Annotated in this window: 44 protein-coding genes and 3 pseudogenes (2 of these 47 cut by a window edge); 27 read left to right on the forward strand and 20 right to left on the reverse strand. The window is 69.3% G+C overall.

Annotated features, from left to right (window positions below; all coding sequences use genetic code 11):
* From rimP to ACVW19_RS24725, 9 genes are all read left to right on the forward strand, one after another.
* Window positions 1–546, forward strand: the 3' portion of a protein-coding gene (gene rimP / locus ACVW19_RS24685) for a ribosome maturation factor RimP (RefSeq protein ID WP_457461837.1). The gene continues 21 nt to the left of window position 1, outside the view; only the last 546 of its 567 coding nucleotides appear in the window; its start codon lies off the left edge, out of view; its stop codon occupies window positions 544–546.
* 2 nt (window positions 547–548) lie between these two features.
* Window positions 549–1,535 carry a transcription termination factor NusA gene (gene nusA / locus ACVW19_RS24690; RefSeq protein ID WP_457461839.1) on the forward strand — a complete coding sequence of 329 codons (987 nt, stop codon included), beginning with the start codon at window positions 549–551 and terminating at the stop codon, window positions 1,533–1,535.
* A gap of 102 nt (window positions 1,536–1,637) precedes the next feature.
* The gene (locus tag ACVW19_RS24695) at window positions 1,638–1,931 is read left to right on the forward strand and encodes a YlxR family protein (protein ID WP_363043942.1); all 294 of its coding nucleotides are present in this window, start codon (window positions 1,638–1,640) and stop codon (window positions 1,929–1,931) included.
* A 150-nt stretch (window positions 1,932–2,081) separates the two neighbouring features.
* Window positions 2,082–5,174 (forward strand): translation initiation factor IF-2, encoded by a 3,093-nt coding sequence (gene infB / locus ACVW19_RS24700; protein ID WP_457461840.1) that lies wholly within the window; start codon window positions 2,082–2,084, stop codon window positions 5,172–5,174.
* Window positions 5,175–5,564: 390 nt separating this feature from the next.
* Window positions 5,565–5,858 (forward strand): DUF503 domain-containing protein, encoded by a 294-nt coding sequence (locus tag ACVW19_RS24705; RefSeq protein ID WP_109377392.1) that lies wholly within the window; start codon window positions 5,565–5,567, stop codon window positions 5,856–5,858.
* A gap of 65 nt (window positions 5,859–5,923) precedes the next feature.
* Entirely contained in the window at window positions 5,924–6,370 is a 447-nt protein-coding gene (rbfA, locus tag ACVW19_RS24710) for a 30S ribosome-binding factor RbfA (protein ID WP_457461842.1), read from the forward strand.
* Window positions 6,367–7,272, forward strand: a complete 906-nt coding sequence (truB, locus tag ACVW19_RS24715; RefSeq protein WP_457461843.1) for a tRNA pseudouridine(55) synthase TruB — start codon at window positions 6,367–6,369, stop codon at window positions 7,270–7,272. Before rbfA ends, truB begins: the two co-directional genes overlap by 4 nt.
* 315 nt (window positions 7,273–7,587) lie before the next feature.
* Window positions 7,588–11,091 (forward strand): trypsin-like peptidase domain-containing protein, encoded by a 3,504-nt coding sequence (locus tag ACVW19_RS24720; RefSeq protein ID WP_457461845.1) that lies wholly within the window; start codon window positions 7,588–7,590, stop codon window positions 11,089–11,091.
* 145 nt (window positions 11,092–11,236) lie between these two features.
* Window positions 11,237–12,190, forward strand: coding sequence for a bifunctional riboflavin kinase/FAD synthetase (locus ACVW19_RS24725; protein ID WP_457461847.1), 954 nt, complete (start codon window positions 11,237–11,239; stop codon window positions 12,188–12,190).
* A gap of 22 nt (window positions 12,191–12,212) precedes the next feature.
* Here the strand turns inward: ACVW19_RS24725 and ACVW19_RS24730 are convergent, their stop codons facing one another.
* From ACVW19_RS24730 to eccE, 8 genes are all read right to left on the reverse strand, one after another.
* On the reverse strand, window positions 12,213–13,247 hold the full coding sequence (locus ACVW19_RS24730; RefSeq protein ID WP_457461849.1) for an ABC transporter ATP-binding protein: 1,035 nt from the start codon (window positions 13,245–13,247) through the stop codon (window positions 12,213–12,215).
* A complete protein-coding gene (locus tag ACVW19_RS24735) occupies window positions 13,244–14,326 on the reverse strand; it encodes an ABC transporter ATP-binding protein (RefSeq protein ID WP_457461850.1) in 1,083 nt (360 codons plus the stop codon). The genes ACVW19_RS24730 and ACVW19_RS24735 overlap by 4 nt, the downstream gene beginning before the upstream one ends.
* Window positions 14,323–15,363: an ABC transporter permease gene (locus tag ACVW19_RS24740; RefSeq protein ID WP_457461851.1), complete on the reverse strand. Its 1,041-nt coding sequence runs from the start codon at window positions 15,361–15,363 to the stop codon at window positions 14,323–14,325. The genes ACVW19_RS24735 and ACVW19_RS24740 overlap by 4 nt, the downstream gene beginning before the upstream one ends.
* Window positions 15,360–16,433, reverse strand: a complete 1,074-nt coding sequence (locus ACVW19_RS24745) for an ABC transporter permease (protein WP_457461853.1) — start codon at window positions 16,431–16,433, stop codon at window positions 15,360–15,362. The genes ACVW19_RS24740 and ACVW19_RS24745 overlap by 4 nt, the downstream gene beginning before the upstream one ends.
* An 18-nt stretch (window positions 16,434–16,451) precedes the next feature.
* A complete protein-coding gene (locus ACVW19_RS24750) occupies window positions 16,452–18,365 on the reverse strand; it encodes an ABC transporter substrate-binding protein (protein ID WP_457461855.1) in 1,914 nt (637 codons plus the stop codon).
* A 295-nt stretch (window positions 18,366–18,660) separates the two neighbouring features.
* Window positions 18,661–21,459 (reverse strand): SCO5717 family growth-regulating ATPase, encoded by a 2,799-nt coding sequence (locus tag ACVW19_RS24755; RefSeq protein WP_457461857.1) that lies wholly within the window; start codon window positions 21,457–21,459, stop codon window positions 18,661–18,663.
* A gap of 610 nt (window positions 21,460–22,069) precedes the next feature.
* Complete coding sequence (locus ACVW19_RS24760) at window positions 22,070–22,843, reverse strand: hypothetical protein (protein WP_457461858.1); 774 nt, start codon at window positions 22,841–22,843, stop codon at window positions 22,070–22,072.
* Complete coding sequence (eccE, locus tag ACVW19_RS24765) at window positions 22,843–24,168, reverse strand: type VII secretion protein EccE (RefSeq protein ID WP_457461860.1); 1,326 nt, start codon at window positions 24,166–24,168, stop codon at window positions 22,843–22,845. Before eccE ends, ACVW19_RS24760 begins: the two co-directional genes overlap by 1 nt.
* A gap of 223 nt (window positions 24,169–24,391) precedes the next feature.
* Between eccE and eccB the strand changes: the two genes are divergently transcribed.
* Both eccB and mycP read left to right on the forward strand, forming a co-directional pair.
* Window positions 24,392–25,918, forward strand: a complete 1,527-nt coding sequence (gene eccB / locus ACVW19_RS24770; RefSeq protein WP_457461862.1) for a type VII secretion protein EccB — start codon at window positions 24,392–24,394, stop codon at window positions 25,916–25,918.
* 29 nt (window positions 25,919–25,947) lie between these two features.
* Window positions 25,948–27,211: pseudogene (gene mycP / locus ACVW19_RS24775) on the forward strand (type VII secretion-associated serine protease mycosin).
* Between the two features lie 42 nt (window positions 27,212–27,253).
* Here mycP and ACVW19_RS24780 read toward each other — a convergent pair.
* Window positions 27,254–27,352 (reverse strand): annotated as a pseudogene (locus ACVW19_RS24780) (transposase); the annotation flags it as partial.
* A gap of 171 nt (window positions 27,353–27,523) precedes the next feature.
* Between ACVW19_RS24780 and ACVW19_RS24785 the strand changes: the two are divergent.
* Window positions 27,524–28,768, forward strand: coding sequence for an RNA-guided endonuclease InsQ/TnpB family protein (locus tag ACVW19_RS24785; RefSeq protein ID WP_457461864.1), 1,245 nt, complete (start codon window positions 27,524–27,526; stop codon window positions 28,766–28,768).
* 78 nt (window positions 28,769–28,846) lie between these two features.
* Here ACVW19_RS24785 and ACVW19_RS24790 read toward each other — a convergent pair whose 3' ends face one another.
* The 4 genes from ACVW19_RS24790 to ACVW19_RS24805 all read right to left on the reverse strand — a co-directional run bounded on the left by ACVW19_RS24790 (window position 28,847) and on the right by ACVW19_RS24805 (window position 32,938).
* Window positions 28,847–29,338 carry a hypothetical protein gene (locus tag ACVW19_RS24790; RefSeq protein WP_457461865.1) on the reverse strand — a complete coding sequence of 164 codons (492 nt, stop codon included), beginning with the start codon at window positions 29,336–29,338 and terminating at the stop codon, window positions 28,847–28,849.
* A 139-nt stretch (window positions 29,339–29,477) separates the two neighbouring features.
* A complete protein-coding gene (locus ACVW19_RS24795; RefSeq protein WP_457461867.1) occupies window positions 29,478–29,885 on the reverse strand; it encodes a hypothetical protein in 408 nt (135 codons plus the stop codon).
* A gap of 168 nt (window positions 29,886–30,053) precedes the next feature.
* Complete coding sequence (locus tag ACVW19_RS24800; RefSeq protein WP_457461869.1) at window positions 30,054–32,372, reverse strand: hypothetical protein; 2,319 nt, start codon at window positions 32,370–32,372, stop codon at window positions 30,054–30,056.
* 59 nt (window positions 32,373–32,431) lie between these two features.
* The gene (locus tag ACVW19_RS24805) at window positions 32,432–32,938 is read right to left on the reverse strand and encodes a hypothetical protein (RefSeq protein WP_457461870.1); all 507 of its coding nucleotides are present in this window, start codon (window positions 32,936–32,938) and stop codon (window positions 32,432–32,434) included.
* A gap of 588 nt (window positions 32,939–33,526) precedes the next feature.
* Between ACVW19_RS24805 and ACVW19_RS24810 the strand changes: the two genes are divergently transcribed.
* The 6 genes and pseudogenes from ACVW19_RS24810 to ACVW19_RS24835 all read left to right on the forward strand — a co-directional run.
* Complete coding sequence (locus ACVW19_RS24810) at window positions 33,527–33,973, forward strand: hypothetical protein (protein ID WP_457461871.1); 447 nt, start codon at window positions 33,527–33,529, stop codon at window positions 33,971–33,973.
* Window positions 33,973–35,772 (forward strand): hypothetical protein, encoded by a 1,800-nt coding sequence (locus ACVW19_RS24815; protein WP_457461873.1) that lies wholly within the window; start codon window positions 33,973–33,975, stop codon window positions 35,770–35,772. Before ACVW19_RS24810 ends, ACVW19_RS24815 begins: the two co-directional genes overlap by 1 nt.
* 90 nt (window positions 35,773–35,862) lie before the next feature.
* Entirely contained in the window at window positions 35,863–37,122 is a 1,260-nt protein-coding gene (locus ACVW19_RS24820; RefSeq protein ID WP_457464771.1) for a S8 family serine peptidase, read from the forward strand.
* 120 nt (window positions 37,123–37,242) lie between these two features.
* Complete coding sequence (locus tag ACVW19_RS24825; protein ID WP_457461874.1) at window positions 37,243–37,590, forward strand: WXG100 family type VII secretion target; 348 nt, start codon at window positions 37,243–37,245, stop codon at window positions 37,588–37,590.
* A 60-nt stretch (window positions 37,591–37,650) separates the two neighbouring features.
* Window positions 37,651–37,950, forward strand: a complete 300-nt coding sequence (locus tag ACVW19_RS24830) for a WXG100 family type VII secretion target (protein WP_457461876.1) — start codon at window positions 37,651–37,653, stop codon at window positions 37,948–37,950.
* Window positions 37,951–38,054: 104 nt separating this feature from the next.
* Window positions 38,055–38,248 (forward strand): annotated as a pseudogene (locus tag ACVW19_RS24835) (hypothetical protein); the annotation flags it as partial.
* Between the two features lie 287 nt (window positions 38,249–38,535).
* Here the strand turns inward: ACVW19_RS24835 and ACVW19_RS24840 are convergent.
* The 4 genes from ACVW19_RS24840 to eccCa form a co-directional block, all read right to left on the reverse strand.
* Window positions 38,536–39,051 (reverse strand): hypothetical protein, encoded by a 516-nt coding sequence (locus ACVW19_RS24840; protein WP_457461878.1) that lies wholly within the window; start codon window positions 39,049–39,051, stop codon window positions 38,536–38,538.
* 78 nt (window positions 39,052–39,129) lie between these two features.
* Complete coding sequence (locus ACVW19_RS24845; protein ID WP_457461880.1) at window positions 39,130–41,463, reverse strand: hypothetical protein; 2,334 nt, start codon at window positions 41,461–41,463, stop codon at window positions 39,130–39,132.
* An 18-nt stretch (window positions 41,464–41,481) separates the two neighbouring features.
* A complete protein-coding gene (locus tag ACVW19_RS24850; protein ID WP_457461881.1) occupies window positions 41,482–41,958 on the reverse strand; it encodes a hypothetical protein in 477 nt (158 codons plus the stop codon).
* A gap of 202 nt (window positions 41,959–42,160) precedes the next feature.
* Complete coding sequence (gene eccCa / locus ACVW19_RS24855; protein WP_457461883.1) at window positions 42,161–46,132, reverse strand: type VII secretion protein EccCa; 3,972 nt, start codon at window positions 46,130–46,132, stop codon at window positions 42,161–42,163.
* Window positions 46,133–46,439: 307 nt separating this feature from the next.
* On the opposite strand from eccCa, the gene eccD reads away from it, so the two are divergent.
* Window positions 46,440–47,975: a type VII secretion integral membrane protein EccD gene (eccD, locus tag ACVW19_RS24860; protein ID WP_457461884.1), complete on the forward strand. Its 1,536-nt coding sequence runs from the start codon at window positions 46,440–46,442 to the stop codon at window positions 47,973–47,975.
* 55 nt (window positions 47,976–48,030) lie between these two features.
* On the opposite strand, the gene ACVW19_RS24865 is transcribed toward eccD, so the two are convergent.
* The gene (locus tag ACVW19_RS24865; protein ID WP_055605087.1) at window positions 48,031–48,312 is read right to left on the reverse strand and encodes a DUF397 domain-containing protein; all 282 of its coding nucleotides are present in this window, start codon (window positions 48,310–48,312) and stop codon (window positions 48,031–48,033) included.
* A gap of 294 nt (window positions 48,313–48,606) precedes the next feature.
* Here ACVW19_RS24865 and rpsO point away from each other — a divergent pair, with 294 nt between their 5' ends.
* From rpsO to ACVW19_RS24890, 5 genes are all read left to right on the forward strand, one after another.
* Entirely contained in the window at window positions 48,607–48,894 is a 288-nt protein-coding gene (gene rpsO, locus ACVW19_RS24870; protein ID WP_109377366.1) for a 30S ribosomal protein S15, read from the forward strand.
* A 363-nt stretch (window positions 48,895–49,257) separates the two neighbouring features.
* Window positions 49,258–51,471 (forward strand): polyribonucleotide nucleotidyltransferase, encoded by a 2,214-nt coding sequence (locus ACVW19_RS24875; protein WP_457461885.1) that lies wholly within the window; start codon window positions 49,258–49,260, stop codon window positions 51,469–51,471.
* Window positions 51,468–52,847: a M16 family metallopeptidase gene (locus ACVW19_RS24880; protein ID WP_457461886.1), complete on the forward strand. Its 1,380-nt coding sequence runs from the start codon at window positions 51,468–51,470 to the stop codon at window positions 52,845–52,847. Before ACVW19_RS24875 ends, ACVW19_RS24880 begins: the two co-directional genes overlap by 4 nt.
* 82 nt (window positions 52,848–52,929) lie before the next feature.
* Window positions 52,930–53,682, forward strand: coding sequence for a 4-hydroxy-tetrahydrodipicolinate reductase (dapB, locus tag ACVW19_RS24885; protein WP_457461888.1), 753 nt, complete (start codon window positions 52,930–52,932; stop codon window positions 53,680–53,682).
* A gap of 14 nt (window positions 53,683–53,696) precedes the next feature.
* Window positions 53,697–54,140 carry a hypothetical protein gene (locus ACVW19_RS24890; protein WP_457461889.1) on the forward strand — a complete coding sequence of 148 codons (444 nt, stop codon included), beginning with the start codon at window positions 53,697–53,699 and terminating at the stop codon, window positions 54,138–54,140.
* Between the two features lie 90 nt (window positions 54,141–54,230).
* Here ACVW19_RS24890 and ACVW19_RS24895 read toward each other — a convergent pair whose 3' ends face one another.
* Together ACVW19_RS24895 and ACVW19_RS24900 are read right to left on the reverse strand one after the other, a co-directional pair.
* Complete coding sequence (locus tag ACVW19_RS24895) at window positions 54,231–54,785, reverse strand: PH domain-containing protein (protein WP_457461891.1); 555 nt, start codon at window positions 54,783–54,785, stop codon at window positions 54,231–54,233.
* A gap of 163 nt (window positions 54,786–54,948) precedes the next feature.
* Window positions 54,949–55,188, reverse strand: a complete 240-nt coding sequence (locus ACVW19_RS24900; protein WP_202281871.1) for a hypothetical protein — start codon at window positions 55,186–55,188, stop codon at window positions 54,949–54,951.
* A gap of 180 nt (window positions 55,189–55,368) precedes the next feature.
* On the opposite strand from ACVW19_RS24900, the gene thyX reads away from it, so the two are divergent.
* The 3 genes from thyX to ACVW19_RS24915 form a co-directional block, all read left to right on the forward strand.
* Window positions 55,369–56,121, forward strand: a complete 753-nt coding sequence (gene thyX, locus ACVW19_RS24905) for an FAD-dependent thymidylate synthase (RefSeq protein ID WP_457461894.1) — start codon at window positions 55,369–55,371, stop codon at window positions 56,119–56,121.
* Between the two features lie 265 nt (window positions 56,122–56,386).
* Window positions 56,387–57,286: a 4-hydroxy-tetrahydrodipicolinate synthase gene (gene dapA / locus ACVW19_RS24910; RefSeq protein WP_457461896.1), complete on the forward strand. Its 900-nt coding sequence runs from the start codon at window positions 56,387–56,389 to the stop codon at window positions 57,284–57,286.
* A gap of 158 nt (window positions 57,287–57,444) precedes the next feature.
* Window positions 57,445–57,671 carry the 5' portion of a ribonuclease J gene (locus tag ACVW19_RS24915; RefSeq protein ID WP_457461897.1) on the forward strand. It continues 1,459 nt past the right edge of the window, so 227 of the gene's 1,686 nt are visible here — the first part of the coding sequence; its start codon is at window positions 57,445–57,447; its stop codon lies off the right edge, out of view.

The raw sequence follows: 57,671 nt of genomic DNA on the forward strand, positions 1-57,671 counted from the left end.
AGGCTTCGAGAACTTCTGGAACCGCTCGTCAGCTCGCAGGGCCTCGATCTCGAGGAGATCGCCGTGGACGCGGTCGGCCGCAAGCGTGTGCTGCGCGTCGTCGTCGACTCCGACACCGGCGCGGACCTGGACCGGATCGCCGATGTGAGCCGCGCGCTCTCGGCGAAGCTCGACGAGACCGACGCGATGGGCAGCGGGGAGTACACCCTCGAGGTCGGCACCCCGGGCGCGGAGCGCCCCCTCACCGAGCGCCGGCACTACGTGCGTGCCACGGGCCGCCTGGTGAGCTTCCGGCTGACCGCGGGCGACGAACTGGTCGCCAGGATCCTGCGGGTCGACGACGGAGGCCTCGACCTCGAGGTGCCCGGAGTCAAGGGCCGCAGGGCCACCGCGCGCAGACTCGCCTTCGACGACATCAGCAGGGCGCGCGTCCAGGTCGAGTTCAACCGCAAGGACGACGGCAAGACCGACACGAACGACACAGACGACGCGACCGGCACGACCGGCGCGAACGACAAGCACGACGAGACGGAAGAGGAGGCGTAACCGTGGACATCGACATGAGTGCCCTTCGGCTCTTGGTACGGGAGAAGGAGATCTCCCTCGACCTGCTGGTCGAGGCGATCGAATCGGCCCTCCTCATCGCCTACCACCGCACCGAGGGAAGCCGCCGCCACGCGCGCGTGGAGCTCGACCGGGAATCCGGACATGTGACGGTGTGGGCGAAGGAGGACCCCGAGGACCTCGAAGAGGGCCAGGAGGCCCGCGCGTTCGACGACACCCCGTCCGACTTCGGCCGCATCGCGGCCACCACGGCCAAGCAGGTCATCCTGCAGCGCCTGCGCGACGCCGAGGACGACGTGACGCTCGGCGAGTACGCCGGCCGCGAGGGCGACATCGTCACCGGCGTGGTCCAGCAGGGTCGCGACCCGAAGAACGTCCTGGTCGACATCGGCAAGCTGGAGGCCATCCTGCCGGTGCAGGAGCAGGTGCCGGGCGAGACCTACCCGCACGGCATGCGGCTGCGCAGTTACGTCGTCCGGGTGGCGAAGGGCGTGCGCGGCCCGTCGGTCACCCTGTCGCGTACGCACCCCGGCCTGGTGAAGAAGCTCTTCGCCCTGGAGGTGCCGGAGATCGCCGACGGCTCGGTGGAGATCTCCGCCATCGCCCGTGAGGCCGGTCACCGTACGAAGATCGCCGTCCGCTCCACCCGGTCCGGGCTGAACGCCAAGGGTGCCTGCATCGGCCCCATGGGCGGCCGCGTGCGCAACGTCATGGGCGAGCTGAGCGGCGAGAAGATCGACATCGTCGACTGGTCGGACGACCCGGCCGAGATGGTGGCGAACGCGCTGTCGCCGGCCCGTGTCTCCAAGGTCGAGGTGGTGGATCTGGCCGCCCGGTCCGCCCGGGTGACGGTGCCGGACTACCAGCTGTCGCTGGCGATCGGCAAGGAGGGGCAGAACGCCCGCCTGGCCGCCCGCCTGACCGGCTGGCGGATCGACATCCGGCCGGACACGGAACAGCCCGGGGAATAGATCCGAGCCTCCGCCTGCTGAGATCACGACAGTCTTGCCGGCGGCATCTGTTCGATTCTTGCCCCAAAGGGGTGAGGTCGGTCCGGGGAGGTAGACTGAGGAGTGTCTGGCCGGACACCTATCCGCGCATGCCCCGAGCGAACCTGCGTGGGCTGCCGGGAGCGAGCGGTCAAGGAAGAGCTGCTGCGGATCGTGGCGATCGAGGACGCGTGCGTCCCGGATCCACGCGGTACGCTGCCCGGCCGGGGTGCTTATGTGCACCCCGTCCCGGTCTGTCTTGACCAGGCGGTGCGCCGGAGGGCGTTTCCGCGGGCGCTCCGCGTCCCGGGACCGCTCGACGTAAAGGCGTTGCGCCACTACGTCGAGCAGGCACAGGGTTGTGAGAGCAATCCGTAAGAAGACATGCCGTGCGGAACCCCCCGTACGGTCTGGTACCTCGCGAGTCGAAAGCAGGTCGAGATTGCGATGAGCACTCGATGAGTACGCGATGAGTACGCCCATGAACTAGCGACGGTCCGGACGCAACCCGGACCTCAGAGGAGCGAAGTGGCTAAGGTCCGGGTCTACGAACTCGCCAAGGAGTTCGGTGTGGAGAGCAAGGTCGTCATGGCCAAGCTCCAGGAACTCGGTGAATTCGTCCGTTCGGCGTCTTCAACGATTGAAGCGCCCGTAGTACGCAAGCTGACCGACGCCTTCCAGCAGGGCGGGGGCAACGGCAAGTCCGCCGCGAAGCCCGGCGCCCCCCGGAAGGCGGCCCCCAGGCCCGCCGCGCCCTCGCCGGCGCAGGCCGCGGGAGCCCCCCAGGCCGCCAAGGCGGAGGGGCAGCGTCCTGCCGCCCCGAGGCCGCCGGCCGCGCCCAAGCCCGCCGCGGCCCAGCCGTCGGCGGCTCCGTCGGCGCCCTCTCCGGCCACCCCCGGTCCCCGTCCGACGCCGGGCCCGCGGCCCGCGCCGCGTCCGGCACCGGCGGCTCCGGAGTTCCAGGCCCCGCCGGCCGCGCAGGCTCCCTCCCCGGCTCCGTCCGGGCCGAAGCCCGCCGCACGTCCCGGCGCCCCCAAGCCCGGTGGTCGCCCCGGCGGCCAGGGCCAGGGTGGCCAGGGTGGCCAGGGCGGACGTCCGGCCGGTCAGGGTCAGCGCCCCGGTGGCGGCGGTCAGCGTCCGGGTGGACGCCCGGCCGGTCCGCGTCCGGGTAACAACCCCTTCACCTCCGGTGGCTCCACCGGTATGGCCCGCCCGCAGGCGCCCCGCCCACAGGGCGCGCGTCCCGGCGGTCCCGGCGGTCCCGGTGCCCCCGGCGCCGGTCCCCGTCCCCAGGCCCCCGGTGGCCAGGGTGGCGGCGGTCCCCGTCCGCAGGCTCCGGGCGGGCCGCGTCCCACCCCGGGCTCGATGCCGCGTCCGCAGGGCGGCCCCCGTCCCGGCGGCGGCCCCGGCGGCCCGCGTCCGAACCCCGGCATGATGCCGCAGCGTCCGGCTGCCGGTCCCCGTCCCGGCGGTGGCCCCGGCGGTCGCGGTCCGGCCGGTGCCGGTCGTCCCGGCGGCGCTCGTCCCGGTGGCGGCGGCGGCTTCGCCGGTCGTCCGGGCGGCGGCGGTGGCGGCGCTCGTCCCGGTGGCGGCGGCGGCTTCGCCGGTCGTCCCGGTGGCGGTGGCGGCTTCGCCGGCGGCGGTGGCCGTCCCGGCTTCGGTGGCCGTCCCGGCGGTCCCGGTGGCCGCGGTGGCACGCAGGGAGCCTTCGGGCGTCCCGGCGGTCCGGCCCGTCGTGGCCGCAAGTCGAAGCGGCAGAGGCGCCAGGAGTACGAGGCCATGCAGGCCCCGTCGGTCGGCGGCGTGATGCTGCCTCGCGGCAACGGCGAGAGCATTCGCCTGTCGCGCGGTGCGTCGCTCACCGACTTCGCGGAGAAGATCAACGCCAACCCGGCGTCGCTCGTCGCGGTCATGATGAACCTCGGCGAGATGGTCACCGCGACCCAGTCCGTCTCCGACGAGACGCTCCAGCTCCTCGCCGACGAGATGAACTACACGATTCAGATCGTCAGCCCGGAGGAGGAGGACCGCGAGCTGCTCGAGTCCTTCGACCTGGAGTTCGGCGAGGACGAGGGCTCCGAGGAGGACCTGGTCGTCCGTCCGCCGGTGGTCACCGTCATGGGTCACGTCGACCACGGCAAGACCCGCCTGCTCGACGCCATCCGCAAGACCAACGTCGCCTCGGGCGAGGCCGGCGGCATCACCCAGCACATCGGTGCCTACCAGGTCACGACCGAGGTCAACGAAGAGGATCGCCGGATCACCTTCATCGACACCCCGGGTCACGAGGCGTTCACCGCCATGCGTGCCCGTGGTGCGAAGTCGACCGACATCGCGATCCTGGTCGTCGCGGCCAACGACGGCGTCATGCCGCAGACGGTCGAGGCGCTCAACCACGCCAAGGCGGCCGACGTCCCGATCGTCGTCGCGGTCAACAAGATCGACGTCGAGGGTGCGGACCCGACCAAGGTGCGCGGTCAGCTGACCGAGTACGGCCTGGTGGCCGAGGAGTACGGCGGCGACACCATGTTCGTCGACATCTCCGCCAAGCAGGGTCTGCACATCGACAGCCTCCTGGAGGCCGTCGTCCTCACCGCCGACGCCTCGCTCGACCTGCGGGCCAACCCGGCTCAGGACGCGCAGGGCATCTCGATCGAGTCCCGGCTCGACCGCGGCCGCGGTGCCGTGGCGACCGTCCTCGTCCAGCGAGGCACCCTGCGGGTCGGCGACACGATGGTGGTGGGCGACGCCTACGGCCGCGTGCGCGCCATGCTCGACGACAACGGCAACAACGTCGCCGAGGCCGGCCCGTCGACGCCGGTCCAGGTCCTGGGCCTGACCAACGTCCCGGGTGCGGGCGACAACTTCATCGTCGTCGACGAGGACCGTACGGCCCGTCAGATCGCCGAGAAGCGCGCCGCCCGTGAGCGCAACGCCGCGTTCGCCAAGCGCACGCGCCGCGTGTCGCTGGAGGACCTGGACAAGGTGCTCAAGGCCGGCGAGGTCCAGCAGCTGAACCTGATCATCAAGGGTGACGCGTCCGGATCGGTCGAGGCTCTCGAGTCCTCGCTGCTCCAGCTGGACGTCGGCGAAGAGGTCGACATCCGCGTCCTGCACCGCGGCGTCGGTGCGGTCACGGAGTCCGACATCGACCTGGCGATGGGCTCGGACGCCATCGTGATCGGCTTCAACGTGCGCGCCGCCGGGCGGGCACAGCAGATGGCCGAGCGCGAAGGCGTGGACGTCCGGTACTACTCGGTCATCTACCAGGCGATCGAGGAGATCGAGGCGGCCCTCAAGGGCATGCTCAAGCCGGAGTACGAAGAGGTCGAGCTCGGCACGGCGGAGATCCGCGAGGTCTTCCGCTCGTCCAAGCTGGGCAACATCGCGGGTGTTCTCATCCGCTCCGGCGAGGTCAAGCGCAACACCAAGGCGCGCCTCATCCGCGACGGCAAGGTCATCGCGGAGAACCTCAACATCGACGGTCTGCGTCGCTTCAAGGACGACGTCACCGAGATCCGCGAAGGCTTCGAGGGCGGTATCAACCTCGGAAACTTCAACGACATCAAGGTCGACGACGTCATCGCGACGTACGAGATGCGCGAGAAGCCGCGGGCGTAACACCCCACGGTGCACACCGGCCGGCGGGCCCCTGGAGACATGGTCCCGCCGGCCGGTCCGTGTGTCCGGGGGCCTAGTGCCCCAACAGGCAACGTTCGTCCCGTCGTGACGCCCGGTGCGCTCCCCAAGCTCTTCGAGCAGGGGGGACCCCCACTCGCCGCACCGCCCGAAAGCCCAAGTACGTCCAGTACGGGGACTTCCGGGCGGCACACCGAGAGCACGCACCGGACGCCGCTCCTTGACGGGCGAACGTTGCCTGCCGGGGCACTGGAGCCACGGAGCGCAATATCCGTCGATCGGACTCGCTCCTTCGTTGTACGGTTCTGATGTCCCCGCCCACCACGGACGGTGGGGACGTCGATCCCGTACCGGCGGGTTAACCGGTTGTACATGTATGTGGGGACGCTGTCCTTCGACCTCCTCCTCGGCGACGTTCGCTCGCTGAAGGAGAAGCGCTCCGTCGTCCGCCCGATCGTCGCCGAGCTCCAGCGGAAGTACGCGGTGAGCGCGGCCGAGGTGGATCACATGGACCTCTATCGCAGGGCCGTCATCGGCCTGGCGGTGGTGTCCGGCGACGCGGCGCACCTGACCGACGTACTGGACCGGTGCGAACGGCTGGTCGCCGGGCGCCCCGAGGTGGAGCTGCTGTCCGTCAGGCGGCGCTTCCACGGCGAGGACGACTGACGGATCCAGGCTCCGGGAACCCGGAGTTCCGAGCACTCAGACAGGAAAGAACGGGAGACGGACCAGTGGCCGACAACGCGCGGGCGAAAAGGCTGGCGGACCTCATCCGAGAGGTGGTGGCCCAGAAGCTGCAGCGCGGGATCAAGGACCCGCGGCTCGGCACCCACATCACCATCACGGACACCCGGGTCACGGGTGACCTGCGGGAGGCAACCGTCTTCTACACGGTGTACGGGGACGAGGAGGAGCGCGCGGCCGCGGCGGCCGGCCTGGAGAGCGCCAAGGGCATCCTGCGCTCCGAGGTGGGCCGGGCGGCGGGTGTGAAGTTCACGCCGACCCTGGCGTTCGTCATGGACGCGCTCCCGGACACCGCGCGCAACATCGAGGACCTCCTCGACAAGGCGCGCCAGTCCGACGCCAAGGTGCGCGAGGCGTCCGCGGGCGCCACGTACGCGGGCGGGGCCGACCCGTACCGCAAGCCCGAGGACGAGACGGACGACACCGCCGAATGACCCAGAAGCACACCACGCCCGACGGCCTTGTCATCGTCGACAAGCCGTCGGGCTTCACCTCGCACGACGTGGTCGCCAAGATGCGCGGCATCGCCCGCACCCGGCGCGTCGGCCACGCCGGCACCCTCGACCCCATGGCGACGGGCGTCCTCGTCCTCGGCGTCGAGAAGGCGACCAAACTCCTCGGCCACCTCGCGCTGACCGAGAAGGAGTACCTGGGCACCGTCCGGCTCGGGCAGAACACCCTCACGGACGACGCCGAGGGCGAGATCACCTCGTCCACCGACGCCTCCGGGGTCACCCGCGAGGGCATCGACGCCGGCGTCGCCGAGCTGACCGGCGCCATCATGCAGGTGCCGTCCAAGGTCAGCGCCATCAAGATCGACGGTGTGCGCTCCTACAAACGGGCCCGGGAGGGCGAGGAGTTCGACATCCCCGCCCGGCCGGTCACCGTCTCCTCGTTCACCGTGCACGACGTCCGGCCGGCCGTCGCCGAGGACGGCACCCCGGTGCTCGACCTGGTGGTCTCCGTCGTCTGCTCCTCCGGTACGTACATCCGTGCCCTCGCCCGTGACCTGGGCGCCGGCCTGGGCGTGGGCGGCCACCTCACGGTGCTGCGCCGCACCCGTGTCGGTCCGTACAAGCTGGACGCGGCCCGCACCCTCGAGCAGCACCAGCAGGAGCTGACCGTGCTGCCGATCGCCGAGGCCGCGGCCGTGGCCTTCCCGCGCTGGGACGTCGACGTCCGACGCGCCCGGCTGCTCACCAACGGTGTGCGCCTGGAGATGCCCGAGGAGTACGCGGGAGCCGGTCCGGTGGCCGTCTTCGGCCCCGAGGGCCGGTTCCTCGCCCTCGTCGAGCAGCACAGGGGCAAGGCCAAGAGCCTGGCCGTCTTCAACTGACGCCGGGACGGACGGCCGACGGTGTGTTCCCGCCGTGGAGCGGCGTCACGGGGATGGACATGCCGCCGCTCCACGGCCCCCCTCGGTTCCCCCCACCCCAAGGGTCTATCCATCCGGGCCCGTTCATTCACCCGTAAGTGCGGGCGCTCGGAGTGAACCAGGGGAGTGGAAGGGGGCGCGTTCGTCGAGTGAGCTGCCCCGCTGATCATTCCGGCCTTACTGTCGAGATCATCGAGGTCGATCGAGGTCATCGAGATCACCGAGAACACGGCAGGGCGAGGGCACGGCACAAAGGCACGGCGGGGAGGCTCGACGATGACGTCGCGCAACGGTCCGGTGGGGCGGGAGCCCGTCCGGACGGCGGGGGAGCACTCACCCGGCGACGTCCTCGTCCGCGTCCACGACCTCGCCGGCCGTCCGCGCGGTCTCGGTTTCCCCGCCGACCACCGCGGCACCCTGATCACCAGCCACGAGGCCGTCGACGGCCTGCCCCGCCTCGTTCTGCACGCCCCCGGCGACCGCCACCGCGTGGTGAGCGCCGACGCCGTCACCCCGCTGCCCGAACTCGGCCTCGCCCTCGTCCGCTGCGAGGGGCTCGGTGCCGCTCCACTGCCCGTCGCCACGCGGCACCGCGTCGAGAGCGGCACCTATGTGCGGATCGCCGCCGGATGCTGGCGCGAGGCACGTGTACTGGGCACGGCCCCCGTGACGTACACGGCCGCCGACCGCTGCCACCCCCTCGACGACGCGCTGGAGCTCGCCATCGGCACCACCGGCCGCGACGCCCTGCGTCCCGGCGGCGGAGCGGCCGGCGGTCCGGTGCTCGACGCCGCCACCGGCGCCGTGCTCGGCGTTCTCGGCACGGCCCTCCGGTCCGACGGCCGCGACGTCGGCTTCGCCGTGCCGCTCCGCCCCGCTCGGGGCCCGCTCGCCGAACTGCTCGCCGAGAACGCGGCGACGGTCCCGGCGTACGGCGCCGACCTCAATGTCGCCGGCGTCCTGGAACTCACCGCCACCTCGGTCGGGCAGGACGGCCCGTCGGGCGCCCTCGCCCCCGGAGGCGTGGTGCCGGTGGAGCGGGCGGCCACGACCGCGGAGTTCGCCGCGTTCGAGCGCGGACGGGCCGCGGTGCTCGGTCTCGTCGGCCCGCCCGGCAGCGGCCGTACGACGGAACTCGCGGCGCTCGCCGCCCGCCGCCACCGCGCCGGACTGCCCACACTGTGGCTGCGCGGCGCCGATCTGCGGGACGACGACCTCTCCGTCGCGAACGCGGCCCACCGCGCACTCGACCGGGCCGCCCGCATCGTGGCCGCCTCCCGCACCCCGTTCCCGGGCGGCCCCGAAGGCCTCGGCGACACCGGCCCGGGACGCCTCGCCGCGCTGGCCGGCACCGCCGGCCGCCCCCTGCTGGTCCTGCTCGACGGCCCGGAGGAGATGCCGCCCGTCCTGGCCGACCGCCTCGCCCGGTGGACCGACGGGACGGCGCGCTGGCTGCGGCGGACGGGCGCGCGGCTGGTGGTGGGGTGCCGCGCGGAGTACTGGGAGAGCGCGGGCGCGCTCCTCCCCGCGGACCTGCTGCACCGGAGCGGACAGGGAGGCGCACAGCGAGGTGAGCGCCAGGGTGAACACCAGGACGAAGCCACCGCCGCAGACCTCCCCGCGTGCGTGCGCCTCGGTGACCTGACCGCCGAGGAGGCCATCCACGCGCGTGCCCGTTACGGCATCCCGGAGGGCTCCCCGGCCGACTCCCGGCACCCGCTGACCCTCCGGCTGCTCTCGGAGATCCGGGCCGCCCTCGCCGACGCCCCTCAGGCCCCGGACGCCCGCGCCGACCGCCACGACGTCCTCTCCGCCCACCTGGACCTGATGTGCCTGCGCGTGGCCGTGCGCCTCGCCGTCGAGAGCGGGCTGCGCGGCACCGCCGTACGACGGCTGGCCGCCAGGGTCTCCGGGCAGGTGCACGAGGCCGCCCGGCGCAGCCTCGGCCCCGGGCAGGGCGAGCTGGACCGGGCGGCGTTCGAGGCGGTGTTCCCGTGGGGGCCCGCCCCGGCCCGGCTCGGGGGTGGCACCGGCTGGGCCTCCGCCGTGCTAGCCGAGGGCATCCTCGTGCCGGCCGGGACCGGCTACCGCTTCGCCCACGAGGAGCTCGCCGACTGGCTCCACGGCACCCACCTCGACCTGGACGCGGCCCTGCGCGCCCTGGTCCACGACCATCGCCACCACGACCACGGTCACGCCACCCGCCCCGGCGCCGACCGCCTCCCCGTCCCGCACCACCGGATCGGCCCCGTCGTCCAGGCCATGCTGCTGCTCGCCCGTCACCACGGCCCCGGCCCGCTCGCCTCCCGGCTGGCGGACCTGGTGCACGCCCTCGACGCCGACCCCGGCTCCTGGTGGGCCGCCCGGCTGCTCACCGAGACCCTCGCACGCGTGCCCGACGCGACGCCCTACGCCGAGGTGCTCCGGCTGCTGGCCGACCGGGTCGTGGCCTGGCGGCAGCAGCGGCGGAGGACGCCGAGGGAGCTGGGACCGGCCTTCTGGACGGCTCTCCCGCTGCCCCTGGAGACCGGCTTCGAGCTGCTGCGCCGCCTCGTCCACGCCGACGGCCCCCCGGGCGAGACCGGCCCCCGCTTCCTGGACGCCGCCGCCCGCCTGTTCACCGCCGACCCCGTCGCCGTACTCCCGCACCTCGTACGGTGGTTCGAGGACGAGCGGCCGCTGCCCGCCACCCCGCACGCGACCGTCGCCACGGCGGCGCAGGCACTGCTGCACACCCACCGGCACCGCGCCCCGGACACTCTCACCGAGGCGCTCGCCGACAGCGCGCACCGGCGGGCCGGGCAACTGCTCACCGCGCTGGCCGAGGAGGACCCCTCGGCGGTGTGCAGGGCCGTCGACCGGTGGGCGCGCGACGAGCGGCCCGCACGCCGCGCGGCAGCCGTGGCGTACGGACTGCGGGCCGCACCGCACGCCCGTGACGTGACCGACCGCACCCTGCTGCGGTACGCGGCCCTCGCCCTGCTGGTGCGCCCCGCCGACCGGCACCTGCACGGCGGCGCGCTCGCCCTCCTCGTCCAGGACCCGAGCAGCAGGGACCGCCACCTCCCGCAGGCCCTGGAACACTTCACGGCCGGCGACCCGCACCTCCCGCCGAGCGCGCTGACCGGCGCCCTGGCCACCCACCCGGAGCCCGTCCTCGAGGCCTTCCGCGCGAGGCTCGCACACGCGGACGCGCGCGAGACGCTGCACACCCTCGCCGACGCCACCACGCCCGCCCTGGCCCCCCGCGTCGCCGCGCTCCTGCGGACGGGGGTGGAACAGCGGCCGGACCTCGCGGGCGAGCTGGCCGCGTACGCGGGCCGGCGCCTGGCCCAGGAGCCGGCCGACCACGACGTACTCCTGCCGTTGCTCACCGGCCTGCTGGAGGGCGGCCCGCAGCCGTTGCGGGCCGCCCTCGCCGGTGTCCTCGCCGAGCCCGGCACCCCCGCCTCCCGGCCCCTGCGCCGCGAACTGCTGGATCCGCTCCTCACCCGCGCACCCGACCCCGCCGTCCTGGCCGCGGTGCTGGGCGCCGCGGCCCGCTGCTCCGGCGCCACCGCCCGTGAGCTCGTCCACCGCACCGGTCTGCTCCTCGCCCGCACCCCCGACGGCGCCGCCCACTTCGACAGCGGCCTGGTCGACCTGGGGCGGCGGGTGCCGGGCTTCGCCGCCGCCCTGGCCCACTGGCTGGCGGACGCGCCCCAGGAGTGGGCCGCCGTGGTGGGCCCCGGCACCCGCCGGACGATCGAGAACCTGGCGGGCGCAGGCATCCCCGCCTGAGCCGCGGTCGGCCGTGCCGGTCGGTGGACCCCGTCACAGCACCCATGCCGATGCGGGCCGACGGCAATCGGCATGGCACCCTTAGACCTGCGCGGAAGAAGTCCACGGACTCGGCTCGACAAGGTTTCGACAAGGAGCAGGCACAGTGCAGCGCTGGCGTGGCTTGGAGGACATCCCCCAGGACTGGGGGCGCAGCGTCGTCACCATCGGCTCCTACGACGGAGTCCATCGCGGACACCAGTTGATCATCCGGCATGCCGTGGACCGCGCCCGGGAGCTGGGCGTCCCCGCGGTCGTCGTCACCTTCGACCCGCACCCCAGCGAGGTGGTCCGCCCCGGCAGCCACCCGCCGCTGCTCTCCCCGCACCACCGCCGCGCCGAGCTCGTGGCCGAGCTGGGGGTGGACGCGGTCCTGATCCTCCCGTTCACCACGGAGTTCTCGAAGCTGTCACCGGCCGAATTCGTGGGGAAGGTCCTGGTCGACAGGCTGCACGCCAAAGCGGTCGTCGAGGGCCCCAACTTCCGCTTCGGCCACCGGGCCGCGGGCACCGTGGAATTCCTCGCGGAGCAGGGCAAGGTCTACGACTTCGAGGTCGAGGTCGTCGACCTGTACGTCACCGGCGAGGCGGGTGGCGGTGAGCCGTTCTCATCCACGCTCACCCGCCGCCTGATCGCCGAGGGCGACGTCGAGGGCGCCGCCGAGATCCTGGGCCGCCCGCACCGGGTGGAGGGCGTGGTCGTCCGCGGTGCCCAGCGCGGTCGCGAACTGGGCTTCCCCACGGCCAACGTCGAGACGCTCCCGCACACCGCGATCCCCGCCGACGGCGTCTACGCGGGCTGGCTGCACGCCCAGGGCGAGGCCATGCCGGCCGCGATCTCCGTCGGCACCAACCCGCAGTTCGACGGCACCGAGCGCACGGTCGAGGCCTACGCCATCGACCGCGTCGGCCTGGACCTCTACGGCCTCCACGTCTCCGTCGACTTCCTCGCCTTCGTCCGCGGCCAGGCCAGGTTCGACACCCTGGAGGACCTGATGGAGCAGATGGCCGCGGACGTCAGGCGCTGCACGGGCCTGGTGGCCGCAGCCGGGAAGGCGTAGCCCTCGGGCGGCGCGGCTTCGGTCAGGCTCCGCCCGCGCGGGCCCAGTGGCAGGCCACCTGGCCGCCCGTCCCGCCGCCCCCGCCGTCGAGGATCTCCAGGTCCAGGCTCCGGCACGCGTCCGCCACGCCCACCCGGTCCGCCTCGCCGCCGAGCAGGACCTGGCAGCGCGCGTGGAACCGGCAGCCCCCGGGGACACGGGCCGGGTCCGGAGGCTCGCCCGTGAGGACCACCGGGTCGCCCGGCGCCTCCGGGAGCACCGACAACAGCGCCTGGGTGTAGGGGTGCCGGGGCGCGGTCAGCACCTGCTCCACCGCCCCGGTCTCCACGATCCGGCCGAGATACATCACCGCGACCCGATCGGCGATGTTCCAGGCCAGCCCCAGGTCGTGCGTGACCACCAGTGCGGACAGGCCCAGTTCGGTGCGCAGCCGGAGCAGCAGCGCCAGGATCTCGCCGCGTACGGAGGCGTCCAGCGAGGCCACCGGCTCGTCGGCGACGAGGAGTTCGGGCTCCAGGACCAGCGCACCCGCGATCACCACCCGCTGCCGCTGCCCGCCGGACAGCTCGTGCGGGTACCGCAGGAAGAAGCGTTCCGGTGGCCGCAGCCCGGCCCGGGACAGGGCTCCCGCGACCGCCGCCCGCTCGTCGCCGCGGTGACCGTGGATGCGCAGCCCCTCGGCCACCGCGTCGTACACCGTGTGCCGGGGATTGAGCGAACCGCTCGGGTCCTGCAGAACCAGCTGGACCCGCTTGCGGTACGCCTTGAGGGAGCGGCTGGAACGGTCCAGCGGCCGCCCGTCGAAGGCGACGCGCCCCGCGGTCGGCTCGACCAGGCCCAGCAGGGCACGGGCCAGTGTCGTCTTGCCGCAGCCCGACTCACCCACCAGGGCGACGATCTCACCGGGCCGGATGTCGAGATCGACGCCGTCCACCGCGCGGGCGGGCGGGGCACCGTTCCGGCCGGGGAAGGCGACGTGGACACCCCGGGCACTCAGCAGGGGCGGCGTGCCGGTGAAGTCGGGGGAGCCGGGGACAACAGCGGGGGAGGCCGTCATGGGGTGGTACGCCTCACTTCCTCCAGGGACCGCGGACCGGGTTCCTGCGGTTCGGGCACTTGGGCCTCGGGCTCCTGCGGTTCGGGTCCGTGTCGTTCGGGCTCGTGGTCCCGTGTGTTCTCGGACGTGTCCTCCGCGACCCGTACACAGGCCGCCCGCCGCCGAGGCCCCGCCGGCCGCAGGGCCTGGTCCTCGACCGCGCAGGACTCCAGGACCACCGGGCAGCGCGGATGGAAGGTGCACCCGGCAGGCAGCGCCGACGGGTCCGGCGGGTCGCCCGCCAGCCCCCGCGGCGCGAAGCGTGACACCGGGTCGCCGATACGGGGGAACGCCGCCGACAGCGCACGGGCGTAGGGATGCCGTGCGGCCTCGTAGACCTGCCCCGCCGGGCCCTCTTCCACCACCCGGCCCGCGTACATCACCGCGAGCCGGTCGCAGGTGTCGGCGAGGACCGCCAGATCATGGCTGATCATGATCAGACCCACGTCCTGGTCCGCGACCAGGTGTTCGATGAGCCGCAGGATCTGCGCCTGGATCATCACGTCGAGCGCGGTGGTCGGCTCGTCCGCGATGATCAGCCGCGGATCGCAGGCCAGCGCCATCGCGATCATGACGCGCTGGCGCTGCCCGCCGGACAGTTCGTGCGGGTAGTCCGTAGCGCGGGCGGCCGGGAGACCGACGTGCTCCAGCAGCTCACCGGCCTTCCGCCGGGCCCCGGCCGGGGTCGCCTTGCGGTGCAGCAGGATCGGCTCGGCGATCTGGTCGCCGATGCGGTGGACGGGGTTGAGGGAGTGCATCGCGCCCTGGAACACGATCGAGGCCCCGGCCCAGCGGACCGCCCGTACCCGGCCCCACTTCATGGCCAGGACGTCCTCGCCGTCCAGCAGGATCTCCCCACCGGTCCGCGTCCCGGCCGGCAGCAGCCGCAGCAGCGCGAGCGCGAGCGTGGACTTGCCGCAGCCCGACTCCCCGGCGATGCCCAGCTTCTGGCCGGCCTCCAGACGCAGGTCCACCCCGCGTACCGCGGCGGCCCCGCCCGCGTACGTCACCGTCAGGTCCCTGACGTCGAGCAGGCTCAACGGGACACCCCCAGCCTGGGGTTGAGGACGGACTCCACGGCCCGCCCGCAGAGTGTGAACGCCAGCGCCACCACGGCGATGGCGATGCCCGGCGGCACCAGGTACCACCAGCGGCCGGCGCTGACCGCGCCCGCCTCCCGCGCGTCCTGCAGCAGCCCGCCCCACGACACCACCGTCGGGTCACCGAGCCCCAGGAACGCCAGGGTCGCCTCGGCGAGGATCGCCGCGGAGATGATCAGGGTCGTCTGGGCCAGCACCAGCGGCATCACATTGGGCAGCACATGGCGCGACATCACATGCCAGTGCCCACCGCCCAGCGCCCGCGCGCGTTCGATGTACGGCCGGGTCTCCACCGCCAGGGTCTGCGCGCGCACCAGCCGGGCTGTCGTCGGCCAGGTCGTCACCCCGATCGCCACCACGATGGTGACGAGCGAGCGGGACATCACGGTGGCCAGCGCGATCGCCAGCACCAGGGTGGGCATCACCAGGAACCAGTCGGTGACGCGCATCATCACCGTCGCGTACCAGCCCCGGAAATGTCCCGCCGTCACGCCGATCAGGGTGCCGATCGCCACCGACAGCACGGCGGCGAGCAGCCCCACCAGCAGGGACACCCGCGCTCCCCAGATCACCAGACCGAGCAGGTTCCTCCCGAACTGGTCGGTGCCGAAGGGGAACTCCGTGCCAGGGCTCTCCATCGGGCTGCCCGGAGCGTCCGCCACGTTGTCCACGTCGGAGCCGACCAGCAGGGGAGCGGCCAGCGCGAGCAGGGCGAAGAGCAGGAGCGCCGCCAGGCCGAAGACACCGGCCCGGTGGGTGCGGTACTGCCGCCAGAATCGTGCGGCCGAGTCCCGGCGCCGCCGCCACGCGAGCGCGCGCGGACCCGTGGCCGCCGGTCCCTTCCCCGCAGCGGCCGCAGCAGCCGTGACGGTCGTGACGGTCGTGAGCGTGTCCGGAGGCGTGCCCGGGGGTGTTCCGTCGCCGTCCATGGTGCTTTCGGCGGCCGGTTCCCCTGTCGTGCCGTTGTCGGTCGTCATCGGCCCACCCGGGGGTCGAGCAGCGGATAGATCAGATCGGCCAGCGTGTTCATCACGATCACCGCGGCGGCGAACACGAAGAACAGCCCCTGCACCAGCGGCAGATCGGGCACGCTCAGCGCCTGGTAGAACAGTCCGCCGAGCCCCGGCCAGGAGAACACCGTCTCCACCAGGATCACCCCGGCCACCGTCCGGCCGAGGTTGATGAAGATCAGCGTCACCGTCGGCAGCAGCGCGTTGGGCACCGCGTGCCTGCGCCGTACGAGGTCGTCGCGCAGCCCCTTGGCCCGCGCGGTGGTCAGATAGTCGCTGCCCATCTCGTCCAGCAGCGCCGACCGGGTCACCAGCAGCGTCTGCCCGTACTCCACCGCGACCAGCGTCAGCACGGGCAGCACCAGATGGTGCGCCACGTCCAGGACCTGGGCGAAGCCCTCCTCGCCGCCCGACTCCATGCCACCGGTGGGGAACAGCCCCGGGATCGGGCCGACGCCCACCGACAGCGTGATGATCAGCAGCAGCCCGAGCCAGAAGGACGGGATGGAGTACAGCGTCAGAGCCAGCCCCGTGTGGACCCGGTCCCCGAGCCGTCCGTGCCGCCACGCGGACCGGGTGCCGAGCACGATGCCGAGCGCCGTGTAGAGGACGAAGGCGGTACCGGTGAGCAGCAGTGTGTTCGGCAACGCCTCGGTGATCTTGTCGATCACCGGCGCGTTGAACTGGTACGACGTTCCCAGGTCCCCGGTGAGCGCCTTGCCGCAGTAGTCGGTGAACTGCTGCCACAACGGCAGGTCCAGCCCGAACTCCCTTCGATAGGACGCCAGTTGCTCGGCCGACACCTGACGGCCGCCGGTCATGAACTTCACCGGGTCGCCCGGGATCAGCCGGAAGAGGAAGAAGCTGGTGACGAGGACGGCCAGGAGGGACACGGCCGCGCCGGCCACCTTGCCCGCCACGTACCGCAGATACGCGGTGGTGGTGCGGGCGCGCGGCCCGCGGGCCGCCGGTCCGTCCTTCGCCGGACCGGCGGTCTGCGTGCCCTCGACCGGAGCGGATGTCGCGTCGGCGGTCATGAGTACCCGTCGCCCGCCCTACTCGCGGTCCTCGGCGGTGGCCCGCCGCCGCATCGCCACGAACACCCCCAGCCCGACGAGGACGACGGCGCCCGCGGCGATCCCGACGGCCACACCCGTCGACGACCCGCCCTCGGAGGCCTCACCGGAGCTCGCCGGCACCGCGGACCACCAACTCCAGTAGCCGTCCTGGCCGTAGAGGTTGCCGGCCTTCTTCGGCATCGTGGTGATCGACTCGATCTGGTCGGTGCGGTACGCCTCGACCGCGTTCGGATACGCCATGACGTTCATGTACCCGAGGTCGTACAGCCGTGACTCCATCTGCTGGACGATGTTCGCCCGTTTGGCGGGGTCGTACTCGACCAGCTGCTGGGCGTACAGCTCGTCGTACTTCTTGTCGCAGATGAAGTTGTCGGTCGCGCCGGTGTCCTTCGGGGTCGCCGGAAGCGCCCCGCAGGTGTGGATCGACAGGACGAAGTCGGGGTCGGGGTTGACCGACCAGCCGTCGAAGGCCAGATCGTACTCGCCGGCGAGCCATGGATCGGTCACGTTGTCCAGACAGCTGAGCGTGACCCCGATGCCGAGGTCGCCCCACCACTCCTCGAGGTACTTGCCGATGGCCTTGTCGTTCGGGTCGGTGGCGTGGCACAGGACCCGGTAGTTCAGCGGCTTGCCGTCCTTGCCGACCCGCTTGCCGTCACCGTTCTTCTCGTAGCCCGCCTGATCGAGCAGTCGGGCCGCCTCCGCCGGGTCGTACGCCAGCTCCTGGTCGGCCGACGGCTCCCAGAAGTACTGCTCGTACCGCGGCGGGATGTAGCCCGCGCCCATCTCCGCGTGGCCCTGGAACACCTTGTCGATGATGGTCTTCCGGTCCACCGCCCGGAACAGCGCGTTGCGGACCCGCTGGTCCAGCAGCGAGGGGTGCCCGTTCCCCACCTTCTCGCCGTTCCTGGCCTTCGCGCCCGGATTGGTGGCGAGGGCGTAGAAGCGGCGGCCGGGCGCGTCGTTGACCTTGATGTTCTTCTCGTTCCGGAGCGATGCCGCCTGTGCCGGCGTCAGGGACGGCGACCCGGCGACGAACGACACCTCACCCTTGCGCAGCGCGGACACCGCCGCGTCCTGGTCCTTGTAGTACCGGAAGAGCAACTCGTCGAACTTCGGCGCCCCGCGCCAGAAGTCCTTGTTGGGCACCAGCCGCACATAGCTGTCGGGCTTGTAGTCGGTGAGGACGAACGGCCCGTTGCCGACGATCGGGAAGTCCTTGTCGTTGTTGAACTTCGAGAAGTCGTCGACCTTCTCCCACACGTGCTTGGGCACGATCGGCACGTCCAGCGCCGTCATGGTGGCCTGCGGCTTCTTCAGCCGGATGACCAGCTCGGTCGGGCTCGGCGCGGTGACCTTCTCGAAGTTGGCGACGAAGCTGCCGTTGGCCGTGGCCGCGCCCTCGTCGGTCATCATCGTGTTGAACGTCCATGCCGCGTCCTCGGCGGTGGCCCGCTGCCCGTCCGACCACGTGGAGTCGGAGCGGATGGTGTACGTCCACGTCAACTTGTCCGGGGACGACTTCCACTCGGTGGCCAGGCCCGGGATGACACGGTTGTCCTCGGGGTCGTAGTTGGTCAGATACTCGTACGTGAGCCGGTGAATGCTCGTACTGAGCAGCCGCACCGCGAGGAACGGGCTGAGCGAGTCGACGCTCTGCGCCACCGCGACGGTCAGCGTCTGCTTCCCGTCGTCGGCCGCCCGGGCCTGCCGCGGCGCCGGGTCGAGCGGGGTCGCGAGCCCGGCGGTGAGGGCGAGCGCGGCCGCACCGGCCGCTGCGACGAGCCGGCCCCGGCGCGGAACGCCGCTCCCCGTCCGTGGTCCGGACCGTGGACCGGTGCCCGGACGTCTGGTGTCGTGGTGACCGCCGTACTGATCGTTCGTGTCCATAGGGTCGCTGACCTCGCGTCATCACTCGCACGGGTAGGACTGGTTGATCAGGTGAGTGGTGAGTGTCTATCAGCGGTATCCGGCGGGCGTCAACGGCGCGCACACCCCATGTGGCCTGCGGAAATAACGAATTGGCGAGTACTTTGCGCCCATTGGTCGAGACCACTGAAGCGCTCCTGGCCAGCGCCTGACGCTGCGCCGCACCCCGAATACGGGAGAGCCCGCATCCGTGTGCGAACGGTGCGGGCCGGAAACCCGATCGGCCCCTCGAAAGGGGCCGATCGGGTGGCATTCCCTACTGCTGTGGGGGCGGTGCCTGCGGGGGTGGTGTCTGCCCCCCACCGTGCTGGTCCGGGTGGCCGGGCGGGCCCGGGTACGGATAGCCGTAGCCGGGCTGGGGGTACGGCTGGCCGGGAGCGGCCTGCGGGTATGCCGGGCCGGGCGGCGCGGGGGGCTGACTCGGCTGACCGGGCTGAGCGTACGGCTGGCCGGGCTGCGGCTGCTGGGGATACGGGCCCGGCTGTCCGGGGTACGGCTGGCCCGGCATGTGCTGACCCGGGACGTACTGCCCCGGCAGCGGCGGGGCGGCGACCGGCGGCGGGTTGCCGTCGGAGGTCCACAGGCCGTGCGACTGCTGGTGCCGGACGAAGTCCTCGGCGACCAGCGACGCGAGGTTGAAGTACGCCTCCCGCACCTTCGGCCGCATCATGTCGAGATCGACCTCCGCACCGGCGGCCAGATGCTCGTCGAACGGTACGACGATCACACCCCGGCAACGGGTCTGGAAGTGCGACACGATGTCGTCGACCTTGATCATCTTGCCGGTCTCGCGCACACCCGAGATGACCGTGAGCGACCGCGAGACGAGATCCGCGTACCCGTGGGCCGACAGCCAGTCCAGCGTCGTGCTGGCGCTGCTCGCGCCGTCCACGGACGGTGTCGAGATGATGATGAGCTGATCGGCCAGGTCCAGTACCCCGCGCATGGCGCTGTAGAGCAGCCCCGTACCGGAGTCGGTGAGGATGATCGGGTACTGCTTGCCCAGAACGTCGATGGCCCGCCGGTAGTCCTCGTCGTTGAAGGTCGTCGAGACGGCGGGGTCGACGTCATTGGCGATGATCTCCAGGCCGGAGGGGGCCTGGGAGGTGAACCGCCTGATGTCCATGTACGAGTTGAGGTGGGGGATCGCCTGCACCAGGTCACGGATGGTGGCCCCGGTCTCCCGCCGCACCCGGCGGCCGAGCGTACCGGCGTCGGGGTTGGCGTCGATCGCGAGGATCTTGTCCTGCCGCTCACTGGCGAGGGTGGCGCCGAGCGCGGTGGTCGTGGTCGTCTTGCCGACACCGCCCTTGAGACTGATCACGGCGATCCGGTAGCAGGACAGCACCGGCGTACGGATCAGCTCCAGCTTCCGCTGCCGCTCGGCCTCCTCCTTCTTTCCGCCCAGCTTGAAACGCGACCCGCCCGCGGCCGGCCGACTGCTCTTCGCCTTCTGCTTCTTGCTGTTGAGGAGCCGGTCCGACGACAGTTCCACGGCCGCGGTGTAACCGAGCGGCGCGGCCCCGGGGTTGGTCTGCTGCCGCTGGTCGTGCTGGATCGGCTGCGGCCAGGCGGCCCCGGCACGGGGATCGACGGGCGGCTGCGGGGGCTGCGGCGGCTGACCGGCGTGCGGGGGCCGGCCGGGGTGCGGGGGCTGGGGCTGCTGGAGGGGGAACCCCTGCTGGGCGGCCTGCGGTTGCTGGGGCTGCGGCGGTACGGGCGGCTGCTGGGGCGGCTGCTGGGGCTGGGCCTGCGGCGGTACGGGCTGCTGCGGGGGCGCCTGCTGCGGGAAGCCGTAACCGCCCGGCTGGGCCGGGGGAGTCGGGGCGGCCGGTACGGGACCGGCGGGTGGGAACCCGTAACCGGCGGGGGTGTTGGGAGCAGGAACACCCGGCTGGGGGAAGCCGTATCCGGCCTGCGGAGCGGGCGGGGCCGGTGCCTGGTGCTGCGGTGGCGTCGGCCCGTCCGGCGCGTTCCAGGCGGCGGGCGCGGGCTGCGGCGCCTGCGGCTGGAACGGCGGCTGCTGCGCGGGTACTTCCGCGTCCGTGGGAGCCGTCGCGGGAGCCTGCGGCGGCTGTGCGGGCCACTGGCTCGCGGGTGCCGGGGCGGCGGGGTACGGCGGAGGCGGCGCCACCGGTGGCGCCGGGGGAGTCCAGGCGGCCGCTGACGGAGGGTCGGAGGGGGCCGGGACGGCACCCTGAGGTGCGCTGTCTGGGGTGCCTGGGGTTTCCGTGGCGTCGTCCGCACCGTCAGAACCGACCACACCACCCCCCGGCGTGTCACCCACCACCGGCTTGGCGCCCTCGGGTTCGGGCGCGTCTGCCTCGGCCTCGGCCTCGACGACAGCGTCTTCGGAGTCCTCGGCGTCGTCCTCGTCCTCAAGACCGTCGGGAGCCTCGACGTCCGTGACGTCGTCGGTCCCGTCCTGAGCGTCGGCCGACTCCAGCCGCGTATCCGGCTTCGGAGTCGCCTCCGCCTCGGGTGCGGTCTCGGTCTCGCGCTCCCGGATCTCCCGCTTCAGGGCTGCGGCGGAGAACCGGATGGTGGCACCGCTCTCGAGGTCGCCGTTACCGGAGCCGGGCTCCGGCTCGGGCGCGGACGGGGGAGTGGGTACGGGCGCCTCGCCCCGCTCGTCCCCTTCCGGAGGCTGCTGCGGCTCGAAACCGCTCCCCACCGGAAGCCTGGGCACGGCGACCGGCCCCCCGGTCGGCGGAGCGGGCGGAGTGAACGGGACCCCCGGCGCGGGAGCCGGCGGTGTGAAGGGAGTGCCCGGCGTGGGAGCGGGCGGCGGCGGAGTCAACCCGGGCAACGGCGGAACGGGCCCGCCCGACCCCGAAACGGGAGCAGACGAAGGAGACGAAGGACCGGCCCCCTTCCCGGAGCTCCCCGACCCGGAACTAGGACTCGAACCCTCCGAAGCGTTCTGCGTGTACCAGGCCGGCGGTGCGTAGTCGATGGTGAACTCGCCCGTCGCCTCGACGGCGGACTCCGCGTCGGGCTGGTCATCGCCGGGTGTCGCCCAGCCCCCGCGCATCCCGTCCCGATCGCTGCTCACAGTTCCTCCTGGTGTGGTCGAGCACCCTCACGCCGTGCTGGGGCGACCCTTGCTTGTCATTCGCAGTTGTCCGAGGCCGTCCGAGGTCGTCCGATCCACCGGCTCTCCCCCTGTGACGCCGACGCCCGGTCCACGGGTTCTCGCGTCACGCCAAGACCCAGCCTAATCACCACAGGCACCGCCCGGGCAGCCCCATCCTCACCCGAGCATCCGCCCCCTGCACCACGGCCCACCCCCGAAGTGCCGTGCACGGCTCCCGTATCTGTGGATGTTCCACCGGACATCCACGAACAAGGCGGACGGAACATCGGTGAGATCCCTGGGAACCCGATGCTTCAACCGCCGCTTCGTGCAGCGTTCCTGTCTGCTTCGAACCGGCCCACTTCCGTGAGCGATCACGGAACAGGGCACAGGAGGAGTGATCTCTGTCATCTCCTCCACGCAGGAGTCCCCGGAAAGAGGACCCACGCGTGAGCTTCGGCCCACCCACCATGGCTCCTCAACCCCCGCCGACCGTGGGAGAACAGGGCTGGGAGGCGCCATCGGAACATCGTCCGTGGCAGTCGCTCCCAAGGCGGTGCGCGAACGGGTGTTCCACTCGCCGAGTGAGTCAGTCCATGCGACGCGGCGCTCCCAGCAGTCCCGTCTCCGGGTCGGTGGGCTGAGTCATCACGTACTGATGGCCCCGGTCGGCGTACCAGAGAGTCATACCGTCGGGGAGCATCGGCAAGGACTCCACCTCGGTCGGCGAGAGGGCCATGACGCGCCCCAACTCCGCTGCCTCGTCCGGTGAAACACGTTGGATGCCCGTGAGCCGCGCCTGCCGCATGAGCCGGGGAGCGACCGGGCTGAGATACGGCAGCAGGGTGAGCACCGACTGCCATGGTCCCGACGTCACCCGTCCACGCGGCGGCCGCATGCCGCAGTCCCGGACCACCAGGACCGGCCCCATCGCCGAGGCACCCTGCGGCGGCACTCGGCCCACGTCGTGCACGGTCATCCCCGACTGGCCTCCGCCGACCGCCTGGACGACCTGGGCCCAGTGCCCCGGTCTGCCGGTCTCCACCGCGACCCTCGCGCCCGTCGCCGCCACGCGCAGTGCCAGCACCTGTGCCGTCCAGAGACCGCCGATGAACAGGATGTCGAACGGTGTCGGCCGATTCACCCCGAGGACGGCGGGCTGCCCCTCGGCGTTCACCCCCACCACGACACCGTCGTCCCCCACGGGCAGGGCGAGCGTGTCCACCTGGGAAAGGGGCAGCGTGTGCCGCGGATGACGGGGGCCCAGGAGTCCGAATCCGGTGCGCAGACGTCCCCGAAGACCAGTGCGCGGCTGATCCCCGGAGGCTGGCCCGGCGAGATTCGACGGTGTGGGCGTGACCATCAGCGGGCACCTCCGAGCGGCAGAGTGGCGAGCACAGCGGGTAGTTGCTCACGGTCCAGGCGGACGATCCCGGTCCGTGCCTGGCGCGCGGCCCGTTCCAGGGCCCGGCGCGCCTCGGACAGCTCGGTGCTGCTGCGGCCCGTGACCCGCACGTGCCCGGTGACCGACACGTTCTGCTGACCGCCTGGGGCCAGCACCAGACTGAACGTCGTCGCCAGCGCGGGAACCGCGGTCAACTGGGCCACCAGCTGCGGCAGTCCGATCGCGGAGCCGCCCAGTTGGGGCCACCGGCGTACCCAGTACGTGGTGTGCCGCCTGTTGTCGCAGCGCCAACTGCGGCTGGACTCCTCGGTCCGTCGCCGGGGCGTGTCGCCCTGCCCGAGCTGAGAGGTCACCACCGGGTTCGCACATGCCGAGGTGGCGATCGCAGCGGACAACTCCTCCTCGGTGAGCAGATTCGTACGGAACCCGGCGCCCGTCAGCCTGCTGGACAGGTGCTCCGCCGAGCGCACCAGACACTTCTGCGCGCCGAGAAGCCCGCCGCCCCGCGCGGCCACCGCCTCCGCGCACAGCTCGGGATCGAGCTTCAGCGCGATCCACATGATGCGGACCGCGGGCGCGGCCGTCTCCGCCTGGAGTTGGGCGTAGTTCGTCACCACGACTGATTGCTGCGGCAGGTGAGGAGCGGGCGCGGGCTGGGTGTGCAACACCACCTGCGCCGACTCCAGGCGAATACCGTCCACATCGAGCACGTCCCGCACCAGAGCGAGCGGGAGCGGCGTACGACCGCGCTCGGCGCGGAGGGCACCGGCGTCCGCCTCCACCTGGAGGACGGCCGTGAGGAAGCTCCCGTCACCCACCATGCCCACCGGGCGCCTGTCGTGGTCATCACGGCGGCTGTAGTTGTACGTCCGCAGGTTCGGCTCGCACTCCACGGCCGGGGCCAGACTGGAGTCGACGTCGCGTGGCAAGGGAGAGCTCGGGGCTCTGCGCACGCGGGCGCGCAGAGCCAGTTGGCTGCCGAGCCACTCCGGCAGGGAGCGCCCCCGGCGGCGTACGACAGCGAAGAGCACCAGGACGCCGCCGATCACACATCCCGCCACCAGAGCGGCGGGACCGGCGAGCCAACCGCACACCACCAGCGCGGCGACGAGTTCCAGCAGCACCAGCCGCTGCAGCGCGAAGGAGCCCCCTCGCCCGGAACGAGCCTGCAGGTGCGGTGTGACAGAACCGCGACTGGTCGCGGAACCACCGGCCGTCGACGCCGCATCGGCCCGCCGCGCCGCGGATTGCGATCGCGACCGGGTTCGCGGAGCGGATGCCATCACTGCAAATCCCCCGAACTCTCCCGGAAAACCACCGCACTCGGAAGGCGGCAAGGCTTCAGCACCCTACCCGTGCCACACAGACGACTGCGCAACAGGCATAGTAGGTGCTGGGTTTGACAGCCGAGGTTTCAGAGACACCCGGAGCGGAGCGGGCACCAGCGGCCTGCCCCTGATACTCCGCCGGTGCGCATGGCTTCGTACGGGGAGAGAACGAACACAGATGGCATCACGGCGCGATGAACTGAACGCCTACACCTTCGCGAAGCGCCGCACCCTCGCGTCCTTCCTGCAACCCTCTCCGTCGGGCTCGGAGGAGGGAGCCCCCAAGCCGCTCAGAGCGGTCGTGCCGGGCGTCATCGTCGGGGTGGTCGTCCTCGCGGTGTTCGGGGCGATCGGCATGTTCAGCCCGACGGCGCCGAAGGGGTGGGACGAGCCGGGGGCGCACGTGATCGTGGCCAGCGACTCCACGACCCGGTACGTCGTGCTCAAGACGGACGGGAAGAAGCAACTGCACCCGGTCCTCAACATGGCGTCCGCCAAGCTCCTCCTGGACCCGGACAAGGACAGTGTCATCACCGTCGACGAGGACGTCCTGGACAGGGGCGAACCCCCGCACGGGGCCACCATCGGCATTCCCTACGCACCCGACCGCCTGCCCTCGCCGGACGAGGCGGAGAAGGCCATGCGATGGGCGGTGTGCGAGCGCCCCGGGCCCGGCGGCCGGGCCATCCAGAAGGCGGCGTTCGTCCTCGCCGAGAAGGAATGGTCCAGGACCGAGGGCACGGACAGGCTCGTCGGGGGAGAGCTGATGTACGTCGTCGGCCCGGACGGCAAGAGCCAGTACGTGGTCGACTCGCGCGGATACGCCTACCCGCTGGCCGATCCGGCCGACAAGGAGCTCCTCAAAGCCCTCGACACGCAGGGCCGTGCCCCGCAGCGTGTGTCCCAGGAGTGGCTGGACACCCTTCACAAGGGCGACCCGATCGCGATCCCCGAGATCACGGGCACGCCGGGCGCGGACGCGGGCGCCTCCGACATGCTCAGGCAGTACGACAAGGTCGGCATGATCATCAAGGCGTACGACGGCCGGCGCATGCAGTACTACGTGATCCTGGAGGGCGGCGTGGCGCGCATCTCGGAGTTCACCGCCACCCTGCTCCTCAACAGCGGTGACCTCGTCGGCGTCGGACAGGCCGGTGAGGCCCAGCAGGTCAGCCCCGGCGCGGTCGTCGACAGCACCGAGTTCGACGGACAGCGGAACTGGCCGACGTACCGTCCGAAGACGGTCAACGGCGCCACGGCCGCCGGCAGCGGACGCAACACCGTCTGCAACGTGCTGCGCTCGGTCAACGCCAAGTCCGGGGTCACGACCCTCTCCACCTGGGCGGGCACCGACTTCCCCGCCCAGCTGCCCACCGGTTCCTCGAGCGCGTACGTGACCCCGGGCTCCGGCCAGCTCTACCGGCAGTTCCAGGGCACCGAGACCAAGGCGGGCGGGGTCTTCCTGGTCACCGACACGGGACTGCGTTACGCCCTGCAGTCCAACAACGACAGCACTACGGACGACAAGGGCATCGGAACCTCCGACAAGCAGCGCGAGCAGGAGCTCAGCGAGGCCCGGATCGCCCAGACCCGCCTCGGCTACGAGAAGGTGGAACCGTCCCCTGTTCCGGTGAACTGGTCGACGTTCCTGCCCACCGGCCCCCGCCTGTCGGAGGCGGCGGCCCGGCAGCCGCAGGGCTCGTAGCAGACGTGGTTCCCGAGGAGAAGGAAATCATGCTGCGAGCCAACGGCAGGAAGATCCCCCGGACGACGGCGACCGTGCTCGCGGTGACGGTCCTGTCCGGCGGGACGCTCTGCGCGTTCCCGCTCCCCGAGGCGAGGGCGGACGACGGTGGACGGTGCACGTTCCCCTCGAAGAAGTACGAGGGCCGGCCGTGGTCCCTGCAGCGCGTCAACCTGGACGAGTTGTGGGACGCAGTCGAAGGGCAAGGGGGTCAGCGTCGCGGTGATCGACACGGGGGTCGACGTGAAGAACCCCCAACTCGGCGACGCCGTCAACGTGTCCAAGGGCAGGAACTACCTGCCCGCCAAGAACACCAAGGGCGAGAAGATCGAACGCGGCAACGCCCAGGGCACGACCGACACGGTCGGCCACGGCACACGGGTCGCCGGCATCATCGCGGCCCGTCCCGCCAAGGGGACCGGCTTCGTGGGCCTGGCTCCCGAGGCCACGATCATCCCCATCAAGCAGAACGACGCGGAGGGCAACGGCACCGCGGAGACCCTCGCGTCATCGATCCGTTACGCCGTCCAGGCGGGCGCCGACGTCATCAACATCTCCCAGGACACGGCAAACGCCGTCCGACCCGCCCCGAGCCTGAAGGAGGCAGTCGACCACGCCTTGGACCAAGAGGTCGTGATCGTCGCCTCGGCCGGGAACGACGGCCTCGGAGGCAACGACAAGGTCACCTACCCGGCCTCCTACGAGGGTGTCCTCGCCGTGGCGGCGTCCGACCGCAACAACGAACGGGCGCCCTTCTCCCAGTCCGGAAAGTTCGTGGACGTGGCCGCCCCAGGCGTCGACATGGTCTCCACCGTCCCCGGCGACGGCCACTGCGCGGACAACGGCACCAGTTTCTCCGCGCCGTACGTGGCCGGGGTGGCGGCTCTCCTGAAGGCCAAATACCCCAAGTGGACGGCCGCCCAGATCGTCGCCCAGATCGAGCAGACGGCCGAACGCTCCATCCCCGGCCACGACCGCCTCGTCGGCTGGGGCGTGATCGACCCGGTCAGGGCCCTGACGGACGTGGACCCGGCCCACCCGGTGGAGTCCCCTCGGGCCGAGGAGGGGGGTGTTCGCGCGAAGGCGCCCTCCGTGGCCCCCCTGCACCTCGGTGAGACGGCCGAGGAACGCAACACCCGTCTGGGGACGTACGTGGCGGTCGGCGGCCTGGTCCTGGTGGCGGGCCTGACCGGTACGGCGGTTGCGGTGAGGGACGCACGACGTCGGCACGGAGAGCGGGGAGGCCACTCATGACGCAACTGTCGGTCTTCGTATTCGTCCTGTCCGACGTGCAGGTCACAGCGGACGTTGTTGCTGCTCGACGTACTGGCGGACGATCGCCCATGGCGCTCCGCCACACGAGGCGGAGAAATACGAGGGCGACCACAGGTGCCCGTGCATGACGGCGCGGTTGATCTAGCCGGTGAACTCTCCCCAGCCTTCGGCCGGGAGATGCCCCAGCCGTATTCCGGCGGTGCCCAGATGGAGATGCCCGTGCGACGTGTCTTCCAGGCCTTTGACTGTTCCGCCCCTAGATGAGATCGAATCGTAGTAGCGTCATGGTTTGTGCAGCTTCGCTACAACTACCGCGCCTACCCCGATACCGCCCAGCGCGGTGCGCTGGCGCGGGCGTTCGGGTGCGCCCGGGTGGTATGGAACGACTGTCTGCGCGACCGCAAGGAGGCACACGCGGCCGGGCTGCCGTATGTGACGTCCGCGGAGCTGTCCCGGCTGCGTATCACGCAGGCCAAGCGCACCGGGGAACGGGCCTGGCTCGCCGACGTCTCCGCGGTCGTCCTGCAGCAGTCGCTGCGGGATCTGGATGCCGCCTACCGGAACTTCTTCGACTCGATCAAGGGCAGGCGGCGGGGCCGCAAGGTGGGACCTCCCCGGTACAAGTCGAAGAAGGACACCCGGCAGTCGATCCGCCTGACCACGAACGCCTTCTCCCTCCAGGACAACGGCACGGTGTATGTGGCCAAGGTCGGAAACCTCAAGGTCAAATGGTCGCGCTGGCTGCCGGCCGCGCCCACGTCCCTGACCGTCACCCGGGACGGTGCGGGCCGCTACTTCCTCAGCTTCGTCGTGGACACCGAACCGGACATCCTCCCCGAGGCGGAGACCGAGACCGGGATCGACCTGGGCCTGTCCGCGTTCGCCGTGCTGTCCGACGGGACGAAGATCAGCGCCCCGCGTTTCCTGCGCCGGGCGGAGAAGAAGCTCAAGCGCCTCCAGCGGGAGCTGTCCCGCAAGACCAAAGGGTCGAAGAACCGGGCCAAGGCCCGCAGCAGGGTCGCACGCCAGCACGCCAAGGTGGCCGACCGGCGCCGGGACTTCCAGCACCAGGCCTCCACTCAGCTCATCCGCGACAACCAAGCGGTGTACGTGGAGGACCTCGCGGTGTCCGGCCTCGGCCGCACCCGGCTGGCCAAGTCGGTGCACGACGCGGGATGGTCCGCGTTCACCCGGATGCTGGAGTACAAGGCGGCCCGGCACGGCCGCACCTTCGCCAGGGTGGACCGGGCCTTCCCGTCCTCTCAGGTCTGCTCGGCCTGCGGATTTCGGGACGGACCGAAGCCGCTGCACGTCCGGGAGTGGGCGTGCAGCGAGTGCGGCACGGCGCACGACCGCGACCACAACGCGGCCCGCAACGTCCTTTTCGAGGGACGTCGTATCGTCGCCGCCGGACGGGCGGAGACGCTAAACGCCTGTGGAGCGCCGGTAAGACGGGCACACGTGCCCGCGCAGCGCGGTGAAGCAGGAAGCCCCCGGAAGGGCCGGACGGCCCAGGCCGGAATCCCTGGACCTTAGGCCAGGGAGCACGTCAAGCGTACGCGGTGACGAGCCGCAAGGGAGCCTGCTGATCCGCCTGCGCCGACAGCCCACGCCTCACCGGCAGACCGCAGAGCCCTCCACCGCCCGGGTGTACGCGGTGATCAACTCATGCATCGCTGCAGAGTCGTCCACACCGTCGGCATAGACCTGTGCTGTCGTGAACAGAACACGACCGGGATGCTCTGAACTGGCGCAACGCGCTCGCTGCACAGCACCCGTGCCGGTAAGCAGGGAGGCGCTGTCGTCTGTCAATACAGCAGCTTTAACCTGCGGAACCCCCTGGGCCACGTCGACGACGGTGTCGCCTTTCTGCCACCATTCCTGGCTCACTTCGAAGGCTACTTCGCCGTCGACAATCACTTGACAGCGTTTTCGGCTGGGCCCCGGGTTCTTTTCCTGGACGTCGATCTTGTTCCCTGAAGGAAGCGGATCATCAATGAGGCCCGAGTCCAGAGAAACGCCGCAAAGAGATTTGGGGATGTCGTATTTCTTCCCCTCGTCAGATCCCGAGCATCCGGCGAGCATGCCGACCGCCGCGAGCGCCACCGCAGATGCTGTGAGTGGTCGAGTGGTCAATTAGGTCGCGAGCCTTTGGATTGAGGCTTGATAAGAGAGTAGGGAACCTGCCTGCTCCTGTTCCAGGAGAAGGGCAAAAATTCCGGAATCGGGGCAGGTGGCGATGTAGTCACTGTGCTGTTGCGGTGCATTCAGGAGATTTCTCGACCTCATCGGTATAGGAAGCGATGAGATGCTTCATGGCGTCGGGATCGCTGTGCTTCGATTCAGATGCCTGTAGTGCCGTGTACAATTCTTGTTCGTAAACTTCATCCACGCACTTTCGGGTTTTCCCGAACCCTTCATTTCCGGAATACCGGAAGCGGCCGTCCTTCGTTGAGAATTTTATCTCTGCGAGTGTATGCCCTGAAGCGAAGTACGAGGTGGTCTTTCCTTTTGCCAGCCATTCTTGGGTGGTTGTCAAGACAAGAGTTCTGTCCACCACTACCTTGCACATGGTCATCCCCGAGTGCGGCTCTTCTTTCACCTTAATCTTTTCTCCCGGGGGCAAGAATGGGGTTAGTTTTTCGGGGTCCACCCTGATTCCGCACAAACTATGGGGTGTCGTGTAACTGCGGGTCTGTTCATCGGCGCTGCAGCCAGTGAGAAAAATGGCCGATACACCAACAGAAAGGATGAAAGTGGTCCTGTTTCGTTGCGAGTGCCTTCGGAGGTGAATCATGGGCATCTTTCTGCCGTTGTGGAACTATGAGTAATTTGTGATGCTGCCGGGAGCCTGACCGTCGACGATGGCTCGGGCGTTGAGGTACCCCTGGCGATTTGCCTCCCGAGCGGCCATGGCAGCGTCCCCCGCGTCGATTGTTTGATACTTTTCGGCTGCTGCGCGCACAGCAGTCTGTGTGATGTCGAGGTTCCTTTGCATGCCTTCCTGCCAGAACCGCCCACCTGTGACCTGGGCCTCTTGCTTGGCATGCCCCTCGGCATCCTTGAATACTTCCTCCAGGACGACGCTGGTCACGGTGTTGGCGCCTCCGCCGGCCACGGCTCCGATCCAGGGTGTCGCGATGAAGGATGTGCCCACCCCGACTACGGTGCCGACGGTGCCGGAGATGATGTTCTTCCGCTGAGCGACCGCCTCTTCGTAGCCCTTGTCCTTGTCCGACGCCTCCTTGCCAATGGCCTCCTGGACGCCAAGCCCAAGCGTCCCGGAGACCTCCCCTGACCTCCCCGCGATCTGCTCAATGAGCAACTGGTAATTGTCAGAAACCCGTCGGTCCGGCGGTAGGTCAGGATTCAGGTGATAATCCATAAGGCGCCCCATGTAGTCCTTCTGTCCGACCTCCACGGCAGCATAACTCTCTTCATTCTGCCCAATGACGAAGAGGAGCTTGGTTACGTCCGTGTGGGCGAGCTTGGCCTCTGACCCGGCGACCGGATACATATTTTCAATATCTCGCCAGTCTTCGGATTCTGGGTCTCTTTCTACATCAGTCAAAGCGCGGTTCAGGTCGGGGAGGTACTCGGAAGTGATCTGGCCAATACTGTCGGACATGTATCCGTTATCAGTAAGCCGCTCGGGACTTTCAGCGATAGAGGCGACCAGGCTTTCCATGAGTTTTGTCTGCTGCGCGTTGTGTGGCGGCGTATCCGCCGTGGGCAGCTCGCCCGCGGGGTGGCCAGTGGTCGCCGCCTCCAGTGCCAGCGCCAGGTTGTTCTGCCCGGTGTGGAGGTCGTCTCCCTTGAGGTTCGATTCCTTGGGCCAGTCCCGCTCTTCGAACAGGTACTGGAAGTTGGAGAGTGACACCTTGCCTTTGTAGGTGTTCTTGTCGTCCGAGTCGCGCTCGAACGGGTTGTCCGGGTCGTCCTTCGAGACGAACTGCTGGTTGAAGAATTCGGTGGCCGCGTCCGGGCTGTTGGAGAGGCCCTTCAGGTAGCCCGTCAGCGGGTCGGCGCCGCTGTCCTCGCCGATTCGGTTGAGCCATGGGGTCATGGGGCTGTTGCGCCAGGCGAGATTCTGGTGCTCACCGTTGCCGGTGAGCTTGCGCTCGGTGGCCATGAGCTTCGTGCCGTAGTCCGTGAGGAACCGGTCGTCGTAGTCACCGGTCCGCATGAGGTTGCTCATGACCTGGAAGCCCATCGGGCCGCCGCGGTTGCCGTACAGCGGCTTGTCGCCGATGTCGATCATCGTGCGCTTCCAGTCGGCCATCGCCGTCGAGTCGCTCTGCGTGGCGTTGGCGAGCGTCATGCCCAGGTTGCGCTGCAGGTCGTCGAACTGGTCCAGGCGCTCACGACCCAGTTCCCAGTTCCCCCGCTGCGGGTCGGTGATCCCGGTCCAGAACTCCAGTGTTTTTTTCGGGCCGAGCGTCGTGGCGAACCGCTCGGCGAACAGTTCGTCGCCGGCGTACTTCTTCAGCCCGGCATTGAGCCTGTCGAAGTCCTTGACGCTCAGGTCGTCGGGGTTCTTCTTCGCGAGGGCGGCCAACTCGTCGGCCTGCTTGATGGCTTCGACCGCGGAGTCCCGGTCCTGGTAGCTGGCGTCGGAGAAGCCCATCTTGCTCTGGTCGGCAATGGCCTGCAGTACGGTCTTGGCGGAGTCGTCGCTCTCGGTGGCCTTATGGAGAATGCCCTGGATCTCGTCCCGCAGCGCGGTGATGTCCGCTTGGTTGTCCTGGTCCATCGTGTTGCGTGCTTCCGGGGGGACGTCCGTGGTGACGGTGAAGCCGCCCTCGTATCCGATGACCTTCAGGCTCTTCTTCCGGCCGCCGTCGATGGCCTCGACGAGCTGCCGGTGGTAGCCCTTCAACTCGCCCACTGTGTCGTTGAGGATCTTGTGGATGGTGCTGGCCTGGGTATGGGCATCGGTGAACTCGCCGGCCGTCTTACCGATGAACTCCTTGGAAACCTTGGCGTTCACGCCGGCCCAGTCGGCCTTGTTGGCGCCCTTGTGCAGGTTGTCCTCGGCGTCCTTCTTGAGGGTTTCGAGGTTCTTGACGAGAGTCGACCAGTCCTTGACGGCGTCGTCGAGCAGCTTGAAGTCGGCATCGCGGAGAGTGTCGAGTTCCATGGGGTACGTCCTTGAGGATGAGCGGGTAGCGAGCGGAAGTCAGGGCCTGCGCCGACGCCTTACTCGTCCTTCTTCTTGCTCGGCTCTCCGTAGATCTTGTTCTTTTCGCCCGGTGCCCCGACCCGCTCGTCGAAACCGGCGTCCAGCAGGGCGATGCTGCTCATCTGCCGCTGGATGTAGCCCTCGTCCCCGTCGTGGACCTTCTTGGTGACCCGCATGTGGTTCGAGATGTGGGCACACGCGTCCATCAGGGACTTGAGCTGCTCCTCCCAGCGGTTCGACACGTGCTTGAGTCCCGCGCCGAGTGCGAAACCCTGCTTCGACAAGTCGGCGGCCGCGGAGTCACTGCTGGGTACGGAGACACGTGCCTTGTCCCACAGTTGGTCGTAGAGCTCGAACGCGGCCGAGCCGATCTTGGTGAGCGCGTCGTTCGCGACCTCAAGGCCCCCGTACTCGGAAGGCTTCGGGGGGCCGCCACCATCCAGCTGGTTCAACTGCATGTGCGTCGAACCCTGTTGACGCTGCAGCGCTTCGGTTTTGAGCTGTTCCCACTCGTTCCACGCCATGGACGGCACCCTCCCCGTGTGCAGGAGCGCCTCCTGCTGTGCTGGTCGGAGGGCGCCCTGCGGTGTCCGGACGCCAACAAGTTAGCAACTGACATAGAAGGGCCAACCTGTTGTGCCCGAGGTACGGCGATTGCGGAGGTGAAGGTTCTGGGGAGATGTGCTGGGGCCCGTGCAAGCCAGTACGTCACGGACTTCACGCCTGACGGGCCGAGACACACGCTGGACACGCGGACGGGGGTGCCGAAGCGCTCCCGCCGTTGCGCTACTTCGAGTGACACCGAGGCGGACGACCGAGGAAGTGGCGGAGTGGCTCGATCTTTACGTACGTGCGATGTGACTGAGACGGCGAAGCCCGGCATCCGTCGACCGCTTGTGCCGCGAGTGGCTCCCGGCACTAATCGTCAAACCGGTCGAAGTGCCATGTCCGGGAGGGCTTTGTAACTCGACCAGTACACATCACGGTTGGCCCTGTGGTACCGGTTGACTACAGTGGTGATCGCATGGCGCACGCGACTTGGTTTGCGATCGCGGGGGCGGGTGGTCAGGTGGCCACAGCCATGGTTCTACGGGGAAACGGGGAGGAAGCGAGTGCTTCCAGCAGACATGGTGGGGGGCGTGTCGACCGCCAGGGCGGTGAACCTGGAGGTCACCGGTGAGGCGCTGAGCACGTTCGTGAAGCGTGTGGACGGAATCCTGAGCGATCTCGAAGGGTCGCCGGGCAACCCGACACGCGTCGGCGCCCAGGCGATCAAGCCGGGGTCGCTGGCGGGGAACCCGTCCGCTTTTCCTGAGGCGCAGGATCTGTACGTGCAGTACAACCAGGTGCACGAGAAGCTCACCTCTCTTTCCAAGACCCTGCACCTGCAGATCGAGGCGATCGGCATCGCCGTCAAAGGTGCGCACGTCGGTTTCGACAACCTCGAAGAGGAGCAACGGCGTCGCTTCTGGGCGATCCAGATGCAGATCAAGGACACCCAGGCTGCAGTGGACGGCAAGCAGCGCGCGCAGGGCGACAACACCACCGGGGACCTGTGATGACCGACAAGCAGCACGAGCAGGACCTGGAGCGGGTCTCCGGGCAGAACTCGTTCACGGACCTCACCCGGCATGCCGAAGAACATCCGAGCAGTGGTTTCTTTCGCGGAGCCATCGACAGCATGGTGCGTTCGGTGGCGGAGAAGACGCCGTACGGACGAGCGATGCACGGGCGCACCGACTTCGACGAGCACCGCCTGAACGACATGATCGACCTGGTCGAGAAGGCCAACCCGGAGCACCTGGAGTCTTCCGGGAAGGCCCTGTGGGACGCCCGGGACGCCATCGCGGACGCCGCCAAGGAACTGGACGGCCACATCGAGAAGGTGCACTGGGTCGGAGAGTCGGGCGAGGCCTTTCGCAAGTGGGGGCGTTCACTCGTCATCAGCACGTACGGGCTGAGCGACTTCGCCGGCGGGGCGGGTGACCAGATCAGCGCCGCCGCCGTGGGCCTGGCTGCGGTGCGCGGGTCCATGCCGCTGCGTGATACGAGGCCAGCGGACAAAGCGTTGTTGCCTGGGCAGGTCCCGACGCCCAAACAGGTCGAGGGCAACGCCGAGTACGCCGAAGCGGTCCGCGTGGAAAAGGACCGCCAGGAGGCGATCAACCAGATGAACCGGTTGTCGTCCTACTATGCGGTGGCCTGCGAGCAACTCATCGAGCTGGAGCCTCCGAAGTTCACGACCATGCCGGACGTGGGGGTACCGAAACCTACGCCCAGCACCGGCGACGGGAATTCCGCTCAAGGCGGTGGCGCGTCTGCAGCGGCTCACCAGGCAAGCGGTGCGACAGGCAGTGCAAGTCATCAGCCAACAGTCGCCCAGGCGGAAAGAGCGGAAATCCGCGGCTCAAGCGACGCGCCACTGCGCCCCGTGGATGCCTCACGGCCCCCCGCGGAGCCCGATATTGCGGTCGGAACGGCGATCGACAGCGTTGGCACATTGCCACCGTTGACACCGTCCACTCCTGGAGATGTTGCTCCCACTGTCGGTTCCCCCAGTGGGAGCAACAGCGCGAATAATGGGTTCGCGAGCGGTTACGGGGCGCCGGTCGGCAACATGGTCTCGAGGAACGGTACGAGCGGGCCGGGCGGTCCCCGAGGCCCGGTGTCCGCCCAGGGGCGAACCGGTGCAGCAGGCGTCAACAACGTGGGCCCTGGGCGTCCAGGCAACGGACCGGTTGGCCAGATGGGCCGTACCGCAGCGACCGGCCAGTCGATTGCCAAGGGTGTCTCTTCCGGAGCGAAGTCCCTGCCGATGGGCCCGGGAGTGACTGGCGGTACAGCGAAGCCGGCTGGGACGTCTGGCCCCAGGTCGCGGGGCGGTGGGGCGACCGGCGCGGGCCATGCGAACGGCGTGGTCGGGGGACGGCCCGTGACCGGAGCCGCGACACCGGTGAAGAACGGGCCTCGGGTCCCCCGGGGCACGGTGATCGGCGCAGATGGGGCAGCCGGTTCCCGGCCGGCGGCCGAGCGGCGTCCTGGACAGGGTGGTGTCTTTGGTGGGCCGGCCTCCGCCGGGAAATCCGGTTCCGCCGCCAACAGGCCTCGTGTCGGACCGGCGACGTCCGGGTCCATTACCGGCAGCCCTGCCGCACGTAATTCCGCAGTCAATGCCGAGCGGAATGGCCTGACCCGCGGGGGCGCTGGGCTTGTACGTGGGCCAGGTGGCCGCGGCAAGCCGGACAAGACTTCGGACAGGGACCGGGACGAGACGCCACGTGCCACCCACCTGACCGAAGACGAAGAGACTCACCTGCCCACCCAGCAGCGGCGCAACGTGCCGCCGGTCGTCAACTAAGCACTAGCGAGGACTCACAACGTCATGAAGGCAGGGACCAGCCGACTGGCCGAGCAGAGTGTCCGCCACAAGAAACGTTGCCGGCGACGAGTGCGTACCGTGAGCGCAGTGGTCGGCGCCTTGGCGGCTGCGAGCGTGGGGTTCGCTCCGCACGCTGTGGCGTCCGACGCTCAGTCACAGCAGTGGTATCTGCAGCCGATGCAGGCAGAGCAGATGTGGAAACAGAGCACGGGTGAAGGCGTCAAGGTCGCTGTCATCGACACTGGAGTGAATCCCCATACTGATTCACTTAAGGGGCAGGTTTTGGTGGACGAGGTTCCTAAAGCTGTCGCGTACGGTGCTTCGGACGACTACACAGGCCACGGCACGAGCATGGCCGAACTCATCGCCGGCACAGGAGCCAACGGTGGCGTTAAGGGTCTCGCACCTGGCGCGAAGATCGTCCCGTACCGCATTTACCTGAACGGCTTGACAGGGGCTGAAAACAAGAAGAGGACGGCCCTGCCTGCTGAGGCAATCAAAGCTGCGGCCGACACCGATGTGAAAATCATCAGCATGTCCTTCGGTATGCCGTACCTTGACCTGGATGTAGAGGAAGCGGTCACCTACGCTGCTTCGAAAGGCAAGATGCTGATCGCCAGCGTAGGAAACGACGGCGACACTGGCGAAGGCAACATCGGCTACCCGGCTGCGGCTCGATACGTGGTGGGCGTTTCGTCGATGAACAAGGACAGCAACGTCTCGGAGTTCTCCTCGGTAGGGAACTATGTCGATCTGGTGGCACCCGGCGAGGGCATCCCTGGTTACTGTCGGCCCAGTTTTGAGTCGTACTGCCCTGACAGTAAGGGAACAAGCGCCTCCACGGCTATCACATCTGCCTCTGCCGCCCTCATCTGGTCAGCCCACCCCGACTGGACGGCGAACCAGGTCACCCGCGCGTTGATCGACACCGCAAGCCGTGATTGGCCGAAGGATGATCCGACGCAGTACGCCGGCTACGGAACCGTCCGGCCCCGTAAGGTGCTCGAAAACCCGAACTACGACGCCGGCCCCGCGTACTCCGACCCCCTCGCCAAGTGGAACCAGGAAAAGGGGGAGAAGCTGGTGACCGAGATTCCTCCCGCCCCTGCGGCCTCCCCCTCTGCAACAGCCTCGTCACAAGCCCCGGAAGCCTCTTCTGGCGCCGACAAGGCGGCAGCAGGATCGAAGGGGAAGAAGACGGAGAAGGTGGCGGCGGAGTCCTCGGGTGACGACAACAGCACCCTGTGGATCGTGCTCGGCGCCGCGGCAGCGGTGGTCGTGGTCGGAGGCGGCGCCTTCGCCCTGCTGCGAGCGCGTCGCGCCACGTGACGTCAGTGGCCGCCCGAGCCCCGAGCCGCTCGGCCAAGGCATGGAGAACGTGCTCACCGCCGTGAAGCGTTGAGCCGCACAGCTGGACCCCGAAACGGAAAGAGGGAGGGCAGGCGGAACATGGCCGTCGACCAGAAGCTCGAAGATGCAGCAGTAATCAAGCTGCAGAAGGACATGTACGAGAAGTTCGAGAACATCCGGAAGCGGGTGAGTAACCTCCAGGGCGTGATCGACAGCCTCGAGGGGCAGTGGCACGGAATCGGTCGTGCCGCGTTCGACACCAAGCAGTACGAGATCAACACGTCTCTGCAGAACATGGGCCGCGTCCTTGCCGAGGTCATCGACGCGATGACCACGGCGCGCAACATCAAGGACAGCAAGGAAGACGAAGTCCGCGCCTCCGTGAACAAGATCAACGTGTTGGACGGCGCCCCCACTATGCAGTCGTCCCCGTTCAGCTCGTTCTGAGCCGGCGGGATCCCCGGGAATTCGTCAACAGCACACACGAACGAGACGAGGTAGACAGCGATGGGCCGTAACGGCGAAGGGCTGCAAGTCGGTTATGACGGACTCGACTTCGCGGCGACCACCATCGGCAACGAGGCGAAGCAGCTCGAGGAGGACCTCCAGCAGCTCCGGCAGATGGTGGTCAACAGCAAGCAGTACTGGACGGGCAAGGCGCAGGACACCTTCGACGAGAAGCTGCGGCGCTGGGACAAGGAGGCCAGCGACATCCACCAGGCCCTGATGGGGATCGGCCACGTCGTGGGTTCGTCCGGTGGTACGTACATGGAAGGCGACCTGGCGGCGTCCCGGTACCTGCAGTAAGCCTTTTCTCGTAGCCGGCCGTCATTCGTCGTGATCGCCGGGCTGGACTGGGCCCCTGTCGTCTCCAGGTCCGTGCAGCCGTGAGGCCCCTGGTAGGAACCATCTTGCGACAGAAAGATCCGGCCAAGGGGCCTCACGTTCCGTCCGGTGTCACAGGCACCGCCGTACTTGATGTCCGCCGGTCCACCGCCGAGCACTTGGCCCGACTGCTGCGCGACCACCGTGCGAGGAGCGACACCCGCAGGGGCGACGCGCGCTGGGCTGCTTTCGGCAGGCCGTGCTCATCCTGCTCTGGTTCGGGTCTTACTGGTTCGCCCGGGACGCGGCCACGACACCACCTGCGCTCGCTGGCACGGCTTGGTCGACGTGCTCAATGATGCAGCAGACCAGCGGGGCGTGCCGCCCCTGATCGATCCTGCGTGCGAAAACGCGGGAGACTGCTTCCACTCCCCGGGCCGCGGCTCGGCCGGCTTCAGCTCGAGTGCGATCGAGCCAGGTGAACCGTCCGTTCATTTGGCGTGAGGCCCAGAGGGTGTCGCACGCCTCATCTGTGCAGCGCTCAAGGCTGGCAGCCCGGTGCGGTCCTTAAGGCCGGCAGCCGAGTTTTTTCCTGTAGGCATCGAAGTAGGAGGGGACGAGCCTTTCCAGCAAGGCTTGTGACTCTTCGTTCCACTTCATGTCCTTGACTTCCACGGACACAACGTCACCCTCCTTACTGACTCCAGGGCACGGAATCAGCGTTGCTACCCCGCGATGCCATGAGGCATATGCATCTCCCTTGAAGTAGCGCAATTTTTTCACCTCGTAGTCCTGGAAGAGGTCGCGCAGTTCATACCCGTCCTCATGCCAATTCCCGTCGCTGACTACGGAGTCGTTTCCGTCCACGTACATGTGGCAGAACTGGCCCTCTGCAAGGCTGAAGGGGCCGGTGTCCTGTTCTAGTTCGTCGCCGTCGTCGAGTAGGGATTCCAGGACTTCCTTGTCAGCAGGGATTCCACAGATATTGTCCGGGGCGGGATACGAAAGTCCTGTATTCGATGAGTTGCACGCTGTAAGCGCCAGTGCGAGTGCAGCGGCGATAAAGATTCTTTTAGGCTGCAAGAATAATCCCCTCCTTCTGTTCTTGCCTGGTTTGCAGGGAGTGGCCGATCGAGTGACGGGTCGACTGTTGGAACAGTCTCACGTCCCGTCGCCAGAGGAGTTCCATTGCGCGCCATCAGAGTGGCTGACGCCCGCTTGAGTGCGAACGGCTCGCTCGATGGCCTCCTCAGTTTTCACGTCGATTTCTCCATGATGTGCGAAATAAGTGGTCACGGCTACCGCGGATGCCTCCGCTGCCGCCTTCCTTCCCTCTGAGTACTCCTTCCCTGCGCTGAGTTCAGCCTTGTCTGTTGTGTCCTTGTTGATGCTCTTCAGGACGCTTTCGGTCACATCCTCCGCCAGCCAATTGACTGGTTCCCCCACGACAGAGAAGGGGGCAGGAATGGCCCCCGTCCCCACCCCCACGATCCGGTTGACCCACTTCGCGTTGTCGGCTGCAGCCTCGTTGAATTCCTTGTTCTCAGCCGTGTGGTAGTCATAGATCGCGTCGGCCCGCGAGTTGCTCATGATTCCCGCGATGGCGGCCCCCGGCGCCACCAGGTCCCCGACGCGCGCACCGTCCTCCGCGGTGAGATCCCTCCCCTCCGCCTTCAGGAACTCCTGCACCACGTTCGCCGTGTACGCCTGCTGCGCGGAAGTGATCGCGCTGTACGCATCCGGGTCCTGGCCGACCAGGCCCAGGAACTTCTGTGCATTTCCGTATTCGAGCTCGGCAGCGGCTCCGTTGACCGGGAAGGTCTTGCTGTCGGAGCTTTCCAGGTACATCGACCGCTGGAAGTCGCCGATGTGGTCCGCCGAGATGTTGCCCAGACTGTCCCGCAGCGCGTAGAGCGGCCCGGTCTTCTCCTCCTCCAGGTCCCCGTTCATGTTGTGCGTCAGCAGATCCGGGTTCTTGGCGAACTTCTCCACGATGTCGTGGACCAGCTTCGCCTGCGCCTCGCTGTGCTTGACCGACGGATCGACTGTGCTGCTGTCGTACGGGTGGCCCGTCGCGGCGGCTTCGAGGGCGTGGCCGAGGGCGTTCGGCCCGAAGCTGAGGGCCTTCTTCGTCGCCTCCTCATCGGCGAGGACGTTGTTGCTGTTCGTGTCGATCGTCCACTCGAAGTCCTTCTTGGTGAAGAGGTCGAGGTAGGACTTGAAGTCCGTCTTCTCACCGGACTTGATCGTGCCGTCCTCGTTGTACGCCGTGGGCTTCTGCGTGAAGAACTGCTCGGCTGCCTCAGGACTGTGTCCAAGGGACTCAAGCACGCTGTTCAGCGGATCGTTGCCGGTGCCGAGCTTTCCGGAGGGGTTGAATCCGTACCTGTCGTCGTTGCCGGCGGGCTTGTTGGCCATGAAGCGGTGCGGATCGTCCTGGTGGAGCTGGGTGACATGCTCCGCGATGGGGGTCAAGAACGCCGGATCGTAGTTCCCGTAGCGGAGCAGACCGCCCAGGACCTGGTACCCGTAGGGCTTGCTCCACATGCCGCGCTCCCACTCGATCTCCTGGGTGCCCAGCTTGCGGAACTCCGCGCCCCACCACGTGGGCAGATGCTGCCGGTCGCCCTTGAGGCTCTGCGGGGTGTAGGGATCGGTCGCGTTGGCCAGGGCGTGGCCCATGTACCGCTGCAGGTCCTGCACGCCGGCCAGGCGGGTCTTCGAGGCGTCCTCGCCGGTGCCGTCGATCGACATGGCGGCGTAGAACTCGAGCGTCTGCCTCGGTCCGCCCAAACCCTCGAAGAACTCGGTCGCGAACTCGCCGTCCTTCTCGCGTCCGTTGTGGCGCAGCAGCCTGTTCAGTTCGGCGAGTTCGCGGTCGGTCATGTCCTCGCGTCTCTCGGCGAGTTCCAGGGCACGCTCGACCTGCGCGTCATTGAGCGAACCGTACTTCGCGTGACCGGCGTTGTACGGGTCGTTCCCGTGGGCCCGCCTGAGTGCCAGCTTGGTGGAGACGTTGATGTCGTCGGCGCGCGCGACCTTTTTCGTGATGGAGTCGGCGTAGTGCTGCCGGTCCTGCTTCGTGTCGTCCTTGCCGTCCTTCGCATCGGCGTCCGACGCGGGCTGGACGCCCACACTCACCGTTCCGTCGCGGTTGTCCTGAACGGTGTAGCCCTTGTCCTTGGCCTCGTTGGTGAGTGTCCTGACGCTCTTCTGCAACGCTTCGAGTTCACGGTGGGCGTCGTCCAGGACCTGGAAAACGCTGTTGGCTTCCGTGTGAAGGTCCGCGAACTCCTTGGCGGTCTTGTTCACGAACTCCCGTGTGACGCCGGCGTTCACACCTTCCCAGCGAGCTTGGTCGGACTTCTTCTTGAGGCCGTCACGTGCATCGGCCTCGAGCTGTTTCAGGTTGGTGACCGCCTTCTTCCAGTCCGATACCGCGCTCCCCAGCCGGCCGAGGTCGACTTGCATCAGGTCGTTGTAGGTGATGGCCATGCCTGCGCTTCCCCCGTGCTACTTGAAGTACTTGCCGAGCTCCGAGACGGGCACTGCGGACCCGTTGCGCCTCGCGATGACGGCGGCGATCTCGGCATCGTCGTTGGCGTGCCGCTTCTTGCTGAAGTCCAGGTGGTTCGAGATGTGGGCACAAGCCTGACGAACCGCCTTCACCTGGCTCTCCCAGACCGTCAGCGTCGTCATGAGTTCGTCGCCCATGGTGAAGTTGGACTTCGACAGCGCCGATGCCGCCTGGTGCGTGGAACCGGCGTGATCGGAGTTCATGCCGGCACCGGCGATGTCCACCTTCTTCACGAGGTCACCGTGCAGGACGAAAGCGTCATGCCCCACGGCGCCGAGGTCGTCCTGCTGTACGACCAGGTCGGGTTTGCCACCGGCGCCCGGCCCTTGAGCGGACGCCTGGTTCACCTGCATGTGCGTCGACCGCCGGTCGGCAGCCTGTGCCTTCAACTGTTCCCACTCGTCCCATGCCATGGGTCCGCTCCTCCGTTGCCGTCAGCAAGACAGGGTCATACCGGTTCTCTTCCGCACGGCGCTTTCGGGAGAAGTGGAGAAGTTGCGACGAAGCCCTCAGGCAGCGGTCCGGAAACGCCATCACAACGCCCGCTGGTCGTCTGCCGGCCCGCCGGGACGGGCCGGCAGACGACCAGAACGAGAGGAATACCGGCTCCGACCATCAGGGAGTCTCCTCCGTCACCAATCCCGTCTGTACCAGCGGCCGGCCCCGCCGTCGGGAGACGAACACTCCTCGTCCCGGAGGCATCGGCTGCGGACGTACTCCACCCAGCAGGTCGCCCTCGGTCGGATCGCCGCTGAGGATGATGCCCTGGGCGCCGAGTTCCTTGATGCGCTGTATGAAGGCCTCGTAGCCGGCCCGGCCCGCGCCCGCGGTGGAGCGGGCGATGATGAAGCGCACGCCGACGTCCCGGGCGAAGGGCAGCATCTCGGTCAGGACCGCCAGCGGGTTGCCGCTCGACGTGGCCACCAGGTCGTAGTCGTCGATGACGATGTAGATCGTCGGGCCCCGCCACCAACTGCGGTCGCGCAACTGTTCCGGTGTGACGTCGGCGGTCGGGGTACGGCGCTGCATCAAGTCGGCGAGCGCGTCCATGTGGTGCTGCATCTGGTTCGACATGGGAACGTACTCGGCCAGGTGCGAGGAAGGGGTCACGCCCAGGAGGGAGCGACGGTTGTCGACGACGAACAGCTTGCAGCTGTTCCCGTCGTGGCGCTCGGTGATGCGCTGGATGAGCAGCTTCAGCAGGTTCGACTTGCCGGACTCGCTCTCGCCGAAGACGAGGAGGAACGGGTCCTGCTCGAAGTCCACGAACACCGGCTCGAGATTGTCCTCGTCGAGCGCGAACGAGATGCCGCGACGGGGGAACCGGTCGCCGGGCGGGAGCTGGTGCGCCGGGAACTCCCTCGGCAGTAGCCGTACCGCCGGAGCACCGGGCTGCTGCCAGTGCCGGGAGACCTCGGCGCCGAGCGCCTGCGTCGCCTCCGCCAGGTCCGTGTCGGAGGACAGGCCGTCGATGCGCGGCACCGCGGCCATGAAGTGCTGCTTCTGCGGAGTCTGGCCACGGCCGGGCACACCCGTGGGCACGTTGGCCGCGACCTTGCGGTCGAACTCGGAGTCCATGGGGTCGCCGAGCCGCAGTTCCAGGCGGTTCATCAGCTGGTCCTTGAGGTTGCCGCGGACCTCCATGGACCGGGACGCCGTGAGGATCAGGTGGATGCCGTAGCCGAGGCCGCGCGCCGCGATGTCCAGGACGAACGGCTCCAGAGCGTCGTAGTCCGTGCGGAAGTTCCCCCAGCCGTCGATGACCAGGAAGACGTCACCCCAGGGCTGATCGGTCACGGAGATGTCGCCTCGCGCGCGACGGCTGCGGAACTCCGCGATCGAGGAGATGCCCGCGGTGCGGAAGTATTCCTCGCGGCGTGTCATGACGCCGTACACCTCGGCCGCCGTGCGCCGTACCTTCTCGGGGTCGAGGCGTGAGGCCATGCCGCCCACGTGCGGAAGTCCCGTCACGGCCGACAGGCCGCCACCGCCGAAGTCCAGGCCGTAGAACTGCACCTCGTGCGGGGTGTGGGTGAGGGCGAAGGACGCGATGATCGAACGCAGCAGCGTCGACTTCCCGGACTGCGGTCCGCCGAGGATCTGCATGTGGCCGGCGGCGCCGCCGAAGTCCACCCACAGGGGGTCGCGGCGCTGCTCGTACGGCTTGTCGACGAGACCGACGGGCACCACCAGCCGGCCCGCGTCCTCGTAGCCGGGCTGGGTCAGGCCGCGCCCCGGCACCCCGGTGAGGCCGGGCAGCAGTGTGTCGAGCGACGGCGGGCTGTCCAGCGGCGGCAGCCACACCTGGTGGGCGGCCGGACCCTGCGCCTCCAGGCGCCGTACGATGACGTCGAGCACGGTGTCGGCGAGCGCCTCGTCGGTCTCGTCCCGTGCCTCCTCGCGCTGCGGGGGGACCGCCAGGTACTGCACCGGAACCTGGGCGGCGGTGAAGAGCACGGGCCGACGGTCGACCGGGAGGGGCCCGCCGTAGGACGCCGTCTGCTGGGCGCTCGTGCGGTACACGCCCGAGACGTACGCGGCCTTGAAGCGCACCATCTCGTCCGTGCCGAACTTCAGGAAGCCGGAGCCGGGGACGTTCGGCAGTTCGTAGGCGTCCGGGACACCGAGCGCCGCACGCGACTCCGCCGCCGAGAAGGTGCGCAGACCGATCCGGTACGACAGATAGGTCTCCAGGCCTCGCAGGCGGCCCTCCTCCAGCCGCTGCGAGGCGAGCAGCAGGTGGACGCCCAGCGATCGGCCGATGCGGCCGATCTGCACGAACATCTCGATGAAGTCCGGCTTCGCCGTCAGCAGTTCGCTGAACTCGTCGATCACCAGGACGAGGGACGGGATCGGCTGCAGCGCGGCCCCGGCGGCGCGGGCCTTCTCGTAGGCGTGGATGTTGGCGTAGTTGCCGGCGTCGCGGAGCATTTCCTGACGGCGATTGAGCTCACCGCGGATCGAGTCGCCCATCCGGTCGACGAGGGTCAGGTCGTCCGCCAGGTTGGTGATGACCGCTGCCACGTGGGGCATCTGTGCCATACCCGCAAAGGTGGCTCCGCCCTTGAAGTCCGCCAGCACGAAGTTGAGGGTCTCGGAGGAATGGGTGACGGCGAGACCGAGAACCAGAGTGCGCAGCAGCTCGGACTTTCCCGAACCGGTCGCACCGACGCACAGACCGTGCGGGCCCATGCCCTCCTGCGCGGCTTCCTTCAGGTCGAGCATCACGGGCCGGCCGTCCTCGCCGACACCGATCGGCACCCGCAGCCGCTCGGACTGCGAGCGGGGCCGCCAGGTCCGCCTCGTGTCGACGGAGGCCGCGTCGCCGAGGTTCAGCAGATCCGTGAACTCCAGGTTGGCCAGCAGCGGTTCGTCGTCGTCTCCGCCCGATGCCATCCGCAGCGGCGCGAGCTGCCGTGCCAGAGCCTCGGCAGCCTCGTACGGCAGTTCGTCGGGCGTGCCTTCGTAGACCATGCCGTGAGCCGACTCCAGGCGCAGCTCCTTCGGGTGAACGATGATCGAGAGGTCACCGCGCCCGCTGGTGAGGTTTCCGGGAACGACTTCCAGCACCGTGACGCCCTGCAGACCCTCCGGGCTCGCGAGCAGGGACGTCGGCGGCAGCGAAATTCCGTCGAGTACGACAACCAGGTGCGGCTGGTCGGGCACGGGCTGCCCGTCCGGGTGGAAGCGGGGGCGTCCCTGGAGCCGGTCGGCGAGCAGGTCCTCCAGCTCCACCGGGTCGGTCGTGATCAGACGCTTGCTGCCCGCGCCGTCCGCGGCGCCTTTGGACTGCACGTGCGGCAGCCACTTGCTCCATTCCCACTCCTGCGTGCACTCGCGGCCGGTGGCCATGGCGATGACCAGGTCGTCAGGGGAATGCAGCGAGGCGAGGGAAGCCGTGACGGCGCGGGCGGTGGCGCGCACGGTGCCGGGGTCGCCGCTGACCGTCACGTGGTAGAAGGCGCGCAGCGAGACGGCCATGGGCAGGTCGTCGAGGGTGCCGTGCGCGGCCAGGAAGCGCTGCATGGCGCCTGCGGTCAGCGGCTCCAACTGGTCGACCGGCGCGGTCTCCGGCGGAATCAGGGGAGTGGCCAGGGCCTGCGGGCCGAGACCCACCCGTACCTGACCGAAGTCCTCGTCACCGGTGCGCCGTTCCCAGACCCGGCTGCCCTCGGCGACCAGCGCCCACAATTGCTCCGGTGAAGGATGCAGGTAGTACTGGGCATCGCGCTGGGCCTGGGCGGTCGTCTGGGCGGACTGCCTGGCCTGCGACAGGTAGCGCAGGTAGTCCCGCCGCATGTCGGCCAACTGCCCCTGGTTGCCCCGGCGGTAGCGGATCAGCATCGCGATGCCCATGGCGATCGTCGAGGCCACCATCACCATGCCCATGATCTTCATGAACGGTTGGGCCTGCGGGTTGAAGAAGAAGACCACGGACCCGCCCATGCCGAGCATGGGCAGGAGTTGCATCAGAGCGCCTTCCTGCTGCCCCCGCGGGAGTTCGGGCGGTGGCTGGAGAACGACCTCTTGCGTGGGCACGTCCTTCGGCAGTGCCCGTGGTGGGCGCTTGACGACGATGTGGCTCACTTCGCACCAATTCCCTTGCCCAGCTGATCCGTTCCGTCCGCCGCCCCGTGTCCGGCGCACGTCGGTCGCGAAGGGTGATCCTACTGACCCGCACTGACCGCGACGGGCGATAGGGTGCCCGTGAGACGTGTGAACGATTGCGAATCGGCCGAGGACTGCGCGCACAATGCGACGTCGAAAAGAGCGTTCGTGCCTGCTCCGGATCCGACGAAGCCGCTGACGGGCGGCGAGGTACGACCGAACACGGTGGCCACCCGCGGGTGAGCGGGTGAGCGGGTGAGACGCGACGGTACCGCGCTCCGCCCGCATGACCGAAGAGGGGGAACAGCAGGTGAGCATGACGGCCTCCGCGCCGGCCGGCGCGGCCGGCGGACCGGGCAGCACGGCCTCAGCGGGATCAGGCGCGGGGCTGGGCTTCTGCCGGGTCACCATCGTGGCACCGGACAGCCGCATCGACGTGGCACTGCCCGACGACGTGCCGGTCGCAGACCTCTACCCGGAGATCCTCCGGTTCGCCCGGCAGAGCCCCGCCGAGGGCGCCCCGGTCGGCTACCACCTGGTCCGGCGGGACGGCACCGTCCTCGACAGTTCCCGGTCCTTCGCGGCGCAACGCATCCTCGACGGCGAACTCCTCACCCTTCGCCCCTTCTCCGAGTCGCTACCGCCGGCCGTCGTCGACGACGTCTCCGAAGCGGTCGCCTCCGCGGTCACCCGGGACCGGTCCCTGTGGCACGGCGACCTCACACGTGCCGCGGGCCTCGTCGGCGGTGGCGTGCTGCCCGCCCTGCTCGCGTTCGTCGCCTGGAACGCCGATCCGCGACACGACATGCACGGTCTGCCCGGCATCCTCGCGGGCATCGCCGGAGTCCTCCTCGTCGTTCTCGGCTGTGTCCGCGCCCGCGTCTACGACGACCGGGCCGCCGCCGTCGCGCTGGGTCTCGGCGCACTCCCCAACGTGGGGGTGGCCGGCTCCGGCCTGCTGTCGCTCTCCGAGGGGCAGGGCGTCGGGAAGCTCCAGTTCCTGCTCGCCTGCGCGGCCGTGCTGGTGGCCTCGGTGATCCTCGCCCTGGTCTCTCCGCAGGGCGACGGCCCGTTCGTGGCCTTCGTGGCCGCCTCGGGCCTCGCCCTGGTCACCACCTTCGTGGCGCTCCTGAGGGACTGGACGCCGGCCGAGATCGCCGCTCTGTGCGCTCCTGTCGCCGTCGGCGCCCTGGCCTTCCTGCCGGGCCTGTCCATGCGTTTCGCGCGCCTGCCCATCGGCTTCGAGGCGCCGCACACCACCTCGCGTGCCTACGGCACCGACCCCGAGCCCCATGAGCCGGTGGACGCCGAACGCATCGGGGCCCAGGCCCGCCGCGGCCACGAACTCCTGGTCGGCCTGGTCGGCGGCTGCTCGCTGCTCGCGGTCGGCTCCACCCTCGTGCTCAGCTTCTCCGACGGCCTCTGGGCGCTGCTGCTTGCCCTGGCCACCGGAATCGCACTGCTCATGCGCGCACAGCTGTTCCGCTACACCGCGCAGGTCGCCACCCTGCTGGCCGCGGGGCTCGGCTCCCTGGTCGCGCTCGGTCTCGGTCTGGCGCTCAACCCGCCGGACGTTCTGGTCCGTGAGGCGCTGACGGGGGACCGGACCGGTCTCGACATCCGTACGATCTGGCTGGTCGCGGCCATCGCGGCGGTATCCGCGCTGGTCACCGCGATCGGTCTGGTGGCCTCCCGCAGTGGGCTCACGCCCTTCTGGGGCCGCTTCCTGGAGATCGCCGAGGGCTTCGTACTGCTGACACTGGTACCGCTGACGCTCGCCGTCTTCGACGTGTACGCGATGGTGCGCTCGATGAGCGGCTGACGCGCGACGCCCGGGAGCGCACACACGCGTGCGTGCTCCCGGACGCGTACGACGGTCACTCCGCCTCGGGACCCGCCGGCTCCAGGTCGAACTCCCCGTCCCGCGCGCCCAGCACGAACGCCCGCCACTCCGCCTCCGTGTAGCGGAGCACGGTGTCCGGGTCGAGAGAGGACCGCATGGCCACCGCGCCCTCGGGCAGATAGGCGATCTCGACCCGCTCCTCGTGCTCCTCGGTGCCCGGCGCGCTGTGCCATTCGACGCCGGAGATGTCGAGGGCGTAGAGCTCGTCCTTCTCCCGCTCCTTGCGTGCCTTGATCTCCTCAGCCGTCTCCGCCATGTCGCAGCGACCCCTTCCCGACGTATGAATGGTCCGATGGCCGGTCCGGCGACCGGTACGAGCGCTCACCCTAGTGGCACCACACGTCCCACCTGGGCGGTTCCGCGGACCGTGGTAAGGGGGACTGCCACCGGCTGGTACTCTGAGCGATGGACGTATGTGTGCTGTGTGCGCGCCGCGGAGCCCCGCTCCACAGGCCGCGTCCAGCGGGTCCCGCCTTCCGAGTCATGGAAGATCCCCCGAGGTGAAGACCGGGGGCGCTCGGTGGCCATTCACAGACCATGAGGAGTAAGCGTGTCGCTCGACGCCGCTACGAAGAACCAGATCATCTCCGAATTCCGCACCAAGGAAGGCGACACCGGCTCCCCCGAGGTCCAGGTCGCCCTTCTTTCGCGTCGGATCTCCGACCTGACGGAGCACCTCAAGACCCACAAGCACGACCACCACTCCCGTCGTGGTCTGCTCATCCTGGTCGGTCAGCGCCGTCGGCTGCTGCAGTACCTCGCCAAGAAGGACATCCAGCGCTTCCGTGCGCTGGTCGACCGCCTCGGCATCCGCCGTGGTGCGGCGGGCGCCAGGTAAGACGCTGTGACGGGAGCGGTTCCCTGGGGAAAGGGGACCGCTCCCTTTGCTGTACGTGCGGAGTGTCACCCCCTCTTTGTAGTGTGGTAGCACAACGCAAGAGCACCGAATCGCCGTGACGACCGGTACCGCACCAGGTCGCCGCCGTCACGGGCACCACCCCGACGTCCCCCCGGACGTCATGACGTACGAGGAGAAGCGCACCTCGCCGCCGCCGGTCCTCGGTAGTGGCCCCCGGAAGAGTGAACCCGGGGGGCTTCGATCGAAGACCGGCCCGCACCAGAAGGCGTGCTTCTCCGCCACGTCCCTCCCGCCACACGGGCGAGGAGGGGCGAAAGACGACAAGTAACGGAGAGAACACTGGTGGAGAACGAGACCCACTACGCCGAGGCCGTCATCGACAACGGCTCCTTCGGCACCCGCACCATCCGCTTCGAGACGGGCCGCCTCGCCCGTCAGGCCGCCGGTTCCGCCGTGGCGTACCTGGACGACGACACCATGGTGCTGTCGGCCACCACCGCCTCCAAGAACCCCAAGGACCAGCTCGACTTCTTCCCCCTGACGGTGGACGTCGAGGAGCGGATGTACGCGGCCGGCAAGATCCCCGGTTCCTTCTTCCGCCGGGAAGGCCGGCCCTCCGAGGACGCGATCCTCACCTGCCGCCTCATCGACCGTCCGCTGCGCCCGTCCTTCAAGAAGGGCCTGCGCAACGAGATCCAGGTCGTCGCCACGGTCATGGCGCTCAACCCCGACCACCTGTACGACGTCGTGGCGATCAACGCCGCCTCCGCGTCCACGCAGCTGGCCGGTCTGCCCTTCTCCGGCCCGATCGGCGGCGTCCGCGTCGCGCTGATCCGCGGCCAGTGGGTGGCGTTCCCGACGCACACCGAGCTCGAGGACGCCGTCTTCGACATGGTCGTCGCGGGCCGCGCCCTGGAGGACGGCGACGTCGCGATCATGATGGTCGAGGCCGAGGCCACCGAGCAGACCGTCAAGCTGGTCGAGGGCGGTGCCGAGGCCCCCACCGAGGAGATCGTCGCGGCCGGTCTGGACGCCGCGAAGCCCTTCATCAAGGTCCTCTGCAAGGCGCAGGCCGACCTCGCCGCGAAGGCCGCCAAGCCGACCGGTGAGTTCCCGGTCTTCCTGGACTACCAGGACGACGTCCTGGAGGCGCTGACCGGCGCCGTCAAGCCCGAGCTCACCCAGGCGCTCACCATCGCCGGCAAGCAGGAGCGCGAGGCCGAGCTGGACCGCGTCAAGCAGCTCGCCGCCGAGAAGCTCCTGCCGGAGTTCGAGGGCCGCGAGAAGGAGATCTCCGCCGCGTACCGCTCGCTGACCAAGTCCCTGGTCCGTGAGCGCGTCATCAAGGAGAAGAAGCGCATCGACGGCCGCGGAGTCACCGACATCCGCACCCTGGCCGCCGAGGTCGAGGCCATCCCGCGGGTGCACGGCTCCGCGCTGTTCGAGCGTGGCGAGACCCAGATCCTGGGCGTCACCACCCTCAACATGCTCCGCATGGAGCAGCAGCTGGACACCCTCTCCCCGGTGACCCGCAAGCGCTACATGCACAACTACAACTTCCCGCCCTACTCCGTCGGTGAGACCGGCCGCGTCGGCTCCCCCAAGCGCCGCGAGATCGGCCACGGCGCCCTCGCCGAGCGTGCCATCGTGCCGGTGCTGCCGACGCGCGAGGAGTTCCCGTACGCGATCCGTCAGGTGTCCGAGGCCCTCGGCTCCAACGGCTCGACGTCCATGGGCGCGGTCTGCGCCTCCACCATGTCGCTGCTGAACGCCGGTGTGCCGCTCAAGGCCCCCGTCGCCGGTATCGCCATGGGCCTGATCTCCCAGGAGATCAACGGCGAGACGCACTACGTCGCCCTCACCGACATCCTCGGTGCGGAGGACGCCTTCGGTGACATGGACTTCAAGGTCGCCGGCACCAAGGAGTTCGTGACCGCCCTCCAGCTCGACACCAAGCTGGACGGCATCCCGGCCTCCGTCCTGGCCGCCGCCCTCAAGCAGGCCCGTGACGCCCGCCTCCACATCCTCGACGTGATGATGGAAGCGATCGACACGCCGGACGAGATGTCCCCGAACGCGCCGCGGATCATCACCGTGAAGATCCCGGTCGACAAGATCGGTGAGGTCATCGGCCCCAAGGGCAAGATGATCAACCAGATCCAGGAGGACACCGGCGCCGAGATCACCATCGAGGACGACGGCACCATCTACATCGGTGCCGCCGACGGCCCGGCCGCCGAGGCCGCCCGCACCACGATCAACGGCATCGCCAACCCGACGATGCCCGAGGTCGGCGAGCGTTACCTGGGCACGGTCGTGAAGACGACCACCTTCGGCGCGTTCGTCTCCCTGCTGCCCGGCAAGGACGGTCTGCTGCACATCTCGCAGATCCGCAAGCTGGCCGGCGGCAAGCGCGTGGAGAACGTCGAGGACGTGCTCGGCGTGGGCGCCAAGGTCCAGGTCGAGATCGCCGAGATCGACTCCCGCGGCAAGCTCTCCCTCATCCCCGTGATCGAGGGCGAGGACGACGAGAAGAAGGACGACGCCGACAAGTGACGTCCCACGGCTCCAAGGCGACGGCCCGCACCTCCCCGGAGGCGCGGGCCGTCGCCCGTACCCAAACCCTCATCCAGGGCGAGAACGGCATCGGCACCGTCCGCAAGACCACCCTCCCCTGGGGCCTGCGCATCGTCACCGAGACCCTGCCCTCGGTCCGCTCGGCGACCTTCGGCATCTGGGCGCACGTCGGCTCCCGCGACGAGACCCCGGCCCTGAACGGCGCCACCCACTACCTGGAGCACCTGCTCTTCAAGGGCACGCACCGCAGGTCCGCCCTGGAGATCTCCTCCGCCATCGACGCCGTCGGCGGCGAGATGAACGCCTTCACGGCCAAGGAGTACACGTGCTACTACGCGCGCGTGCTCGACACCGACCTGCCGCTCGCCATCGACGTGGTCTGCGACATGCTGACCGGCTCGCGCATCCTCGAGGAGGACGTCGACATCGAGCGCGGCGCGATCCTCGAAGAGATCGCGATGACCGAGGACGACCCCGGCGACTGCGTGCACGACCTGTTCGCGCACACCATGTTCGGCGACAACCCGCTGGGCCGTCCGGTCCTCGGCACGGTCGACACGGTCAACACCCTCACCGCCGACCGCATCCGCCGCTTCTACAAGAAGCACTACGACCCGACCCACCTCGTGGTCGCCTGCGCCGGCAACATCGACCACGACCAGGTCGTACGCCAGGTCCGCGCCGCCTTCGAGGAGGCCGGCGCCGTCAAGGACCTCGCCGCCGAGCCGATAGCCCCGCGCGGCGGACGGCACGCGCTGCGCACCGCCGGCCGGGTCGAACTGATCGACCGCAGCACCGAGCAGGCACACGTCATCCTCGGCATGCCGGGCCTGTCCCGCACCGACGAGCGCCGGTGGGCCCTCGGCGTGCTCAACACCGCCCTCGGCGGCAGCATGTCCTCCCGCCTGTTCCAGGAGGTCCGGGAGAAGCGCGGCCTGGCCTACAGCGTGTACTCGTACACCTCCGGCTTCGCCGACTGCGGCCTGTTCGGCGTGTACGCCGGGTGCAGGCCGTCCCAGGTGCACGACGTGCTGAAGATCTGCCGCGACGAACTCGACCAGGTCGCCGAGCACAGCCTGTCCGACGACGAGATACGGCACGCCATCGGCCAGCTCCAGGGTTCCACGGTCCTCGGCCTGGAGGACACCGGCGCGCTGATGAACCGTATCGGCAAGAGCGAACTGTGCTGGGGCGAGCAGATGTCGGTCGACGACATGCTGGCCCGGATAGCCTCGGTCACGCCGGACGACGTCCGCGCGGTCGCCCGCGACATCCTGGGGCAGCGGCCCTCGCTGTCGGTCATCGGCCCGCTCAAGGACAAACAGGCGTCCCGGCTGCACGACACCGTCGCCTAGCGGGCCCGCCGGGCCCGACGGCCCCCAACCCTCCAACGGTCCCCCGGTCCTCCCCGACCCCTCCGGTAAGGAAGCAAGGAAGATGAGCAAGCTGCGCGTGGCGGTCCTCGGCGCCAAGGGCCGGATCGGGTCCGAAGCGGTACGGGCCGTCGAGGCCGCCGACGACATGGAGCTGGTGGCCGCACTCAGCCGGGACGACCGGCTGGAGACACTCGCCGAGACCGGCGCCCAGGTCGCCGTCGAACTGACCACCCCGGCCTCGGTCATGGGCAACCTGGACTTCTGCGTACGCCACGGCATCCACGCGGTCGTCGGCACCACCGGCTGGACCGACGACCGCCTCGCACAGCTGACGGGCTGGCTCGAGCAGTTCCCGGAGACGGGCGTGCTCATCGCACCGAACTTCTCCATCGGCGCCGTGCTGACCATGAAGTTCGCGCAGATCGCCGCCCCGTACTTCGAGTCCGTCGAGGTCGTCGAACTGCACCACCCCGACAAGGTGGACGCCCCCAGCGGCACCGCCACCCGCACCGCCCAGCTCATTGCCGAGGCCCGCCGCCGGGCCGGCAGCGCCCCCGCCCCGGACGCCACGGTCACCGCCCTGGACGGCGCCCGCGGCGCCGACGTGGACGGGGTGCCGGTGCACGCCGTCCGGCTGCGCGGCCTGCTGGCCCACCAGGAGGTCCTGCTCGGCGGCGAGGGCGAGACCCTCACCGTCCGCCACGACTCGCTGCACCACAGCAGCTTCATGCCGGGCATCCTGCTCGGCGCCCGCCGCGTGGTGACCACTCCCGGCCTGACCTTCGGCCTGGAACACTTCCTCGACCTGAACTGAGCACGAGCCGACCCATGCGCGCGAAGATCTCCTACGCCGTCACGGCCGCCGTCCTGGTCGTCTACTTCGTCCTGGTCGGCAGCCGCGGAGTGCTGCTCATCCAGGCCGGTACGCCCCTCACCGTCACCTTCGGCGTGGCGGTGCTCATCCTGCCGGTCATCGGCGTGTGGTTCCTCTGGAAGAACACCGAGTTCGTCCGCAACGCCAACCGCCTCGCCGCCGAACTCGACGCCGAGGGCGGCCTGCCCGTGGACGAGCTGAAGCGTCTGCCCAGCGGCCGTATCGACCGGGACTCGGCCGACGAGGTCTTCGCCCGGCGCAGGGCCGAGACGGAGGACGCCCCCGACGACTGGCGCAGTTGGTTCCGGCTCGCCGTCGCCTACCACGACGCCCGCGACACCGCGCGCGCCCGCAGGGCGATGCAACGGGCGATCGCCCTGCGCAAGGCCACCCACTGACACCGCGACAAAAAGAGCCGGGGCCCGGTCCGCACATGCGGACCGGGCCCCGGCTCACGACGACATGAAGTCCGGTCCCGACGGGCAGGGTCAGTCCTGCCGGTACTCGTCGGCCCAGACCTCCACCGAGTCGGCCGCCCGGTCGAAGGCCGGGTCCCGTCCCAGGAAGTCCGCGTTGTGCGAGGTCAGCAGCGGCGGCAGGGCCTCCGCCGACCGTCCCCGCCGGGCCAGCAGCAGCGCCTGCCCCTGCACCGTCCGCGGCAGCCCCAGCCAGCGCACCGGCTGCTGCACAGTGCGCACCGCGACCACCTGGTCCCACGGCGTCGTACGGGTGCTGAACAGACTCACCTGCCGCAGTCCGTGGGCACTCACCCACGTGCCCATGCGCAGCAGCCGCAGCGCCCAGAGGATGACGACCAGTGCGAGGGCGAAGACCACGCCGGCCGACGACACCGAGGCCGTCGCGGCGATGATCACCGCCGCGAACAGCACGAACGAGGCGAGCAGCAGCAGTATGGCCGCCGCCCCCACTCGCCACGGCCCCGGACGGTAGGGGCGCCGCCAGCGGTCCCGGTCGTCGTGCGGCAGTGGGACGTCGTCCGCCGTGTCGAAAGCGCGATCGGCCGTCAGGAAGGGCAGGGGCACGGCTGGTCCTCACTCGATCCATGCGTGGGCTGTGCTCGGTGAGGCTACCGATCTGCATGACCCCTCACCACCCTCGGGGGCCCGGTTGGAGCCGGAGCCCCCGCCCCGGGTGGTTCACCGCGCCCGATTCGGTGCGGGGTCGTTGTCCGGTTCGGACTCCGGATCAGCGTCCGTCGGACGCCTGCGACTGCTCGGTCCCCGTGGCCGACTGGTCGATGGACAGCGCGGGCATCCCGAGGATCAGGGACCCCACCAGACCGGCGACGATGCAGAGGCCCAGCAGCCAGCGCCCGGCCAGCTCACCGGCGGAAGCCCGCTCGCGCGGCGGGGGCGTGACATTACTGCGGAACCTGTCAGCAGTGGCAATGAAGGCGAACGGCACGGATTCCCGTCGACCGAACATCAGTGGTGCTTCTCCCGTCGAAGTCTCGAACGAATCACTCTCACTGACACAAACGAGCGACACGCTCAAAAAATGCCCAGATGGGGAAAATCGTCGCGGCACGGTCCATCTCCCCGCCGCGGAGGGCGCCCCGTAGAGTGGGCGCTGACCTGCAGATGCGATGTGACGGGAAGTGCTCTCTTGACCTCCGCCGACGACCTCCAGCCGTCAACACTCGATGGCGTCACCCTGCGGAGTGACGTCACCGTCGAACTGGTGAAGTCCAGTGCTTCGGACTCGGACGTCCTGTTCGCCGCCCGCGTATCGACCCTCGGCGAGCAGTCCATCGGGGAGCTGCAGAAGGACCCGGAGCGCTCCAAGGGCCTGATCAACTACCTGATGCGGGATCGGCATGGCAGCCCGTTCGAGCACAACTCCCTGACGTTCCTCGTCAGTGCGCCGATCTTCGTGTTCCGCGAGTTCATGCGCCACAGGGTCGGCTGGTCCTACAACGAGGAATCCGGGCGCTACCGCGAGTTGCAGCCCGTCTTCTACGTTCCCGACGCGTCGCGCAAGCTGGTCCAGGAGGGACGCCCGGGCAAATACGTCTTCGTCGAAGGCACCCCGGCCCAGCACGAGACCGTCCAGAACGTGCTGGGCGACTCCTACCGCCAGGCCTACGAGGCCTACCAGAAGCTGTTGGCCGAGGGTGTGGCCCGCGAGGTCGCCCGCGCGGTGCTCCCGGTCGGCCTGTACTCATCGATGTACGCCACGTGCAATGCCCGCTCGCTGATGCATTTCCTCGGCCTGCGCACCCAGCACGAGATGGCGAAGGTTCCGTCCTTCCCGCAGCGGGAGATCGAGATGGTCGGCGAGAGGATGGAGGCCGAGTGGGCCCGGCTCATGCCGCTCACCCACGCCGCCTTCAACGCCAACGGGCGCGTGGCGCCGTAACCCGTGCGGCCGGTGCGGTTCGCGTGGTACTCGCAGCTCCTCGTATCCACCGGTGGCGGGCCTTGCTCGCAGGGCTGATCGCCCATGGGCGATCAGCCCTGCGAGCTGTCCGTATTGCGGTATTTAAGGTAATTCATTTAGCCTGATCGAACGGGCCCGGCACTGCCTGAACCCCCGAGCAGGCAGTGCCGGGCTCCACCTTTGTCCTGTCTTGGCGCCTCCCCGAGGGCAGACCCCGACTCAAGCAGCGAGTAGCGTGTAACCCATGGCTCCGACCTCCACTCCGCAGACCCCCTTCGGGCGGGTCCTCACCGCCATGGTCACGCCCTTCACGGCGGACGGCGGACTCGACCTCGACGGCGCACAGCGGCTCGCCACCCACCTGGTGGACGCAGGCAACGACGGCCTGATCATCAACGGCACCACCGGCGAGTCCCCCACCACCAGCGACGCGGAGAAAGCGGACCTCGTACGGGCGGTCCTGGAGGCGGTCGGAGACCGTGCCCACGTAGTGGCCGGAGTCGGCACCAACGACACCCGCCACAGCATCGAACTGGCCCGCACCGCGGAGCACATCGGCGCACACGGCCTGCTGGTCGTCACCCCGTACTACAACAAGCCCCCGCAGGAGGGCCTCTACCGGCACTTCACGGCCGTCGCCGACGCCGCCGAACTGCCGGTCATGCTCTACGACATCCCCGGCCGCAGCGGCGTCCCGATCAACACCGAGACGCTCGTCCGCCTGGCCGAGCACCCGCGGATCGTCGCCAACAAGGACGCCAAGGGTGATCTCGGCCGCGCCAGCTGGGCCATCGCGCGCTCCCGTCTCGCCTGGTACTCCGGCGACGACATGCTGAACCTCCCGCTGCTCTCCGTGGGCGCGGTCGGCTTCGTCTCGGTCGTCGGCCACCTCGTCACCCCCGAGCTGCGCTCCCTGGTGGATTCGTACATCTCGGGAGACGTCCAGAAGGCCACCGAGATCCACCAGAAGCTGCTCCCCGTCTACACGGGCATGTTCCGCACCCAGGGCGTGATGACCACCAAGGCGGCGCTCACCCTCCAGGGCCTGCCCGCCGGGCCCCTGCGCGCCCCCATGGCCGAGTGCACGCCGGAAGAGATCGAGCAGCTCAAGATCGATCTTGCCGCCGGCGGGGTACAGCTCTGACAACAGACTTCGCGCGACCGCTCGCGCAACCTGACTCCACAACTGAATAAGCGGCGGGCCACCGGTGCCCGCGCACCACAACGACAACTGCTTCTGCACGAACGTCATGCGCGCCACGTGCCCCACCGGTACGTGGCGCGTGTGGTGAGGAGAGTCTTTTGAGTCATCCGCATCCTGAACTCGGTCCGCCCCCGCCGCTTCCCGCGAGCGGGCTGCGCGTCACCCCGCTCGGCGGTCTCGGCGAGATCGGCCGCAACATGACGGTCTTCGAGTACGGCGGCCGTCTGCTCATCGTCGACTGCGGAGTGCTGTTCCCCGAGGAGGAGCAGCCCGGAATCGACTTGATCCTGCCGGACTTCACGTCCATCCGGGATCGCCTCGACGA

The organism is Streptomyces sp. TE5632 (assembly GCF_054061295.1).

Bases quoted from the DNA above. Each gene is read 5' to 3' on its own strand.
- ACVW19_RS24705 (WP_109377392.1), top strand. From the start codon at position 5,565: ATGTATGTGGGGACGCTGTCCTTCGACCTCCTCCTCGGCGACGTTCGC.
- truB (WP_457461843.1), top strand. From the start codon at position 6,367: ATGACCCAGAAGCACACCACGCCCGACGGCCTTGTCATCGTCGACAAG.
- ACVW19_RS24720 (WP_457461845.1), top strand. From the start codon at position 7,588: ATGACGTCGCGCAACGGTCCGGTGGGGCGGGAGCCCGTCCGGACGGCG.
- ACVW19_RS24730 (WP_457461849.1), bottom strand. From the start codon at position 13,247: ATGACGGCCTCCCCCGCTGTTGTCCCCGGCTCCCCCGACTTCACCGGC.
- ACVW19_RS24740 (WP_457461851.1), bottom strand. From the start codon at position 15,363: ATGACGACCGACAACGGCACGACAGGGGAACCGGCCGCCGAAAGCACC.
- ACVW19_RS24745 (WP_457461853.1), bottom strand. From the start codon at position 16,433: ATGACCGCCGACGCGACATCCGCTCCGGTCGAGGGCACGCAGACCGCC.
- ACVW19_RS24750 (WP_457461855.1), bottom strand. From the start codon at position 18,365: ATGGACACGAACGATCAGTACGGCGGTCACCACGACACCAGACGTCCG.
- ACVW19_RS24760 (WP_457461858.1), bottom strand. From the start codon at position 22,843: ATGGTCACGCCCACACCGTCGAATCTCGCCGGGCCAGCCTCCGGGGAT.
- eccE (WP_457461860.1), bottom strand. From the start codon at position 24,168: ATGGCATCCGCTCCGCGAACCCGGTCGCGATCGCAATCCGCGGCGCGG.
- eccB (WP_457461862.1), top strand. From the start codon at position 24,392: ATGGCATCACGGCGCGATGAACTGAACGCCTACACCTTCGCGAAGCGC.
- ACVW19_RS24800 (WP_457461869.1), bottom strand. From the start codon at position 32,372: ATGGAACTCGACACTCTCCGCGATGCCGACTTCAAGCTGCTCGACGAC.
- ACVW19_RS24805 (WP_457461870.1), bottom strand. From the start codon at position 32,938: ATGGCGTGGAACGAGTGGGAACAGCTCAAAACCGAAGCGCTGCAGCGT.
- ACVW19_RS24815 (WP_457461873.1), top strand. From the start codon at position 33,973: ATGACCGACAAGCAGCACGAGCAGGACCTGGAGCGGGTCTCCGGGCAG.
- ACVW19_RS24825 (WP_457461874.1), top strand. From the start codon at position 37,243: ATGGCCGTCGACCAGAAGCTCGAAGATGCAGCAGTAATCAAGCTGCAG.
- ACVW19_RS24830 (WP_457461876.1), top strand. From the start codon at position 37,651: ATGGGCCGTAACGGCGAAGGGCTGCAAGTCGGTTATGACGGACTCGAC.
- ACVW19_RS24845 (WP_457461880.1), bottom strand. From the start codon at position 41,463: ATGGCCATCACCTACAACGACCTGATGCAAGTCGACCTCGGCCGGCTG.
- ACVW19_RS24850 (WP_457461881.1), bottom strand. From the start codon at position 41,958: ATGGCATGGGACGAGTGGGAACAGTTGAAGGCACAGGCTGCCGACCGG.
- eccD (WP_457461884.1), top strand. From the start codon at position 46,440: ATGACCGAAGAGGGGGAACAGCAGGTGAGCATGACGGCCTCCGCGCCG.
- ACVW19_RS24865 (WP_055605087.1), bottom strand. From the start codon at position 48,312: ATGGCGGAGACGGCTGAGGAGATCAAGGCACGCAAGGAGCGGGAGAAG.
- dapB (WP_457461888.1), top strand. From the start codon at position 52,930: ATGAGCAAGCTGCGCGTGGCGGTCCTCGGCGCCAAGGGCCGGATCGGG.
- ACVW19_RS24890 (WP_457461889.1), top strand. From the start codon at position 53,697: ATGCGCGCGAAGATCTCCTACGCCGTCACGGCCGCCGTCCTGGTCGTC.
- ACVW19_RS24900 (WP_202281871.1), bottom strand. From the start codon at position 55,188: ATGTTCGGTCGACGGGAATCCGTGCCGTTCGCCTTCATTGCCACTGCT.
- dapA (WP_457461896.1), top strand. From the start codon at position 56,387: ATGGCTCCGACCTCCACTCCGCAGACCCCCTTCGGGCGGGTCCTCACC.